The sequence below is a fragment of the Streptomyces sp. NPDC002911 genome (assembly GCF_053591835.1).
Genome location: NZ_JBSFUO010000006.1, coordinates 56196 through 111943, shown reverse-complemented (window position 1 = coordinate 111943; position 55748 = coordinate 56196). Strand labels below are relative to the sequence as shown.

Genomic DNA, 55748 nt, shown 5'->3' with positions numbered 1-55748 from the left:
AGGAGCTCCGGGTGAGACCGGGGCTCGCCCGGTCAGCCCGGCGCCACGCCCTGGACGAAGGACGCACCGATACCGGGCGGGGCCTCTTCTCCGGGCGACGTCGTCGCCGTCCCCGTCCCTCCGGTCCGCGAGGCATGTGAGTGGGCCGTCAGCTCCGCAGGTCGAGCATGGCGGACATAGCCGCCACGACGGACGGGGCGACCCGGTAGTAGACCCACGTACCGCGCCGCTCGGAGGTCAGCAGCCCGGCCTCGCGCAGTTTCTTCAGATGGTGGGACACAGTCGGCTGGGAGACGCCGACGTCCTGGATGTCACACACGCACGCCTCGCCACCGGGATGCGAGGCGACCCTGGAGAACAGCCGCAGCCGCACCGGGTCGGACAACGCCTTGAACATCACAGCCATCCTCTCCGCGTCGCCCTGTGACAGCTCCCCGGCAGTGATCGGCGGGCAGCACGGCACCACAGCATCAGCGTCCAGGACTGCCAGCTCCACAAGCTCTGATTTCGACATACGTCTATGTTGACACTCATCGATGCGAGTGCCAAGCTGGGGACATAGACAGCAATCGATACAGCGGCCGAACCGGTCGCCCTCCCCGGAGGACATCACCGCCATGACCACCACTGCAGACCTTCCGGTTGTCGTCATCGGCGCCGGCCCCGCCGGACTGGCGGCCGCCGCCCATCTGGTCGAGCGCGGCAGCGAACCGCTGGTCCTGGAAGCCGGGCCCACCGCCGCCACCGCTGTGCGCGACTGGTCGCACGTGCGGCTGTTCTCCACCTGGGCGGAACTCATCGACCCGGCCGCGGAGAAGCTCCTGGCACCGACCGGGTGGACCCAGCCGGACACAGGCATCTACCCGACGGGTGGGGACTGGGCCGCGCAGTACCTCCAGCCGCTCGCCGATGTCCTCGGCGACAGGGTCCGCTACGGCGCCACGGTTACCGGCGTGTCCCGCCTCGGCCGCGATCGGATCGTTGACGCCGACCGGGAACAGCGGCCCTTCACCATCCGCCTCACGCTCGCAGACGGCACCGAGGAGCGGATCCTGGGCCGGGCCGTGATCGACGCGTCCGGCACATGGTCCACCCCCGGCCCGACCGGCGCCGACGGACTCCCCGCCCTGGGCGAACGCGCCGCCTCCGCCCGCATCTCCTACCGGATCCCCGACCTCGAGGACCCCGACGTCCGCGCTCGGTACGCGGGCAGGCGCACCGCCGTCATCGGTTCCGGCGCGTCCGCGTTCACCGCCCTGGCCGCCCTCGCCGACATGGCGCAGGACGAACCTGGCACCCACTCGGTGTGGATCCTGCGCCGCGGCATCAGCGGCTCCACCTTCGGCGGCGGCTCCGCCGACCAGCTCCCCGCCCGCGGCGCCCTGGGCCTGGCCGCCGAAGCCGCCGTCGACAACGGATACGCCGACGCCGTCACCGGCTTCCGCACCGAAGTCATCGAGTCCACCGGAGACGGCCTGGTGTTGGTCGGCGAGGACGGCCGGCACCTCGGCCCGGTGGACGAGGTCATCGTCCTGACGGGACTGCGCCCCGACCTTTCCTTCCTGTCCGAGCTCCGCCTCGCCCTGGACGAGCGCCTGCAGGCGCCGGTGGACCTCGCACCGCTCATCGACCCGAACCAGCACTCCTGCGGCACCGTCCACCCCCACGGCCACCGCGAGCTGTCCCATCCCGAACAGGGCCTCTACCTGGTCGGCATGAAGTCCTACGGCCGCGCCCCGACCTTCCTCGCCATGACCGGCTACGAACAGGTCCGCTCCGTCACCGCCGCCATCGCCGGCGACACCGACTCCGCCGACCGCGTCGAGCTCACCCTCCCCGAGACCGGAGTGTGCGGCGGCGCCGGTCTCTTCGACGCCCCGGCCGCCGGCCGAGCCGACGAAGGTGGCTGCCGCGCTCCGGCCCCCGCTGTCGTGCAGCTCGGCGTCGGCGCCGCCTTGCCGGCCGCAACCGCCGAGGACCCGGCCTCCGGCGGCTGCTGCGGGTCCTGAACCACCGCGTCCCGGCCCGCCGGACCGGGGCACGACCACCCCATGTCAGGAGGATCGTCATGTCACGAGTACAGCTCGCCCTGCGCGTCCCCGACCTCCCCGCCTCGATCGCCTTCTACAGCAAGCTCTTCGCGACCGAACCGGCCAAACTTCGCGACGGATACGCCAACTTCACCATCGCCGATCCGCCGCTCAAGCTCGTCCTCGTCCAGGGCACCCCGGACGTGGACACGCACCTGGACCACCTCGGTGTGGAAGTCGCCACCACCGAAGCCGTTCACGCCGCCACCGCCCGCCTCACGGACGAAGGACTGACGACCGACGTCCAGAACGACACCACCTGCTGTTACGCCCTCCAGGACAAGGTCTGGGTCCATGGCCCCGGGCAGGAACCGTGGGAGGTCTACGTCGTCAAGGCAGACGCCGACTCCATGGCCGAGCAGAAGAAAGGCACCTGCTGCGCAGGCCCGGCCGTCACCGAAGCAGGCCCGCCCGCGCCGGCCGAGGCCGGTGGCTGCTGCCCGTGACTGCCGTAGACGCTCGCGGGGCCGCGACCGGAACAGGGGACCGGTCGCGGCCCCGCGCCGTACTCCCTGCCCTGTTCGCCAGGTTGATCACCAACTGGGGCATCGGCTTCTGCGCCGTCCCTGTCCTGGACCACTGACTGCCGTCGGGTGAGGTCCGTGCCACAACCGTGCCGGACGCGGGGCCACGCCGCTGCTTCGTGTCAGACGTCGGAGAACCCTTGATCGATGCCGAAGTGGCGGGAGACCTCTTCGATCGTGAAGCGGGCGCGGAGCTTGCAGGCGGAGTTCTGGTTGGCGAAGAACCCCGTGCGCCACAATGCCTCTTCGCGTGGCACGGCACGCTCCCAGGTGACCGGGACGATCCACTCACGAAAGTCCGTCCCGTCTCCGTCCGTTGCGTCCCCGGCATGTCGGTAGGTGCCCGTCAGGGGGAGATCAGTCATCCGCCGGCTGTCACCGTCGAGGCTGAGGGTGGCGTCCTCGAACGGCTGAGGCTCACCGGAGACCGTGCCGACGCCCACATAGCCCTCTCTGGGGATATGCGTGAACACCCGGGCCCCGAGGGGCAAGGACCGGATCGTGCGAGAGAACCACTCCCCACCGCCGGCCGACACGAACCCGTAGCGAAGAGCGTCGTCCCAGCTCCGGCCGCCGGTCTCGTCGCCGAACGACACATACCAGTCCGCCCCGTTCCACGGCTCCTGCTTCCCGCGTCCTTTCGCTCCGGGCGACGGCACCACGACCTCGGCCTCGTCCATCAACCAGGTACGGGCAAGGTAGGAGCGCCCGTCGTCCTCGAAATAGCGAAAGAAGAGCACGTTGACCGGAACCTGGAACCCGGAAGCCAGGTAGGTGACGATCCGCTCCGTCGCTGCGTCGATCTCACTCGCGACGATGGTGAGGGCATGAGTCGAATTGAGGGCTTCCGGCGCAGTGCCGCCGAACCGCAGGGCGAACGCCTCGTCCAGCTCTTCCGCCAGTCCTCTGGCTCGGGCGTAGGAAGTGTAGATGTCGCGGATCTGTTCGTTGGTGAGTTCCTGGACCCAGGAACCGTAGTCGAGAACCTGAGCCACCACCTCACGAGGCGTGCGATCCCGCTTGAGCTCCAGAACGTGCAGGCCTCCTTCAGCATCCATGCCCAGAAGGTCGACGACCTTGCCGTACTGCGTGAGCACCTGCCTGCCGATCAGCAGCAGCGGATGTCCCAGAATTCCGGGATCGGCCTCGATGAGCTCCTCGAGCCGAGACTCCAGAGGCATCGGCCGCGTAGCGACTCGCACGGGCTTGCCGTCCACACGCCACAGTCCGAACTCCAGCGGCATCGTTCGTCCTCCCCTCGGACCACAGAGCCCAGCTGACCGGGCTTGCCGAAAGACAGTATGCCGCCGAAGCGTCTCCCGCCGGCGAACCGCGTGTGAACCGGCCCCACCTGTTCCACGACTCCCGCGTGGGGCAGCGCTTTCTCCGCCGCAGCGTGGGCGTCTCATGGCAGCACACCTCTGCCCGTGCGGCCCTCCCGGAGGGAGAGTTCCCGCACTACTGGCGCAGTTCCTCGGGGCACGGGGTGCCCGGCTGCAGCTGGTACGGCGCAGCCAGACGGTAGACCCCCGGGCGCGGTGCGAGGAGTTCGGTCCACTCGTCGCCGTCCCCGTCCTCCTCCACCCTGATCAGACAGCCGTGGGCGTTCGTGAAGTCCTTGGGCGCGCTGCCGTCCTCCGCCGAACGCAGTTCGGACTCCTCCGTCTCCTGGGGCCGCTCCACGCCCTTGCCCTCGTCGTCCACGACGGCGAGCCACCGGGAGTACGGGATCCGGATCAGGACACGGCCCGCCGACTGCACATGGATCGTCAGCTCGTCGTCGCCGGCCCTCTCCACCGTCGCGGGCGGGTCGGCGAGCGGAACCGGGTCCAGGACCCGGAACAGCTTCCAGTTGGCGTCGCTCCAGACCGCCTCCAGATACGGCTGCCCCTTCTCGACGAGCGCCGCCTCCTGCTCACCGCCGGAGTCCGGCTTCCCGGTCGGCAGTACCACGTAGTGCACCGCCCAGCGGTCCAGCCACTCGCGGTAGTTCACGGCGTCGAGTGTGTCGTCGTAGAAAAGCGGGTTGCGCTTCAGGTCGGCCTGCCGGTTCCAGCCGCGGGCCAGATTCACGTAGGGCGCGAGAGCCGAGGCCTCGCGGTGGCTGCTGGCCGGCACCACCTCGACCCGGCCCCGCTCCGCCCCGGCCATCTGGAGCTGGTTGACCAGCGGGGCCAGTTCGCGGTTCCAGGACGCGGTGGGGGCGGTACGGACGATGTCGTCGACTCCCTTGAAGCCGATCCAGAAGTTCAGCCCGGCGAAGGCGATGACCAGGGCGTACCAGCGCCGGGTGCGCGGCACCGTGTACGGGAGTGCGGCGAGCAGGACGACGCCGGCGAACAGCATCGCCATGCGCGACACGTTCGAGCCGATCTGCGAGTCGATCACGTACGTGAGCAGCGTCCCCACGCCGTAGACCGCGGCGGCGGTCCGTACGGTGTGCCAGCCGTGGGGCACCAGGAAGAAGACGAACACGGCGTACAGGAAGGGCAGCGACAGGGTTCCGAGTGCCATCGGCTGGGTGCCCGAGAACGGGAACAGCCATGCGGACAGGACAACCACCGCGGCGGGGGCCAGGCCCAGCGCGTACGCCCCTGGACGCCGTTTGTTCAGGAAGAGCGCCGCGGCGACCACACCGAGGAACAGCCCGGCGACCGGGCTGCCCGCGGTCGCGAGTCCGGCCAGTGGCGCGGCGACGCCTGCCTTGGCCCACCGCTTGTGGCGCCAGCGGTGGGGCCAGCAGAAGACGGCGGCGACGGCGCCGAGCGCGAACATCATGCCGAGCCCGAACGTCACCCGGCCGGACAGGGCGTTGCACAGGTACGCGAACACTCCGGCGAGCGCGCACGCGAGGGGGTTACGGACGGCGGGCACCCGCACCAGGATCAGCGCGGTGAGCGCCGAGGACACCGTGCCCGCGACCATCATCGTCGTGCGGACGCCGAGCACCGACATCAGATAGGGCGACACCACGCTGTACGAGACCGGGTGCATGCCCCCGTACCAGGCGAGGTTGTACGCCGTGCCGGGGTGGCGGCCGACGAACTCGGCCCAGGCGTCCTGGGCGGCGATGTCGCCACCGCTGTTCGCGAAGAAGAAGAACCACAGGAGGTGCGCGGCCGCGGCGACCGCTGTCGTGAGGATTACCGGGTGACGTCGGAGACGGCTCCGTGTCGAGCTGTCGGCGCCGCCGTTGTGTCCGGCGGCCTGGGCCGGGATCCGGACGGACAGGCGTTCGGCGGGCGGACCGGTGCTCGCCCGTGTCGGCTCAGCGGTGGTCACTGCGACTCTCCCCGTCCTCGCCCGAGCCTGCCGAACCGTCCATGTACCGCACGGCCTCATCCGTACTCGGACGGACGCGTCCCGGCGCCCGTCCGTTGCTTTTGGACGCTAGCACGCAGCATTTTGTCCGCGCTGCCCTATCGGCGGACAACCCCTGCCCCCGCGAGGGCGGGGACAGGGAGCGTACCGGTCAGGTGATGCGGGTGAGCTTGTCGCCGAAGGACGGCTCGGCCAGAGTGCCGCCCAGCGTGACCGCGACCTCCACCTGGCTCGCGCCCTCTCCGACGGTCATCGTGCCGACCCTCGTGCCCGCCGCCGCCGCGTTCGGAATCGTCTTGCCGTCGTCGGTCAGTTCGAGCTCGACCGTGAGACCGGGCCAGCCGACCGCCTTCACGTCCTCGGCCACGACCACCTCGGTGGTGCGGCCGAAGCCGTCGTCGACCACGCCGACGACCTGTCCCTTCTTCACGACGGTCCGGCTCTCCAGGAGGTCCTGCGTGGCGAGCATGGCCTCCTTGCTCACCGCGTTGACCGTGTCGATGATCGACGGCTTGTGCTGTCCCAGGATCGCGCCGACGATGAGCTGGTCGGTTTCCCCGACCTTCTTGTGCGCCGCGAAGAGCAGGTTGCCGCCGGCCTTGGTGGTGGAGCCCGTCTTGATGCCGAGCGCGCCGTCGTACGGAACGAGGGTGTTGTAGTTCCGGTGGGTGTGCCCCGACGGGTCCGTCCAGGACGGCAACTTGGTGATGTCCATCAGCGCCGGGATCTCGACGAGCTTCTCCCCAAGCTTCACCTGGTCCTCGGCGGAGCTCACCGTGGTCGCCTTCAGCCCGGACGGGTCGGTGTAGGTGGTCTTCGTCATGCCGAGTTCCTTGGCGGTGTCGTTCATCTTCTTGACGAACGCCTCCTCGGAACCGGCGTCCCAGCGGGCGAGCAGCCTGGCGATGTTGTTCGCCGAAGGCACCATGACGGCCGAGAGGGCCTCCTGCTGCGTGATCGTCTCTCCGGCCTTGACCGTGTTGAGGGTGGACTCGTTCACGGAGTCGAGCTTGCCCTCCTCCTCGGCCTTGGCGTCGATCTTGACGGCCGGCCCGTCCTCGCCCCTCTTCAGCGGGTGGCCCTTGAGCACGACGTAGGCGGTCATCGCCTTGGCCACGCTGCCGATCGGCACCGCCTTCTGCTCGCCGAACGAGTCCACCGTGCCGAGCCCCGTGGCCGCCATGAAGCCCTGGCCCTCGTCCGGCCACGGCAGCGAGGGCTTGCTCCCCTCGAAGTCGTACGTCTGCTTCGCCGTCAGTTCGAGAACGGGCTCGGGAAGCGGACGCACAGCCTGTGCGATCGCAAAGGCGACCAGGAGGAGGAGCACCAGCGGCGTCCAGATCTTGACCCGCCGGACCGCCGTGCGGACCGGGGTCTCCGGGGGCGGCGGGGTGTTCGTCAGCTCGGCCAGCAGGTCGAGCGGCGGCTTGGGCGGCATGGGCTGCTGCCTGGTCCGCTCGGCCTCGGTGAGACCGGCTCCGGGGCTCGCGGGCGTACCGGGTCCTGCCGCGACGTCCGGGGTGACCGTGGGACCGACCACGGCCGCGGGGCGTACGTCGTCGGAGCGCAGCGGCACGAACTTGCTGGTCCGCTCGGCGGGGGCCTCCGGGGCCTCGGTGGTTCCGGAGGGCTTGGCGGCCCAGGAGGCGGGCTTCCGCCCGTCCTCCTTCACCTCCGGCGGGAGCTTCAGCGCGGTCGTCGGCTGGTCGACCTGGTCGGCACGCGGAGCCTTGAAGACGGCGGTCGGATGATCGATTCCCCGCCCGTCGGGCGAGGTGTCCGCCTCCTTCGCCGGAGAGGCCTCCTCGCGGGTGTCCGGGACACGGGGAGCGGCGGGGCCGGCCGCGCCGCTCCCCGCGGCGTCGTCGTCGGCGCCCGCGGGCTCCTCGCTGTCGGCGGCCGCTTCGGTGTCGCGGTCGGCCAGGGTCCTTGCGTCGCTGTCGGCCGGGGTCGCGGCGTCGTCGGCGGCCGGCACTCCGTCGGCATCTGCCGACGTCTCGTCGTCGGTGCTCGCCGCTTTCCCGTCGGGGACGGCCGGGCCGTCACCACTGTCACCGGACGCGTTGGCGCCGTCCTCGGACGGCTTGTCCGCACCCTCGGCCCCACTGTCCTGACCTGTGGCTTCACCGTCGGGCCCGGTCGCCACCCACGCCGCGACGGCGGAACGCAGCCGGACGTCGGTCGGCTTCGCCTCAGCGTCCGGTCCGGAGCCGGGGCCGGAATCGGAGCCCGGCTCGGAGTCCGACTCGGACTCGGACCGGGAGCCGCCCTGCGGCCGCTCGTCGGGCCCGGCATCCACGTCCGCGTCGGCCACGGCATCAGCCTCGGCTTCGGCTTCGGCTTCGGAATCCGAACCGGCCTCGGCATCCGCGGCGCCGGCCGCGTCCGCAGACGCCTCGGGGGACGTGACGGTCCCGGTCGCGTCCTCCGGCTCAGTGGCGGCCGCCTCGGCCTCTCCGGCCTCCTCACGGGACGCGGAGGCCCCCTCGGGGCTCTCAGCGCCCTCCATGGCGCCCTCAGCACCCTCCGAGGCGCCGGGGGCGCCCTCGGCGGCGCCGGCAGACGCGGAGGGCGGCACACGGAAGACCGCAGTCTCGCTGTCCGTCCCGCCGCCCGTCGCGGTGTCCGTCGTCCCGCTCGCCGTACTCGCACCCGCCGCAGCGGACGGTTCACGGAACACGGCGAGACGCGGATCGCGTTCCTCAGCCGTCCCCGAGGACTTCCGCTGCTTCGATTTGCCGGGGGACTCGCCCGCCACCGATACCTCCTTGTTGCGCCGCGGGGACATGCCCGCACTGCCCGAACCATCTACCAGTGTCCTGTGTGAACCCTTGACCGAACCGCTAGACGAGAACGACATAGCTAACGGTTCCCTCACAAAGCACCCAGGCACCCTCGACAGACCAATGTGAGAGGGGTCACCCTGTCACTCATCCACGCGGGGAGGCTTGGATGGGCAGGAGCCGCAGAACAATTCCGGAGGAGCTTCTGCTGCTCGCTCTGGACCCGACCACGGGTACCACAGCGCAGCCGCAGTCGCTCGACCTCGGCCTGGCCGGGGCACAGCTAGTAGAGCTGGCTCTGGCAGGACGGATAGCCCCTGACGGGGATCGTATCGCCGTGGTGATGCCACGGCCGACAGGAGATCCGACTCTGGACTCCGCACTGGAACTGCTGCGCCGTCGTGGCAGTCCGGTCCGGGCCGTCCACTGGATCGGCGGGCCCCGATTGGGACTTCGCCAGATCTATCTCGCTCATCTGGAGCGGTGCGGCATGGTTCACGCCGTGGCGGGCCAGATGTGCGGGGTGCTGCCGACGACTCGCTACCAGGCGACGGACACGGCAATCAGCCGGGACATCAGAGCCCGGCTGGACAGCGCGATCCGCACCGGCGTACCGCCGGACCCGCGGACCGCGGCGCTCGCCGCACTGGCCCACGCGGTCGGACTCGGCAAGCACCTGTACCCCGGGAACGAGGGGCGCTCATCGCGCTCCCGGCTCCGGGACCTGATCAGGCACGACCCGATGGGCGGTCTCGTGGCGCATGCCGTGATGGACGTCCAGAACGGTGTGGCCGTCCAGCCACGCCGTAATCAGCAGACGGCGAGCGTGCCGTTGCAGCCGCAAGCACAGACGCGCCGCGGCAGCATGGCGCACACCTCCGTCTGACAGCACGACCGCGCGGACAGTTGCGCGGAGCACCGAATACCGCCGTACCGACGTCCCCATGACCCGGTCCGGGAGCCGCACCAAGCGCGGGGCAGCCGGATCCACCGGCTGCCCCGCGCCCTTGCGTGCGGTCATTACGTGTCGCCATTTGCCAGCGCGCCCGGGGGCTCGGGTGGCAATCTGCTGAGCAGCAGATACGCACAGCTACAAGAGCTGTATAGCCGGAGGTGCCGTTTCCGTGCCGACCAACGTCAATCCCACCGTCAGGCGACGCCGGTTGGGTCAGGAATTGCGCCGCCTCCGCGAGATCAAGGGCATGACGGCCGAGGAGGTGGCGGAGCGGCTGCTGGTCTCCCAGTCGAAGATCAGCCGCCTGGAGAACGGTCGCCGCTCCATCAGCCAGCGCGACGTCCGCGATCTCTGCGGGGTGTACGAGGTCGAGGACCACCGCATCGTCGACTCGCTGATGCAGATGGCGAAGGACTCCCGCCAGCAGGGCTGGTGGCACGCCTTCGGCGACATCCCGTACAGCGTGTACATCGGGCTGGAAACCGATGCCGAGTCCCTCCGGGTGTACGAACCCCAGGTCGTCCCAGGACTGCTGCAGACCCGGAGTTACGCGGAGGCCCTGATCAACGGCGCACTGCCCGAGGCGCCGCAGTCGGACATCGAGAAGCGGGTGAACGTCCGGGCCCGCCGCCAGGACCGCGTCAACGCTCCCGAGCACCCCCTGCGCCTGTGGGCCGTCATCGACGAGTCCGCGCTGCGCCGGCTCGTCGGCGGCAAGCAGGTCATGATCGAACAGCTCGAGCACCTCGTCGAGCAGTCCAAGCTGCCCCATGTGACCGTGCAGGTGCTGCCCTTCGAGATGGGGGCGCACCCCGGTATCAACGGCCAGTACGCCGTCCTGGAATTCCCCGACGCCGCGGACTCCAGCGTCGTGTACATCGAAGGGGTCACCAGTGATCTCTATCTGGAGAAGGCGAACGACGTACAGCGCTACAGCGTCATGTACGAGCACCTGCGGGCCCAGGCGTTGAACGTGGACCAGACCCGCCAGTTCATCGGCGACATCGCCAAGGGCTACACCCGCTGAATAACTGGATGTAAGTGAGGTGGGGGCGGGAAGATACACCGCCACCACCTCCCAGCGGAAGACCCGCATGGAATATGCCATCCGGTCGAGTGAACGGCCCCACCACTAAGCGATGTTGGCGAGTAGCGTTGATCAAGCCAACAGGAACGACGTAGTTGGTGCCACTCATATCAACTCTCTGAACCGGAGTGAACATGGCTATTCTTCAGGGCGCTACGGAAGACTGGACGAAGTCGTCGTACTCCGGCGGCAACGGGGCGTGCGTCGAAGTGAAGTCGCCCGTCAGGCAGGCCATTGCCGTGCGTGACTCGAAGGCCCCCGAAGGCCCCTCGCTCTCCTTCGTGTCGGGAGCGTGGAACACCTTCGTGCGCGACGTCGCGTCGGGTTCGGTCAACGCCTGACCGGTAGGCCGACTCGCACACGCCACATCACGTCCGGTCGTCGCGCACGACCGCGAGGAGCCCTCTCGACTGGTCCGCCGTCCCGGCCGAGGGGGCTAGGAGCCGCCACCGGACCCGGCGCGACCGATCGACGTACCGCACACCTCACGACCTCAGCACCGACAGCGCGCTCGGCGCCGTCAGTGCGTAGGCATCACGTCGTACAGCCTTCCCCCTTTTCCGGCCGCACGGGACCCGCATCCCGTGCGGTCGTTCTGCACTCTCGAGCCTTCCTGCCTTGCATCGTTCTCTGCACAGCCTGACGAAGTGCCCGCTCATCCTGTGGCCGTGGTCGCGTTCACGACAACGCCCCGCGAGGTCAAGAACGGGTAAAATCGTTCGCCTTACTGATTTGCGTTCACATCCCTGACCGAAAAACCTTGACCGTGAACCCGGACAAGCGGTTCAATCCCCGAAGTCCCCTTTCCCGCACGGGGCCCCGCTGAACGGCCGTACCGACGAAGTGCGTTCCCGTTCACAAGGCGGACCCCTGGAGGGGGCACATGAACAGTCTCGACTGGGCCGTGCTCATCGGATACTTCGGTGTAATGGTCGCGATCGGACTCTGGTCGCACAAGCGCGTGGACAATGTCAGTGACTTCTTCACAGCCGGCGGCAAGATGCCGTGGTGGCTGTCGGGCATCTCGCACCACATGTCCGGTTACAGCGCGGTGATGTTCACCGGCTACGCCGGTATCGCCTATCAGTACGGCGTCACCTCCTTCGTGACCTGGTCGCTGCCGATCGCGATCGGCATCGGCATCGGCGCGAAGCTCTTCGCGCCCCGGCTCAACCGGCTGCGTTCGCGACTGCACGTCGCCTCGCCGCTCGAATACCTCAAGAGCCGCTACAACGTCCCGACCCAGCAGGCCCTGGCCTGGTCCGGTCTGCTGCTGAAGATCGTGGACGTCGGCGCCAAGTGGGCCGCCATCGCCACGCTGCTCTCCGTCTTCACGGGAATCACCCTCACCCAGGGCATCTTCATCACCGGCATCATCACGGCCGTCTACTGCACGGTCGGCGGGCTGTGGGCCGACGCGCTCACCGAGCTCGGCCAGTTCATCATCCAGCTCTTCGCCGGTGTGGCCATGCTGGTGATCGTCATGAGCAAGCTCGGTGGCTTCAGCTCGCTGTGGACGGTCTGGGACAAGCTGCCCGAGGGCCACACGGACCCGACGGCCGGCCCGTACACGGTGACCTTCCTGCTGGCGTATCTCTTCATCAAGACCTTCGAGTACAACGGCGGCATGTGGAACCAGGCCCAGCGCTACATGGCCACGGACTCCGCACGCTCCGCGACCCGTTCGGCCCGGCTGTCCGCCATTCTGTGGCTGGTCTGGCCGGTCGTGCTCTTCTTCCCGATGTGGGTGGCCCCGCTGCTCGTCGAGGCCCAGAAGCCCGACGCCTCGGACAGCTACGCCCTGATGACCGAGCAGCTGATGCCGCACGGTCTGCTGGGTCTGGTCGTCGTCGGCTTCTTCTCGCACACGATGGCCATGTGCTCCTCCGACGCCAACGCCATCGCCGCCGTCTTCACCCGGGACATCGCACCGGTCTTCTCGAAGGCGGCCCGTACCTGGAGCGACCGCAGCGGGCTGATGGCCGCACGCCTGTCGACGCTCGCGTTCCTGGGGCTGTCGATGGCGCTGGCGACACAGATCAACTCGCCGACGTTCAAGGACATCATCTCGGTCGTCATCAAGTGGGTGGCGGGACTGATGGGACCGATCGCGATCCCGTTCATGCTGGGCCTGCTGCGCAGGTTCCGCAGGTCGGGGCCGACGGCGGCACTCACCAGCTGGGCAGCCGGGCTGATCGCGTTCTACCTCACCAACTACAACTTCGACGGTTCGGTGAAGACGGACGTCGCCCTGCAGTACCAGGTGGCCCTGCCGCTGGCGATCTCCCTCGTGCTCTACGTCCTCATCGGGTTCATCAAGCCCGAGGACACCCCGGAGCGCGACGCGCTGATCGATAGGATCAACACGGACGGCGGGGGCCCGGACAGCGAAGCCGCGGCGGCAGACGTTCCCCTGCAGAAGCGCGGCCCGGAGAGCACAGGAGTTCCGGAGGGTGTGAAGGACTGACCGCCCCGCACGCCGGGGCACATCAACGGTGGGCGGGCGCGGCGGCGCCCGCCCGTCTCCGTCCTCCCTGCGCTCCCGCTCAGTCCCGCGGATAGCGGGCCAGCCAGCCCGGGGCGACGGCTGTCGGGCTGTGCAGGGCGGGCCCCTGGGTCATCTCCATCGCGAAGTCGTCGGAGAGTTCCAGGAGGGTCGAGCGTCCCTCCAGTTCCGCCAGCCAGGCCGGAGGCAGTGCCGTCTCGCCGTGCAGCGCCCCGAGGAGGGCACCGCAGACCGCCCCTGTGGCCGCCGACGGGCCGGAGTGGTTCACGGCGAGCCGCAGCCCGTGGCGCACATCCTCGCCGACCAGCGCGCAGTACAGCGCCACGGCGAGAACCTCCTCCGCGGAGTCCGTGTCGCCGAGCGCCTCGATGAGGGCGGGCCCGGGGATCCCCTGACGTACGGAGCCGAGGGCCTGCCGGAGCGCCTCGGTGACCTGCTCGTTGCCCGGGCGTTCGGCGAGCAGGGCGAGAGCGCGCTGGACCGAACCGTCCAGGGTCTCGCCGCGGGCCAGTCCGTGCACCATGACGGCGAGGGCTCCGGCCGCGAGCTGGGCGGTCGCATGACCATGGGTGTGAGCGGCGCACTCCACGGCCAGCTGGAGGACGAGCTGGGGCTCCCAGCCGACGAGCAGCCCGAAGGGCGCGGAGCGGGTGAGCGCAGCCGAGTCCCGCGCCGCGGGGTTCTTGGGCACGGCGAGCGTGCCCATGGTGGCGTCACCGAAGCCGACCAGGCACTCCCGGGTGGGTGCGCGGCGGGTGTACAGCCACTCCTCCCTGGCCAGCCAGCCGTTGTCCTTACGGCGTTCGTCGGGTCCCCAAGCGCTCTGGGTGGCCGCCCAGCGCAGATGGGCACGGTGTACGTCGGTGGGCGGATGCCAGGCGCCGGTGTCCCTGCGGACCTGGGCCCGGATCAGACCGTCGACGGTGAAGAGGGTGAGCTGGGTGACGGCGGTGACAGCGCCCCGTCTGCCGCGTACGGGGATGAAGTCGGCCACCCCGTCCACGCCGTGGGCCGCGCGTATCGCCTCCAGGGTGAGCCCGGAGACAGCGGCCCCGAGGGCGTCCCCGATGGCGCCGCCGAGCAGGGCTCCCCGTACCCGGCCGCGGAAGTCCTGCTGCTGGGCACGGCCCCAGACAGCTGTGGTCCCTGTGCTCACCGTGCCCCTTCCGTCCGGCCTGCCGTCTGCGACTGCGCAAGCACTGTAATCGAACGGGACGGGGCGTCTCAGGGCCGGAACAGTATGTACGGACTGGTACGCGAGAGCACTTGTGCGCGGCATTCCTCATGGTTTCCGGCCCCGCTTCTCGGCCACGTTCCGTGGACGCCCCCGAACCGCGTCCGGTGCTCCTGCTGGCCGGGGTGACCGCCCCCCGGCCAGCAGGAGGCAGGTCAGCCGAACATGCCGGGTCGGTAGTCGCCCGCCGGCTGCTGGACGATGACGTTGAGACGGTTGTACGCGTTGATGACGGCGATCAGGGCCACCAGGGCGACGAGCTGGTCCTCGTCGTAGCAGGCGGCGGCGTTCGCCCACACCTCGTCCGGCACACCGCCGGAGGCATCCGCGATGCGGGTGCCCTGTTCCGTCAGCTCGAGGGCGGCGCGCTCGGCGTCGGTGAAGACGGTCGCCTCGCGCCACACCGCGATGAGATGGAGCCGGAGCGCGGTCTCCCCCGCCTCCGCGGCGTCCTTGGTGTGCATGTCGAGGCAGAATCCGCAGCCGTTGATCTGGCTGGCGCGGATCTTGACCAGTTCCTGCGTCGTGGAGGGCAGACCCGAGTCGGTGACCGCCTTCCCGGCCGAGTTGATGTGCCTCAGGAAGCCGGCGGCGGCCTTGCTGTCGAAGAGGTTGAGGCGAGCGTTCATCGTGCGCTTCCATTCCGTTGCCTGGTGCGAGGTGACACCCCCTCGACGGAACGGGCCGGGTGGGATGTGACACGGGTGCGTGTGATCCACGCCTCTCGGCCCATCGTTCTCGACGATGCCCCTCCCGCGCCGGTCGAGCGTTGCCCCGGTGGATACGTCGGCGCCTCCGAATGGGAGACCTTGCTGTCGAGTGCCCTCCTTCCTCACCGCATGGCTCGCCGTGGAGATCGCCGCCCCGATGCCGGGCGAGACGGTCGTGGTGTCCGCGGCGGTCCGACCACCCGTGCCCCGCGCTCCCGTGCGAGCCGTCCCGCGACCGAACCGACCGCGCCGGCGGGCCGGAGAAGTGCCGCTACGTCGTCGACTGACTCGGCTTCGACGCCTGCGTCGACCGGCACGCCCCCCGGTGACGCGACCTGCTGGATGCGGCCACCCCCGACGGTATCGACGCGGACAGCGAACTCGCGGGCGGAGAGATCCTCGACCACGTCCTCAGCAGGATCACCACCGGGCGCGCATCGCGATGTGCGGGAAGATCGCCGACTACAGTGCCGACCCCGCGCAGCGCCACGGCCCGCGCAATCCGGTGGAGCTGGTCGAACAGCGCGCCACCGCCCGGGGCTTCCTCGTCACCGGCCATGCCGACCGCTTCGACGAGATCACCTCGCAACTGGCCGCCCGGGTCGCCGACGGCAGGGTCCGCCACACCCAGGTGAGTCCGGAGGGGCTGGAACACGCTCCGGTGGCGCTCGACCGGATCTTCCGGGGCGACAACCTGGGCAAGGTGATCGTCCGAGTGGCTCCGCACCAGGAATTCCCAGGCGTTGCCCGACGGTGGGCCGTGCTCGGCCCGGTCACCATGGCCGGACCGGGCACGCGGGGCCGAAGCGCGCGGCGGACGATGAGTCAGCGCTTGTGAGGCCGTCCGGGAGCACCGAGCTCCCGGACTCCCGGCAGGCACCCCCGGCCTTTCACGCGTCGGCCGGCAGGGCCGGATAGTCCGTGTAGCCCGTGTCGCCGCCGACGTACATCATGTATGCGTCCCGGACCTGGTTCACCGGAGCGCCCGTGCGCATCCGCCGGATCAGGTCGGGGTTGGCGAGGAACGGGCGGCCGAGCGCGATCACGTCGGCCCCTGCGGCCAGCAGCCGCTCGCCCTGGGCGATGCCGCCGTCGTCCGGGATGCGGTCCTTCGGCAGCACGGGGTTGGCGATCAGGGTCCCGGGCCAGTCCTTCCGGATGCGCTGGAAGACGCGGTCCTCCGGGTCGGCGTATCCCACGTGCAGATAGGCCGGACCGCTCCCCGCCAGGGCCCTGAGGAGCGCCGGATAGATCTCCTCGGTGTCGCCCTCCTTGATGCCGTTGACCGTGTTCCACGGCGAGACGCGCAGACCGACCCGCTCGGGACCGATCTCCGCCGCCACGGCCTCGACCACCTCCACGACGAAGCGGATGCGGTGGGCCACGGGTCCGCCGTAGGCGTCGGTCCGCCGGTTGGTCCCCTGGGCCAGGAACTGGTGGAGGAGGTAACCGTTGGCGCTGTGCACCTCGACTCCCTCGAATCCCGCCTCGATCGCGTTTCGGGCCGCGGAGGCGAAGTCCGCCACGGTGGTGCTGATGTCCTCCACGGTCATCTCGCGGGGGATGACCGAGGGCACGCGTCCGGCCGGGGTGTGGATCGTCTCCGGCAGTGCGATCGGCGAGGGAGCGACGGGCGTCAGTCCGCTGGTGTCGGGATGGCCGGCGCGCCCGCCGTGCTGGATCTGGAGGAACATCTGCCCGCCCTCCGCACGGACCGCGTCGGTGACCCTGCGCCATCCGGCGACATGGGCCGGGCTGTGGATCGCCGTGATGTTCGGGTACGTCTGACCCACCGCGTTCGGCGTGGACGCCTCGGCGATGATCAGCCCCGCCGAGGCGCGCTGGGCGTAGTAGGTGGCCATGCGCGGGGTCGGGACGCCGTCGGCGGTGGCACGGTTCCGGGTCAGCGGTGCCATCACGAGGCGGTGGGGAAGGGTGAGGGGGCCGAGGGCGACGGCCTCGAAGAGCTTCTGGGAGGAAGTGGCTGCGTTCGTCATGCCGGAACGGTAAGAATTGACACTGGTGTCAGGTTCAAGTCCCGGAGGCGAGGAATTCGATGCGGATCGGCGAGCTGGCCCGGCGTACGGGCGTGAGCGAGCGCTCCCTGCGCTATTACGAGACCCAAGAACTGCTGACGGCCGACCGTACCCCCGGCGGCCACCGCGACTACCCCGAGGGCGCGGTCGACCGTGTGATCCGCATCCAGGAGTTCTACGCGGCCGGGCTGTGCAGCTCCAAGATCGCCGACCTGCTGCCCTGTGTACGGGACGCGGACGGCGGCCCCTCCGAGATCGCCACCCCGCGTCTGGTCAGCGACCTGTCCGTGGAGCGCGACCGTATCGACCGGAAGATCGACGAGCTGCGTCGCTCCCGGGAGGTACTGGACGAGGTGATCGCCACGGCGGCGGGCGGTACCGCTGGCGGCACACGCCCGGTCTGACCGCCACGACATCTGTGCTTCCTGTGCTGGTGCCGGTTCCGCCCGGGTACTGGGGTATGACACCGATTGCTAGCTTGGGCGGATGGATTCCGAGCGGGTGGCGCGCAGTACCTATCACCATGGTGCACTTCGGCAAGCGCTGATCGATGGCGCCAGGGACATTCTGGCCGAGCGGGGGCATGAACACTTCAGTCTCAACGAAGTGGCGCGCCGGGCAGGCGTGAGCACTTCCGCGCCCTATCGCCATTTCGACAACCGGGACGAACTGCTGGCGGCGGTGGCTGCCGACGGTTACGCAACGCTGCACCGGTGCCTCGAAGAGGCAGCGCTCGTTGCCGGCAGTCCGGATGAGCGGTTGCTACGGCTGGGTGGGGCGTATGTGCGGTTCGCGCAGGAGCATCCAGGACTGTTCGTGACGATGTTCCGCCGACCAGGGAAGGCTCCGGACACGGTTGGAATCCAGGCTTATGAGGTTCTTCGACACGCCGTGGTGGAGGCCCAACAGGCGGATCTGCTCTCCTCCGTCCCGTCGGCGGAACTGCTGACGAGGTCCATCTGGGCCACCGTGCACGGGCTTTCCGTCCTGAGTCTGCGGCAGCTCTCCGAGCAATTCGACATGAATGGATCACCGGAGGAACTCGCCGCCGATACGCTGTCAGCGCTGCTGAACCTCTGATTTTTGGGGAAGCACCCCGGCACCCCCTATGGCCGTCGCTCGTCCTGCCGACGGTGAGGCGGGGCACGTGCAGTCGGATTCTCCAGGATGGCGGCGAGAAGTGATCCGCCGGTCATTGCTGATGGGGCCGGCGAATCACCGGCTCGCACTTCTGACGTCCGTCAGCCGGCTGTCACTGTGGAACCCTTCCCGGAACTACGTGCTGTTCCCTGCGCTCCCGTGCTGTTGGCGGATGTGCGCGTTCTGGGGGCGGGTTCGGTCGTGAGGTGGAGGGCGGGCAGGCCGCGACGGCGGATCATGAACTCGGCAACGACAAGGTTGGGCAGCCAGCACAGGAAGCCCAGCGGCAGGTAGGCGTTGTCCATGATGGTTTCGACCGAGTCGCCGCTGTCCATGAACGGGAGCTGAACCCCGGTCAGTACGCCGTACCAGAGACGCAGTGTCACCGCGGCGTAGGTGAGTGCGAAATTTCTGATCACCCAGGCCTGGTGGCTACGGATGTCGCGGGCACGAATCGTTTTGTAGGCCTGCCAGGCCGTCCATCCCCACAGCACGGAAAGTGAGCCGAAACCGAAGAATCCCACCATGCCGGCCGTGTTGAACACCGACATGACGAGGCCTGACAGGGACCCGAGTGCAACGCCCACCAGATAAACTCGCCCGATCCACCGGTGCAACGCCCGGCGACGGACGCGGATACGTCGCGAGAACTGCCACGGACCGAGTGCCAGCGCCAACCCGGCGGAGATGATGTGCACGTAGAACGTCAGCTGCACCGGCAAAGGCTTGTCGGCGTAGCCGTTGGCCAGCCCGACTTCGTTCCGGCTCAGCTCGTCCAGCGTGCCCTGCGTGTACTGGCCGGAAAAGTAGGCGGCGATCGCCACCGAGGAGAAGGCGATCCACGCCCAGCTCCGCCGCCCCCGGGGCCTCTTGCCACGTGGCGGGTCGACTTCAGCGGGTGATGCGACGGCGACCATACGAACTCCCAGCACTCTTGGGTGCCACTCACAATGTGACTGCTTCTAACATACAGCAATGTGAGAAGTAGTCACATTGGATCCATGGGACGTCCGGCGCCGGACGCCCCCCAGCGGCCGTCGCCGCGCATCGCCTCCGGCCGGGGTGCTTCTGCGTCCGCCGCGAACCGGATGAAGGAACCGGGTGAAGAAATACGACACATGGTGTCGGGTATCACGTCGAGCATGGTTTCACCGGTCGCCACCGATGACATACGTGGGTGAACCGGGACGCACAGACAGACAAGACCTCAAGGGGATTCATGTCCGACACATCGACACCGGCACTCCACGGAAAGATCGCGCTGGTCGCGGGCGCCACCCGGGGCGCGGGCCGCGGCATCGCGGTCCAGCTCGGTGCGGCAGGCGCGACCGTCTACGTCACCGGCCGCACGACCCGTGAGCAGCGCTCGGAGTACGACAGGCCCGAGACGATCGAGGAGACCGCGGAGCTCGTCACCGCCGCGGGCGGAACCGGCATCGCGGTGCCGACCGACCACCTGGTGCCGGAACAGGTCCGCACGCTGGCCGAGCGCATCGATGCCGAGCAGGGGCGGCTCGACGTGCTCATCAACGACATCTGGGGCGGCGACCGGCTCTTCGCGTTCGACAAGCCGGTGTGGGAACACGACCTCGACGACGGACTGCGGCTGCTCCGGCTGGGCGTGGAGACGCACGCGATCACCAGCCACTTCACGCTGCCGCTGCTGGTGCGCCGGCCGGGCGGGCTCGTGGTCGAGATGACCGACGGGACATCCGCGTACAACGGAGCGAACTATCGCAACTCCTACTTCTACGACCTGGTCAAGAACAGCGTGCTGCGCACGGCGTTCGTGCTCGCGCACGAGCTGAAGCCGCACGGCGGGACGGCGGTGGCGCTCACCCCGGGCTGGCTCCGCTCGGAGATGATGCTCGACACCTTCGGCGTGGCCGAGGAGAACTGGCGCGATGCGCTGACCGAAGTGCCGCACTTCTGCATCTCGGAGAGCCCGACGTACGTCGGCCGCGCGGTCGCCGCTCTGGCCGGTGACGCCGGCCTCCCGCGCTGGAACGGCCAGTCGTTGTCCAGCGGGCAGCTCGCCCAGGAGTACGGCTTCACCGACCTCGACGGATCCCGCCCCGACTGCTGGCGCTACTTGGTCGAGGTCGACGACGCCGGCAAGCCGGCCGACGCGACGGGGTACCGGTGACGGACCCCGCGCGCCGGCCGGGAAGGCCCCGGCCTGGGGGTCTCTCGTCTGAATCAGCCCGGCGTGATCCACACGGAAGGCCCTAACCCTCCAGTACCGGCAGCAGCTCCGGCAGGTGGCCGTCCGAGGCCGTCGCGGCCGTGACGCGTTCCTCCGGGACCTCGCCGTACAGCGTCGTGCGCGGCTTCGCCGGGCGGCCCGCCAGGTCGGCGATGGCGACGAGGTCCTGGACCGAGCGGTACGAGCCGTAACTCGAGCCCGCCATCCGGGAGATGGTCTCTTCCATGAGGGTCCCGCCGAGGTCGTTGGCTCCTGAGCGCAGCATCTCCGCCGCGCCTTCCGCGCCGAGCTTCACCCAGCTGGTCTGGATGTTGGTGATGTGCGGGTGGAGCAGGAGACGGGCCATCGCGGTGACGGCCCGGTTGTCACGGTCGGTGGGGCCGGGGCGGGCGATGCCCGCCAGGTAGACCGGGGCGTTGGTGTGGATGAAGGGCAGGGTGACGAACTCCGTGAAGCCGCCGGTCTCCTGCTGGAGGCGGGCCAGCGTCCTGAAGTGGCCGAGCCAGTGCCGGGGCTGGTCCACATGCCCGTACATCATGGTGGACGAGGAGCGCAGGCCCGTCTCGTGCGCCGTTTTGATGACCTCCAGCCAGGTGGCGGTCGGCAGCTTGCCCTTGGTGAGGATCCAGCGGACCTCGTCGTCCAGGATCTCCGCGGCGGTGCCGGGGATCGAGTCGAGCCCGGCGTCCTTGGCGGCGGTCAGCCAGTCGCGGATCGACATGCCGGTGCGGGTCGCGCCGTTGACGACCTCCATCGGTGAGAAGGCGTGGACGTGCATGCCGGGGACGCGTTCCTTCACCGCCCGCGCGATGTCGAAGTACGCGGTGCCGGGCAGGTCCGGGTGGATACCGCCCTGCATGCAGACCTCGACGGCGCCGACGTCCCAGGCCTGGGCCGCACGGTCGGCGACCTGGTCCAGGGAGAGGGTGTAGGCGTCGGCGTCCGTACGCCGCTGGGCGAAGGCGCAGAAACGGCAGCCGGTGTAGCAGACGTTGGTGAAGTTGATGTTCCTGGTGACGATGTAGGTGACGTCGTCACCGACCACGTCACGGCGCAGGGTGTCCGCGATCCGGCAGAGCTCGTCCAGCGCCGGTCCGTCCGCGTGGAGCAGGGCGAGGGCCTGCTCGTCGGTGAGCTTCGTGGGGTCGTCGGCGGCCTGGCTCAGGGCCTGGCGTACGTCGGTGTCGACGCGGGACGGAACCATGCCGGGGGCGGCTGCCTCGCGCAGCGCCTCCCAGTCGCCGTACACCGCGTCGAAGTCGTCGCGCCGGTCGCCGGTGCGGCCCTCGGTGTCGATGGTGCGGTGCAGGTCGGTGCGGCCGGAGGCGTTGAAGCCCTCGTCGGGCTCCTGCCAGGGCAGTCCGGCCGGGATCGCGCCCTCCTTCGCGAGGCCCGTCTCCGGGTCGGCGAGCGCCCGCACGTGAGGAAGGAGACGCGGGTCGAGCCAGGGCTCGCCGCGCTGGATGAACTCCGGGTAGATGGTGAGGCGTTCACGCAGCTGGAAGCCGGACTCGGCGGTGCGGGCCGCGAGCTCGTCGATATGCGGCCAGGGGCGCTCGGGGTTCACGTGGTCCGGGGTGAGGGGCGAGACCCCGCCCCAGTCGTCGATGCCCGCGCCGATCAGCAGGGCGTACTCGGCGTCGACGAGATTCGGCGGGGCCTGGATGCGGGCCGAGGGGCCGAGGATGTGGCGGGCGACGGCGATCGCGGCGGCCAGCTCCTCCAGTTCGGCATCCGGCATCCCGCGCATCGCGGTGTCCGGCTTGGCGCGGAAGTTCTGGACGATGACTTCCTGGATGCCGTGATAGGCGCGGGCCGTCTTGCGCAGCTCGAAGAGGGAGTCGGCACGCTCCTCGTACGACTCGCCGATGCCGATCAGGATGCCCGTGGTGAACGGCACACTGGACCGGCCCGCGTCCTCCAGTACCCGCAGCCGGACGGCCGGTTCCTTGTCCGGGGACCCGTAGTGCGGGCCGCCCTTCTCCGACCACAGCCGGGTCGCCGTCGTCTCCAGCATCATGCCCATGGACGGGGCGACGGGTTTCAGCCTCTGCACATCCGTCCACGTCATCACACCGGGGTTCAGGTGCGGCAGCAGCCCCGTCTCCTCCAGTACCCGGACCGCCATGGCGCGTACGTACGCCAGGGTGTCGTCGTAGCCCTCGGCCTCCAGCCACTCCCGCGCCTCGGGCCAGCGGTCCTCGGGACGGTCGCCGAGCGTGAACAGGGCTTCCTTGCAGCCTAGTTCGGCGCCCTTGCGGGCGATGTCGAGGATCTCGTCCGGCGACAGGAACATTCCGTGGCCCGCACGCTTGAGCTTCCCGGGCACGGTGACGAAGGTGCAGTAGTGGCAGGTATCACGGCAGAGCCGGGTCAGCGGGATGAAGACCTTACGGGAGTACGTGATCACTCCCGGCCGGCCCGCGGCATCAAGACCCGCGTCCCGGACCCGGGCGGCGGACGCGGTGAGATCGGTCAGGTCCTCCCCCCGCGCCTGGAGCAGGACGGCGGCCTCGGCGACGTCGAGGGCGACACCGTCGCGGGCTCGCCGGAGGGCGCGCCGCATGGCGTTGGTCGTGGGGCGCTGAGGATCGGTCATGATCCGAGCATACGAGCGCGGGCATGCTTACGGACCGAAGCCTCTTCCCGGCGTAACCGCCCCTCACACACTGGCGCCTTGGTCGTTATGTCCCGCTTGCCCCGTAAGCTCGGATAGGTGATGGAAACGATCGTCTTCGACATCGGAGAAACCCTCGTCCGCGACGACCGGCACTGGGCCTCGTGGGCCAACTGGCTCGGCGTCCCGCCGCACACGGTCAGCGCGCTGGTCGGCGCCGCCGTCGTGCAGGGCCGCGACGGCGCCGACGCGCTGCGCATCCTGCGCCCCGGCATGGACGCCGGCGAGGCCTGCCACGCCCGTGCGGCAGCCGGGCGCGGCGAGCACCTGGACGAGACGGACCTCTACCCCGACGTGCGCCCCGCCCTGGCCGAACTGCGCGCGCTCGGGCTGCGGGTCGTCGTCGCGGGCGACCGGACGGCCCGGGCCGGAGAGCTACTGCGGGCCCTGGACCTGCCGGCCGATCTGGTCGTCACCTCGGAGGAGTGGGGCGTCTCCAAACCGGACCGGGAGTTCTTCACCCGCGTACTGGAGGTGTCGGGCGCGTCAGCGGAGGCCACCCTGTACGTGGGCGACCATCCCGCCGACGACCTCTTCCCCGCGAAGTCCTCAGGGCTGCGGGCGGCCCACATCCGCCGTGGACCGTACGGTCATTGGTGGGCGGACCACCCGGACGTCGTGGAGACGGCGGACTGGCGCATCAACGCCCTGACCGAACTGCCGGCACTGCTGGGCGGAGCCGGGCGGCGGAAGACGCTCACCGGCCTTCCGGGACAGCACTCCCTTCCCGAGCAGTCCGTCGCGTGCGAGCAGCCGCGGGCCTGAACCTCCCGGAACTCCCGACGCCCCTACTCGTCGCTTCCGCTCAGCGACATCCTCAGCCGGTCGCTCGCGAGCCTCATGTGCTCGGCCATCGCCGCGTCCGCGCCCTCCGGGTCCCCCGCCCGGATCGCGTCGAGCACGGCCCCGTGCTCGTGCAGCGTCCCGCTGACCGTGCCCGCGATGTCTCCCGCCCGCTCCATCCACACCTGGAGCAGCGCCCGGATGGAGTGCAGGATGTCGCTGAGCACCGTGTTGCGCGCGATGTTCGCGGTCTCCAGGTGGAAGGCGATATCGGCGTCGATGAACGCCTTGACGTCCGTCCCCGCCTCCCGCATCCGCTCCAGGTGCGACTCCAGCCGCTCGACGTCCTCCTGGGACGCCCGGTCCGCGGCCAGCCGCGCCGACATGCCCTCCATGAAGGTGCGGACCTCGACCAGGTCCTGCGTACGGCGCTGACCGAGCATCAGGCCCCAGTTGATGGCCCGCGGCAGGAACTCCGAGGTTCCTTCACGGACGTACGAGCCCGAGCCCGGCCTGATCTCGATGATGCCCAGGACGTCCAGGGCGGACAGTGCCCCGCGCACGCTGGAGCGCGCGACGCCGAGGGCGTCGGCGAGCTGGCGCTCGGCGGGCAGGCGCGTACCCGGCTTGAGGTTTCCCTCGGACAAGTGATCAAGGAGCCTCTTGGCCACCTCACTGACCGAGGACTCCCGTACGACGGGGCGCAGAAGTGACGTGAAATCGGGCGCTTCGGGCTGCGTGGACACGCTGACCAGTACATCAGACAGGGCGGTGGAAGCCCGGAGCGGGCGGACGATAACGCGCTCATCGACCCAGGAGAAGAGCTCAGAGGAGCGACCTACGTCACTTTGGTAAATTGGTGACCAATTTGCGATCCAGGGCTAGCTTGGTGTTGTTCACCGGCTGGAAACACGAGCTTCAACGGTTCGACTCCCCTGCCGGAGTAGACACAGAACCGGACAAAGCGGTCCGCAAGCGAGGAGTCTTCCCATGGGCGCCACTGCGCATTCAGCCATCGAGAGATCAGCGATCAGGAAAGTCTCGATCCGGCTCGTCCCCTTCGTGGCCCTGATGTTCTTCGTGAACTACCTGGACCGCACGGCCGTCTCTTTCGCCGAACCGAACGGCATGGGGCAGGACCTCGCCCTCACCGCGGCGCAGTTCGGCTTCGCCTCGGGTGTTTTCTTCGTCGGCTACATCATTCTCGAAGTGCCCAGCAACATGGCGCTGCACAAGTTCGGCGCCCGGCGCTGGCTGTCCAGGATCATGGTGAGCTGGGGCGTCGTCGCCCTCCTCTTCACCTGGGTGCAGAACAGCGAGCAGCTGTACGCGCTCCGCTTCATGCTCGGTGTCGCCGAGGCCGGCTTCTTCCCCGGGGCCATCCTCTTCCTCAGCCAGTGGGTGCCCTCCCGGCACCGCACAAAGGTGCTCGGCCTCTTCTACCTGGCGCAGCCCCTGACCACCGTCATAGGTGCGCCGCTGGCCGGCTGGTTCATCAACCAGCACGGGCTCTTCGGCCTCGAGGGCTGGCGCGTGATGTTCCTGGGCGTGTCCATCCCGGCGATCCTGCTGGGCATCGTCGCCTGGTTCTACCTGATCGACAAGCCGGCCGACGCCAAGTGGCTGACCTCCGAAGAGCGGGACTGGCTGACCGAGGAGCTCGCCGCCGAGAACGCCGGCAAGACCGGCGCGGACGAGAAGAGCAACCACGGCAAGGAGGCCCTGAAGGCCGCCTTCACCAACAGCCGCGTCTGGACACTCGCCCTCATCTACTTCGGCTTCATCTACGGCCTGTACGCCCTCGCCTTCTTCCTGCCGACGATCATCAACGGCTTCCAGGACCAGTTCGGCACGACGTTCAGCGTGATGGACAAGGCCCTGGTCACGGCCATCCCGTATCTCCCGGCCGCGATCGTCCTCTACTTCTGGTCGCGTCACGCCACCAAGCACGGTGTCCGCACCTGGCACATCGCGGGGCCGGCCGTCGTCGGCGGGATCTCCATCCCCATCGCCCTCTACATGGGTTCACCGGCCGCCACGATCGCCGTCATCACGGTCACCGCCTGTGCGATCTTCGCCGCGCTGCCGGTCTTCTGGTCCGTCCCCTCGCAGTTCCTGACGGGCGCGACAGCCGCGGCCGGTATCGCCCTGATCAACACCGCGGGCAACGTGGCCGGCTTCGCCGCCGGTTACGTCACCGGCTGGCTGAAGGACTTCAGCGGTGCCTATTACCTGCCGCTGTTCCTCGTCGGTGCCTTCATGCTCATGTCCGCCGCGCTGATGCTGTGGCTCGCCAACCGGTCCAAGGGCCGGAACGCGCACCACGGCCGGCCTCTCGCAGAGGTTCGCTGATGACCCGCCTGTCCAACGACCCCGCCGCCTTCGCCGACGAAGCGCTCGAAGGTTTCGTCGCCGCCCACCCCCGCAGGGTCCGCCAGGTCCCCGGCGGGGTGGTCCGGGCCACCCGGACCGCCCCCGGCCAGGTCGCCGTGGTGATCGGCGGCGGCTCCGGCCACTACCCGGCCTTCTCCGGGCTGGTCGGCCAGGGCCTCGCCCACGGCGCGGCGGTCGGCAACGTCTTCGCCTCCCCCTCCGCGCATCAGGTGCGCCAGGTCGCGCGGGCAGCCGAGACCGGCGGCGGCGTCCTCCTCGTCTACGGGAACTACGCGGGCGACGTCCTGCACTTCGGCCAGGCCGCCGAGCGGCTGACCGCCGAGGGCATCCCCACCCGCGCGCTCGGTGTCACGGACGACATGTCCAGCGCGTCGCCCGACGAGGCCCACAAGCGGCGAGGTGTCGCCGGTGACCTGGTCGTCTTCAAGACGGCCGCTGCGGCGGCCGAGGCAGGGCAGCCACTGGACGAGGTGACCAGGATCGCCGAACTGGCGAACGCCCGTACCCGCTCCTTCGGTGTCGCGTTCTCGGGCTGCACGCTGCCGGGCGCCGACCACCCCCTCTTCACCGTGCCCGAGGGCCGCATGGCTGTGGGCCTCGGGATTCACGGGGAACCCGGCATGGGCGAGCGACCGGTGCCGACCGCCGACGAGGCGGCCGAACTCCTGGTCTCCACCGTCCTCGGCGAGCTCCCCGCGGGCGTCGACGCGCCGCGCGGGCAGCGCGCCGCGGTGATCCTCAACGGCCTCGGCTCGGTGAAGTACGAGGAGCTGTTCGTCGTCTACCGCCGGGTCGCCCAGCTCCTGGACGAGGCCGGTGTCCAGACCGTGGACCCCGAGGTCGGCGAGCTGGTCACCAGCTTCGACATGGCCGGTGTCTCGCTCACCCTGTGCTGGCTCACCGACGAGCTGGAGCCCCTGTGGACGGCCCCGGCCGACGCCCCCGCCTACCGCAAGGGCGCCGTCGAGACAGCCGACCTGTACGTCCCGGACCCGGCGGCGGAGACGGCCGAGGACACCGTCCCGCCGGCCACCGACGTCTCTCGCGAGGCGGCGCGCACCGCGCTGGCCGCCCTGCGCGTCCTGAAGGACACCGTCGGCACCCACGCGGAGGAGCTCGGCCGGATCGACGCGGTGGCCGGTGACGGCGACCATGGCATCGGCATGCAGCGCGGCTCCACCGGCGCCTACGAGGCGGCGTCCCGCGCCGAAGCGCTCGGCGCGGGTGCCAAAACGCTTCTGCACTGGGCTGCCGACGCCTGGGCCGACCGGGCCGGTGGCACCTCCGGCGCCCTGTGGGGCGTCATCCTCCGGGCGCTGGGCACCGCGCTCGGCGACACCGAGCGGCCCACAGCCCCGGTTGTCGCCACCGGTGTGGCCCGGGCGTCGGCAGGCGTGATGGAGCTGGGAAAGGCGGAGGTCGGCGACAAGACCATGGTCGACGTCCTCGTCCCCTTCTCCTACGCGCTCACGGCCGCCGCGGAGGCGGGGCAGCCTCTGGCCACCGCCTGGGACACGGCCGCGCACTCCGCGTCCGCCGCCGCCGAGGCCACGGCGGACCTGCTTCCCCGGATGGGCCGCGCCCGCCCGCACGCCGAGAAGAGCCTCGGCACTCCGGACGCCGGAGCCCACTCGCTCGCCCTGATCGTCCGTGCCGTGCACGGCGTGTTCGTACCCACTCTGGAGAACCACTGATGTCCGAAAAGCTCCGCATCGTCGTCGGCTCCGACGACGCCGGCTACACGTACAAGGAAGCTCTCAAGAAAGACCTGGAGGCCAGCGGCCTCGTCGCCGCCGTCACCGATGTGGGGGTCGACGCGGACGGGCACACCGCCTACCCGAAGGTCGCCATCGCCGCCGCCGAGATGATCGCCCGCGGCGAGGCCGACCGCGCCCTGCTGGTCTGCGGCACAGGCCTCGGGGTCGCCATCGCCGCGAACAAGGTCAAGGGGATCCGGGCCGTCACCGCCCACGACTCCTTCTCCGTCGAGCGCGCGGTCCTCTCCAACAACGCGCAGGTCCTGACCTTCGGCCAGCGCGTCGTCGGCCTGGAGCTGGCCCGGCGGCTCGCCGCCGAGTGGCTGACGTACCGCTTCGACGAGGCGTCGGCGTCCGCCGCCAAGGTCGCGCTGATGGACGACTACGAGAACAACAGCAACGAGAAGAACCAGCAGGAAGCCGCAGCCTGATGCCCGCCCCGCAGAACCGCCCCCGGGTCACGATCGGGGTGAGCCTGAAGATGTATTTCGGCCACCACGAGACCCTCAACTGGGCCCGCAGCATCGCGGATCTGGCCGCCCGGCACCCGGCCGTCACCGGCGGCACGGCCGAACTGTTCGTGCTGCCCGCCTTCCCCGCGCTCGTCCCCGTCACCGGCATCCTCGCCGGTACGGACGTGCGGACGGGGGCGCAGGACCTGGCCACCGAGGACTCCGGTCCGTACACCGGCGAGGTCAGCGGAGCCCACCTGCACGAGATCGGCGCCCGCTACGCCGAGGTCGGCCACGCCGAGCGCCGCCGGCTCTTCGGCGAGGGCGACACGGTCGTCGCCGCCAAGACGGCCGCCGCCCTGCGCAACGGGCTGACGCCGGTGCTCTGCGTCGGCGAACTCGACCAGGTGCCCCCCTCCGAGGCTGCCGCCCGCACGGTCGCCGAAGCCGAACGCATCCTGGCCACAGCGGCCCACGACGGCCCCCTCGCCCCGGTCGTCCTCGCGTACGAACCGCAGTGGGCCATCGGCGCCCCCCGGCCCGCCTCCCCGGAGCACATCCGTACGGTCTGCGAAGCCCTCACGACCTGGCTCACCACCCAGCCGTCGCTGGCGGGCAGCCGCGTGATCTACGGAGGCAGCGCGGGCCCCGGCCTGCTCACCGACCTGGGTACGGGCGTCGACGGGCTGTTCCTCGGCCGCTTCGCCCACGACCCGGCAGCGGTGGAACGCATCCTCGACGAGACGCTGGAAGGAGCCCTCCCGTGTCCTACGGCCTGAGCACCTACGCCTTCTTCTGGCGCATCTCGGACCGGGCCCCCCGCCCCCTCACGCTCGACGAGATGCTCGCGCAGACCCGGGAGACGGGCGGCGAGGTCTTCCAGATCTGCGACTACCCGCTGATCGAGACGTACGCCGACGAGCAGCTCGACGCCCTGCGTGCCACGGCGGCCGGCCACGCCATCACGCTGGAGCTGGGCACCAGGGGCGTAGGCACGGAGCACCTCGCCACCTACCTCCGCATCGCCCGGCGCCTGGGCGTCACCCTGGTCCGCTCGATGCTGAACACGGCGGACCACCGTCCGACCGTCGCGGAGGCGACCGCCCTCCTGCGCGAGGCTGTCCCCGCCTATGCGGCGGCAGGCGTCACGCTCGGCCTCGAGACCTACGAACAGGTCTCCACCGACGACCTGTTGTCCGTCGTACGCGGCGTGGACAGCCCGAACCTCGGCGTCGTCCTCGACCCGGGCAACAGCGTCGCCCGGCTGGAGCGTCCGGTGGACGTCGTCGACGCCACCGCCCCCTACGTGGTGAACATCCACGTCAAGGACTTCTCGTTCTCCCGCCGTGACGGCTGGGTCGGCTTCACCTTCGCCGGCTGCCTTCTCGGCGAGGGCCTTCTCGACTACGGCCACATGATCGACACGGTCGGTCCGGACGAGCGGGGCATCAACCAGATCGTGGAGCACTGGCTCCCCTGGCAGGGCGATTTCGAGGAAACCGCCCGCCTGGAGGACCAGTGGACCCGGCACAGCATCAACACCCTTTTGAGGAGCAAGTAATGGCCACCGGATCCAAGACCGTCGCCGTCATCGGGGCCGCAGGCAAGATGGGCCAGCGCGTCTCCAACAACCTGGTCGAGAGCGACTTCCGGGTGCTCTTCAGCGAGGCGTCCCCGAAGGGACAGGAGCTGATCCGCGACCTCGGCCGCGAGCTGACCGAGTCCGCCGACGCCGCTGCCCAGGCCGACGTGGTCATCCTCGCCGTCCCCGACGTCCTCCTCGGCAAGGTCTCCGAGGAACTGGTGCCGCTGATGAAGCCGGGCACCGTGGTTCTCACTCTCGACCCCGCCGCCGCCTACGCCGGTCTGCTGTTCTCCCGCGACGACATCCACTACGCCTGCGCCCACCCCTGCCACCCGTCCGTCTTCCTGGAGCGCACCACCAAGGAAGAGTGGCAGGACACCTTCGGCGGCATCGCCGCCCCGCAGGAGGTCGTCGCCGCGTACGAGGGCGGCGACGCCGCCAAGCAGGAGCTGGCCGACTCGGTCATCCGCGTGATGTACGCGCCCGTGGTCGACGTCCACTGGGTCACGGTCAAGCAGCTCGCGGTCCTGGAGCCGACGCTCGTCGAGACGATCGCCTGCATGGTCGGCGCGCTGCTGACCGAGGCGCTCCACGAGACCGTCCACACGGTGGGCGTCCCGGAGAAGGCCGCCCGCGCCATGCTGCTCGGCCACACGCAGGTCGCGCTGGCCAACACCCTCAAGGGCTCGAACCCGTTCTCCGACGCTTGCCTGATCGCGATGGACTACGGGCGCGAGTCGATCGTCCGCGACGACTGGAAGAACGTCTTCAAGGACGACGAACTCGACAAGGTCATCACCCGGATGCTCAAGATCAAGGAGATCAAGCGCTGACCCGGTCCTGACACCGGCACCACCGCTCAGGTCTTCTGCGAAGGGCCGGGCTCTCCATCAGGGGTGGAGAGCCCGGCCCTTTCGCGCGCGGAGCTCCCCTACTCGGGGTCGCGGTCGAACTGGTTCTTGGACCAGCGGTAGCCGAGGGCGGTGAGGGCGAGGCACCAGGCGAGGGTGATCCATCCGTTGTCGCCGATCTCGGTGCCGAGGAGCAGTCCGCGGAGGGTTTCGATGGCGGGGGTGAAGGGCTGGTACTCGGCGATGGGCTGGAACCAGCCCGGCATGGCGTCCAGGGGGACGAAGGCGCTGGAGATGAGGGGCAGGAGGATCAGTGGCGTGGCGTTGTTGCTGGCGGCTTCGGCGTTGGGGCTGGCCATACCCATGCCGACTGCGATCCAGGTGAAGGCCAGGGAGACCAGGGCCAGGAGCCCGATTGCTGCGAGCCATTCCAGGAGGGTGGCGTCGGTGGAGCGGAAGCCCATGGCGACGCCGACGGCCCCGACGAGGATGACGCTGAGGATGGCCTGCATGACGCTGCCGGCGACGTGGCCGAAGAGGACGGAGCCGCGGTGGATGGCCATGGTGCGGAAGCGGGCGATGATGCCTTCGGTCATGTCGGTTGCGACGGACACCGCGGTGCCGACGACGGTGGAGCCGATGGTCATCAGCAGGATGCCGGGGACGATGTAGGCGATGTAGGCGGAGCGGCCGGCGCCGCCGCTCATGGTGTCGCCGAAGATGTAGACGAAGAGCAGCAGGAGCATGACCGGGGTGAGCAGCAGGTTCAAGGTCATGGAGGGGTAGCGGCGGGCGTGCAGCAGATTGCGCCGCAGCATGGTGGACGAGTCGCGCAGGGCGAGGGTGAGGGAGCTCATCGGACGTCCTCCTCGGACTGGCCGGCCTGGCCGGCCTGGGTGGCCTGGGTGGCCTGGGTGGGCTGGGTGGCCTGGGTGGCCTGGGTGGCCTGGGTGGGCACGGTGGTGCTGGTCAGGGCGAAGAACACGTCGTCGAGGTCGGGGGTGTGCACGGTCAGTTCGTCGGCCTCGATGCCTGCCGAGTCCAGCCGGTCGAGGAGGGAGCGCAGGCTGCGCTGACTGCCGTCGCTGGGAATCTGCAGTGCGAGTGCGTCGTCGTCCCTGGTGGCGTCGTGGAGCGCCGAGGCCGCGGACCGATAGGCGGTCGGGTCGGTGAAGCGGAGGCGGATGTGGCCGCCGGGGATGAGCCGTTTGAGTTCCTCGGCGGTGCCCTGGGCGGCGATCCTGCCGTCGTTCAGCACCGCGATGCGGTCGGCGAGTTCGTCGGCTTCTTCGAGGTACTGGGTGGTGAGGAAGACGGTGACACCGCCGGCGACCAACTCGCGGATGATCTGCCACATGGTGTGGCGGGAGCGGGGGTCGAGGCCGGTGGTCGGCTCGTCGAGGAAGATGATCCTCGGGTCTCCGACCAGCGTCATCGCGATGTCCAGGCGGCGTTTCATCCCGCCGGAGTAACTCTGTGCCGGCTTCTCCGCCGCCTCGGCCAGATCGAAGCGTTCCAGCAGTTCGGCGGTGACCCGTCGCCCCTCGCGGCGGGAGAGGTGGTGCAGGTCCGCCATGAGCAGCATGTTCTCCTCGCCGGTGATCAGCCCGTCGACCGCGGAGAACTGCCCGGTCACGCCGATCGCGGCACGCACCCCGTCCGGTGACGTGGCGATGTCGTGACCCGCCACCTGGGCCTGGCCGCCGTCGGCGGTGATGAGGGTGGAGAGGATCTTCACGGCGGTGGTCTTGCCGGCGCCGTTCGGGCCGAGCAGCGCGAACACGGACCCGGCCGGGATGTGCAGATCGATGCCGTCGAGGACGACCTTGTCGCCGTAGGACTTGCGCAGACCGACGGCGGAGACGGCGGCAGGCGACTGCGTACCGCCCTTCCGTTTTGATGTGGGCATGACAGAAAAAGGCATGGAGTACCCCGTTCGATGACTGAAGTGTCTGGTGAGCGTTGCGGTGGCGGGTTCTTCCGGGTCAGACCTTGGCCCGGCGGACGTCGATGTTGCCGTGCCGGGTGCGGGCGCGGACCGTGACGGTGCCCTCGGTCTCCTCCGGGGACTCGGACGCCGTGAGCGAGTTGCGCACCTGCCCGGAGCGCGAGTTGACGTCGAGCCAGGCGGCCGTACCCTCGCGGACGCCCACCTCGATGGCGCCGTGGTTCGACTCCAACTGGACTGTGCCGCGCGCCACCTCACCCACGCGCAAGGCGCCGTGGGCGGTAGTGGCGGTGACCGAGCCCTCGGCGCGCCGGATGTCGATGTCGCCGTTGGCACCACGCACCCGCAGCTCGCCGGTCACGACGCCGACGATCGTGGAGCCGTGCGAGTTCTTCAGGACGGCGGGGCCGTCGACGAGGCCGACGCGCAGGCTGCCGAAGCTGGTGGTGATCTCGGCCGAGCCATCGACCCGGTCCACGGTGATCGAGCCGTGCGACGCGGTCAGCTTCAGCGGGCCGGTCGTGTCGAGGCGGATATCACCGACCGAGGCCTTCACGCGAACCTCTCCGAGCCGGCCCTCACCGAGCACCTGGGCCCAGGAACCGGTCATGTCGACGCTTGAGCCCGCGGGCAGTTCGACCGTCACGTCGAGGACGCCGGTGCGGCCGAACAGACTGGACTTGGGCGTCCGGACGGTCAGGACGCCGTTCGCGTAGGTGACCTCGGTCTGGGCGGCCGACCGGACGTCCAGATCCTTCTTCGGGTCGCGGGGCCGCACGTCGACGACGGTGTCGAGACGGTCGCCCGCGGTGAACTGGATTGAACCGGCCTCCACGTGCGCCGTGGCCGAGATCGGTTCGGGAGTGTCGAAAGAAGGCATGGCTGTCCCGTCCTCTTGGGTCTTCAGGTCGTCCCCGCTGGTGGGACGTGGTGGGTGACGTAGTGGTGCGGGTGGCGTGATGCGGCTAGCGCACCCAGCCCGTGAAGCTCTGCCCTACGGTCCGGGCCTTCTCCGTCGTACGCGGCCCGGCGTCGCCGTCGACCGCGGCCGACACGGCGCGCACCAGCCACGCGTTGACCGACAGGCCCTCACGGGTCGCGGCTTCCTCGGCACGGGCCTTGAGGTGGGCCGGCAGGCGCAGGTTGACGCGGGCGGTGCCACCCTCGTCGCCGTCGGCCGGGGCCGGGGCCCTGAGCGGTTCGACGGGCGCGGCCGGCCCCGTGGGGGCTCCGCCGTCGGTGGGCGGCGGCGTCACCACGAAGTCGGGGTCGAGCCCGCGCAGCCGTACGTCGACCGAGCCTGGGGCGAGCTCCCGGGTGATCTCGTCCGCCGCGGCGGAGAGCATGTTGAGCATGGTCAGCCGGGCCGCCGACTCCAGGGGGGCGGTGAGCCTCTCCGCCAGCTCGCGGGATGCGTCGCCGCCGGCATCGGCGGCCACCGCGAGGTCACGGCGGAGGGTGTCGACATACGGGGTGAGGTCCATGACGCCATAATGGCGCCATAGTGGCTCTACGCGCAAGCCACCCGATGACATTTCCAGGAAGACATCCACCCGGACCGCCCTGACCTGCATGAACGCACTGACACACGGCGGGGCATTTATGGCGCCACGCACACGCACACACCTCCAGGGCGCCTGACATGGCACCGAGCGGCACCGGATGGCGCCAACCCGCACCACACCAGGCCGGACAACTTCCGATCCGCCGCCGAGCCGATCCCGCCCACCCCGTAATCTCCAGCCCGTCAGGAGATTGACGGGGTGCGATCAACAACGGGGGGCCTCATGACATACCGGCGCGCGGCGATACCGGCACTGGCCGGAGGGCTGCTGCTCACAGCGCTGCTGTGGTGGGCGGGAGCGAGCACGGACGCACTGCACCTCCAAGGGGCCACCGACGCACTCGGCGGCCGGCTGGTCGCCGATCTCCAGCACTGGCTCACCCCGTGGTCGTACGACCCCCCTGACGCGATCCGGTTCGGCACCGGAGTGCTGGGCGAGACCGGGGGATCCGGGGCGGACGGCTCCCGATACCTCTCGCTGTACGAGACCGCGATGCAGATCCGGTTCGCGGCGGTGTTCGCCTTCTTCGTCCCCGGGGCGCTGCTCCTGGTCCGCAGGCTACCGCCGGTGAACCACCGGACGGTGGCCACGCTGCTCACTGTGTGGGCCTGGGGCATGGTGGCCGGGATGCTGGCGGCGACCGTCTCCGCGCCGTGGATGATCGCCTCGAACGGGCGCGGCAGTTACCGGGTCCTGCCCCAGCTGGCGAGCATGATCTCCTCCGGGCAGCAGATCACCGTGACGGCCTCGCTCGTGGCGGCGACGGTCACCGTCCTCGCCGCGCGGATCACCGCCAAGGGCGCGGGTCCGCTGCCGCTGGGCGTCGTGCCGGTACGCGCGGCCCGCCTGGCCGCCACCGCCGGTACCGCCGTGGTCGCCGTGTCCTCGGTGGTGCTCTCCTACCAGTCGGTGGCCGCGTCCCTCCAGTCGGTCTCGCTGTCCGGCCGGATGCTCTCCGAGCCGGGCGACCTGCTGCGCCTGTGGCTGCTGCTCGGCAACTGGGCGGTTCCGACGGGCGGATCACTCGGCCACTGGCTGCTGTACCGCGTCGGCGACGTGCTGCTGCTCGCCGTGGTGTGGTGGGCGCTGCGGCTGCTGCCCGTGCTGCTCACCCGGGCCACCGTGTCGGCGACGGCGGTCGGGGCGGCCTGCGCGACCGTCGTCGGACTCCTGGCGAACCAGATGTTCCAGTCCTCGGTGACCACGGTGGACTCGGGCGCGCGGTGGGGCTGGCAGCACCTGTCCGGCAGCCTCGGCCACGGTGTCCCGGCCGCCCTGGTCTGGGGCCTGTTGGCGGGACTCACGACCGCGGCCGTCCTGCGGGCGGCCGGGGGCACGGAGACCGCGGGCAGCAGGGCCCCCACTGTGGGCCCCGGCGGACTGTCGGACGGTCTCCCTGGATAGCGGACGGCGGCCCCCGCCCGGCGTATCGCCGGGCGGGGGCCGCCGTCCTCCGGGGTGCTGCCCTACTTCCCCAGCGCCGCCTTCATCACTTCCCTCGCGATCGGCCCGCCCAGGCCGCCGCCGGAGATGTCCGCGCGGGAGATTTCCATCGCGGTCGGGTCGATGAACACCGCGACCGCCACCGCCTGGCCGTCGGACGCCTTGCCGTACGAGACGAACCAGCCGTACGGGACTTCCTTGCTCACGTCGTTGCCGCGCTGAGCCGTACCCGTCTTGCCGCCCACCGTCACACCGTCGATCAGGGCGCGCTTCGCGCTGCCCTCCTTGGCGGTGAACTCCATCATCTCCTGGACCTTCTTCGCCGTCTCCTCGGAGACCGCCTGGCTCTTGACCTGCGGCTCGTGCTTCTCCAGGGTCGTCAGGTCCGGGCCGCGCAGCTCGTCCACGAGGTACGGCTGCATCAGCTTGCCTCCGTTGGCGAGGGCCGCCGTGACCATCGCCATCTGCATCGGGGTGCTCGTGAGGCTGCCCTGGCCCATGCCGGTGAGGGCGGTGCCGGGCTTGTCCAGCTTCTCGGGGTAGAGGCTCTTCGTGGCGAGCATGTCGCCGAAGTCCTCGGAGTAGACGTCCTCGTTGAAGCCGAACTTCTCGGCCGTCTCACGCATCCCCTCGTCGCCCACCTTGAGAGCGGCGTCCAGGAAGACGTTGTTGCAGGAGTACTGCATGGCCGTCTTCATCGACGCCTTGTTGCACGTCTGGTCACCCGCCTCACTGCTGATCCTGCTCGACGACAGCGGCAGGGGGTACGGGGACACCGCGTCGGTCCGGGCGTCGACGTCCGAGACGACGCCGTGCTCCAGGGCCGCGGCAGCCGTGAGGATCTTGAAGGTGGAGCCGGGCGGGAAGGTCTCGCGCAGCGGGCGGTTGGCCAGCGGCTTGCCCTTCTCGTCGACCAGCGCCTGGAACTTGTCGCCCTCCTTGAAGGAGTTGCCGGCGAAGACCGAGGGGTCGTACGAGGGCGTCGAGACCAGAGCGAGGACCTTGCCGGTCGCAGGGTCGAGGGCGACGACCGCGCCCCTGGCGTCGAGGTCGGTCAGGCCCTTGTACGCCGCCTTCTGCGCCTTCGGGTCGATGGTGGTGACCACATTGCCACCGCGCCGCTCCTCACCGGTGAGGATGTCCTTGGCGTGCCGGAAGGCGAAGCGCTCGTCCTGGCCGCTGAGGATGGTGTCGTACGTGTTCTCCAGGAGGGACATGCCCTGCGCCTGCGAGGCGTAGCCGGTGACGGGGGCGTACATCGCACCCTGCTTGAAGGTGCGCTGGTACTTGAAGTCGGTCCCCTCGACCGCCTTCGACCCCGTGATCGCCTTGCCGCCCACGATGATGTCCCCCCGCGGGGTGGCGAACTGGGCGATCTTGACCCGGCGGTTGTGCTCGTGGGTCGCCAGCTCCTCGCTCTTGGCGTACTGCAGCCAGTTGGTCCGTATCAGCAAAGCCAGCATCAACAGCCCACAAAAGATGGCTATGTGCCGCAACGGCCTGTTCATCGTGCTCCCGCTCCCAGGCAGCCGGGCACACACGCACACGGGCCGCACCATCGATGTCCGGAGGTGATAGATGCGATTTTAACGTTGCTGGTTCCACCGGACGGCCGCCCCAGCAGGTTCACAAACACAGATTTCTCACAGAAACGCCGCATACGCGTCCAGCGCGCGCAGCGTCTCGGCCTCTCTGGCCGGGGGAAGTTGCAGGACGACCTCGTCGACGCCGAGATCCGCGTAGTACGCCAGCTTCCCCGGGGAGGGCTGGACCGCATAGGGCACCACCTGGAGATGCTCCGGATCGCGGCCCGCCTCCTCCCAGGCCGTACGCAGCTTCGGCACGGACTCCGAAAGGCCACGCCCGCCGATCGGCAGCCAGCCGTCCGCGTCCTGGGCTATCTGCGCGAACAGCTTCGGCCCGGCCGCCCCGCCGATCAGGGTCCGCGGGCCGCTCACCGGACCACGCGGCCTCTGCACCGGCTTCGGATAGGCGTCGCTCGCCCGGACCGAGCCGAACTCACCCTCGTACGGCGTCGGTTCGTCCGCCCACAGGGCCCGCATCAGGGCCAGCCGGTCGCTGCCGAGCGCACGCCTGGTCGACCACTCCACACCGTGGTCGGCGGCCTCCTCCCTGTTCCAGCCGAAGCCGATACCGAGCGTGAGGCGGCCGCCGGAGAGGTGATCGAGCGTGGCGGCCTGCTTCGCCAGATCGATGGGGTCGTGCTGGGCGATCAGCGTGATGCCGGTGCCGAGGGCCAGTCGCTCGGTGACGGCGGCGGCCTGCCCCAGCGCGACGAAGGGGTCGAGGGTGCGGCCGTATTCGGCCGGCAGCTCGCCACCGGCCGGATACGGGGACTCCCGGCTCACCGGGATGTGGGTGTGCTCGGGCAGATAGAGCCCGGCGAACCCCCGCTGTTCCAGCTCGCGCGCGAGCCGGACCGGCGTGATCGTCTCGTCGGTGAGGAAGATCGTTGTGGCGATCCGCATACGAGGCACCTCCGTTGTCGTCCGTGACGGAACCACGGTATGCGGTGGAGCGCGCCGCCGAGTCCACTCCGCGGAGCCCGACGTGAACCGCTGATCCGCGCACCACGAGCGCCGAGGTCTCCTTCGTCAGCACCTCACCGCGGAAGAACGCCGGGCCGCGGCGCCGCATACCACATCCCTGGGATGAGGGGAATCGCACCCCTGTCCGTTGTGCCATGGTTCGAAAAAAATTTCCGTCGTCCGTCCGACGGACATCTGCCGGAGGCGCCCGTCGGCGCCCCCGGCGACGCCGACCCGGCTACTGCTTGCGGTACAGCTCCTCGATCTCCGCGTCGAAGTCCCGCGTGATCGCGTCCCGGCGCAGCTTCAGCGACGGGGTGAGGTGCCCGCTCTCCTCCGTGAAGTCCTGCGGCAGGACGGTGAACTTACGGATGGACTCGGCGCGCGAGACGAGCCGGTTGGCCTCGTCGACCGCGCGCTGCAGGGCGGTGCGCAGTTCCCCGTCATGGACGAGCTCACGCAGCGGCACGTCTTCCTTCTTCCGCATCCGGCGCCAGTGGGCGAGGCCGTCCGGCTCCAGGGTGATCAGCGCGCTGATGAACGACCGGTTGTCCCCGACCACCATGCACTGGCTGACGAGCGGGTGGGCGCGCAGCCAGTCCTCCAGCGGAGCGGGGATGACGTTCTTGCCGCCGGACGTGATGATGATGTCCTTCTTGCGGCCGGTGATCGTGAGGTAGCCGTCCTCGTCCAGCGCTCCCAGGTCACCCGTCGGAAACCAGTCGCCCTGCGGATACGGCGTGGCCTCGCCACGCTCGGTGTCCCAGTAGCCCTGGCAGACCTGGCCACCGCTGAGCAGGACCTCGCCGTCGTCCGCGATCCGCACGGCGGTGCCCGGCAGCGGCCAGCCCACCGTGCCCAGGCGGGGCTTGAGGGGCGGGGTGACCGTGGCGGCCGCGGTGGTCTCGGTCAGGCCGTAGCCCTCGAAGATCTGTATGCCCGCCCCCGCGTAGAACGCGGCGAGCCTCCTCCCCAGCGGGGAGCCGCCGCAGATCACGTACCGGACGCGGCCGCCCAGCGCGGCCCGGATACGCCGGTAGACCAGCGGGTCGTAGAGGGCGCGGGCGGCGCGGAGCCCGAGACCGGGGCCGGTGCCCGTGCCGTGTTCGGCGGCCTCGACCGCCTCACCGTAGCGCTGCGCGATCCCGGCCGCACGGTCGAAGGACGAGGCGCGGCCCATCTTCTCGGCCGTGGCGCGGCCGGTGTTGTAGACCTTCTCCAGGACGTACGGGATGGCCAGCAGGAACGACGGCTTGAAGCCGGCCAGATCCGCGAGCAGGTCCTCGGTCCGGATGGACGGCGCGTGCCCGAGCCGGACCCGGGCGCGCATGCAGCCGATCGCCACCATCCGGCCGAAGACGTGGGAGAGGGGCAGGAACAGGAGGGTCGACGCGGGGTACTTCGACATCGACTTGAAGACCGGGTGGAGCAGTTCTATGGCGTTGTCGACCTCGGCGAAGAAGTTTCCGTGGGTCAGGACGCAGCCCTTGGGACGGCCCGTGGTGCCCGAGGTGTAGATGAGGGTGGCGGGGCTGTCCGGTTCCAGGGCGGCGCGACGGGCGGCGACGACCGCGTCGGGTACGTCCTTGCCGAGCGTCTTCAGCCGGCTCACCGCACCCGTGTCGAACTGCCAGAGATGCGTGAGGCTTCCGAGCTGCTGCCGCTCCTGGCTGACCAGCCGCCCCTGCTCCTTCGTCTCCACCGCACAGGCGACGGCTCCGGAGTCCTGGAGGATCCAGCGCGTCTGGAAGGCCGACGAGGTCGGGTAGATCGGCACGGTGACCAGCCCGGCCGCCCAGGACGCGAAGTCGAGCAGCGTCCACTCGTAGGTCGTACGGGCCATGATCGCGACCCGGTCACCGCTCTGCAGGCCTTCCGCGACCAGGCCCTTGGCGACGGCCTGGACCTCCGCGGCGAACGCTTCGGCGGTCACGTCCTGCCAGCTGTCGTCGGCCTGCTTGCGGCTGAGTACCGCCTCGGAGGGTGCGTCCCGGGCGTTGTCGAAGGGGATCTCGGCGAGCGAGCCGCTCCGCACGGTCGGTGCGAGGGGCGGCACGGAGACTTCCCGTACGGTGCCGTCGGCCGCCCTGACCTTGGTCGGTTCGACCAGGACGGGAACGGCGGGTACGGCGGCGGGGGCGGGCGTGGACACGAGCGGCTCCTCGACGTGGGTTCCGGCGCCGGGCCCGTCCCTGGGGTCCGGCGCCGAGGCGGCTGCTGGGTGCGCGGGGTCGTTCCCCGTGCGGATGACGGCCGTGGGGGAATCCGGCTGGGTCAGGGGTGCTCCAGGATCGCGGTGACCCCCTGGCCGCCCGCGGCGCAGATCGAGATCAGGCCCCGGCCGGGCGCGTCCCGCTCCGCGAGGAGCTTGGCCAGGGTCGCCACGATCCGGGCGCCCGTCGCGGCGAAGGGATGGCCGGTGGCGAGTGACGATCCGACCACATTCAGCTTGTCCCTGTCGACGGGGGCGAGCCCCTGCTTCTCCCAGGACGCCAGGGTGGCGAGCACCTGGGAGGCGAAGGCCTCGTGGATCTCGAAGAGGTCGAAGTCCCCGACGGTCAGTCCGGCCCGCTCCAGCATGCGCGGTACGGCGTACGCGGGCGCCATCAGCAGACCGTCCTCACCGTTCACGTAGTCCACGGCGGCCGTCTCGTACAGCGACAGATACGCCAGCGGTGCCAGACCGCGTGCCTCGGCCCACTCCTCGCTCGCCAGCAGCACGGTCGCCGCACCGTCGGTGAGCGGGGTCGAATTGCCCGCGGTCATCGTCGCGTCGGGGTGGCCGGCTCCGAACACCGGCTTCAGCGCGGCGAGTTTCTCCACCGTGGAGCCGGGGCGCAGATTCTGGTCCCGGTCCAGGCCGAGATACGGGACGACGAGGTCGTCCAGGAAGCCGCGCTCGTACGCGGCGGCGAGCCGCTGGTGGCTCGTGGCGGCCAGCAGGTCCTGGTCCTCCCGGGACACGCCCCACTTCAACGCGGTGACCGCCGCGTGCTCGCCCATCGAGAGGCCGGTGCGGGGCTCGGCGTTGCGCGGGATGTCCGGGACGAGGTGGCCGGGCCGGACGGCGGCCAGCGCCTTGATCCGGGCTCCCGTCGACCTGGCGCGGCGGGCCTCCAGCAGGATTCTGCGCAGCCGGTCGTTGACCCCGAGGGGCGCGTCACTCGTGGTGTCCGCGCCGCCGGCGATCGCCGAGTCGACCGCGCCGAGCGCGATCTTGTTGGCCGCGGCGACGACGGCCTGCAGCCCGGTGCCGCACGCCTGCTGGATGTCGTACGCGGGAGTGCGCGGGTCCAGGGCGGAGCCCAGGACGGTCTCGCGGGCCAGGTTGAAGTCCCGGCTGTGCTTGAGGACCGCGCCGGCCACGAACTCGCCGACCCGCTGTCCCCGCAGGCCGAAGCGAGCGACGAGCCCGTCCAGCGCGGCGGTCAGCATGTCCTGGTTCGACGCCTGCGCGTACGGGCCGTCGGAGCGGGCGAACGGAATACGACTGCCACCGATGACCGCGACCCGGCGCGGCTGCGGAAGTGCGAGGGGAATCAACTCGACCAACTCATCTCGACAACTCCTGACCCTTGAGTAACCTTACTCTGGAGTAAATCTACGACCGAGCAGGAGTCCAGACAATGGCCGACCGCTATCTGCACTTCACCGGCACCGCCCCCGGCCGCTTCCTGACCCGCGGGCTCGGCCTGCCGCAGCCCTCGCCACTGCGCCGCTGGACACTGGAGACCCCCTCCCTCGACGGGCCGTTGCTCCACCTCACCGCAGGCAGCTCCGCCCTCTCCGACACGCTCGGCCCGGTACTCGCGGCGACCGGTCTGAAGGTCACCGACCGGGCCGAACGCCCGGCCGCCGTCGTCCTGGACGCCACCGGCATCACCACGGCCGCCGGACTCACCGGCGTACACGCCGCTCTCCACCCCGTCGTACGGTCTGCGGCCGCTGGTGGCCGCATCGTCGTCCTCGGCACCACGCCGTCCCCCGACGACCACCACCAGGCGGCGGCCCAGCAGGCCCTCGAAGGCTTCGTACGGTCCCTCGGCAAGGAGATCGGACGGGGCACCACCGCGCAGCTGCTGCGGCTCGCCCCCGGGGCGAGCGCAGCCTCGGCCGAGTCCACCCTCCGCTTCCTGCTGTCCCCCCGCTCCGCGTACATCAGCGGCCAGGTCGTCGAACTCACCGCCGACGCGCCCGGCGAGGTGGCCGACTGGGCGGCGCCGCTCTACGGGCACACCGCACTGGTCACCGGCGCCGCACGCGGCATCGGCGCGTCCGTCGCGTCCGTCCTCGCCAGGGACGGCGCCCAGGTGATCTGCCTGGACGTCCCGCAGGCCCAGGAGCAGCTCGTCCGCACCGCCGACCGCCTCGGCGCCACCGCCCTGCCGCTGGACATCACCGCGCCCGACGCCGCCGACCTGATCGCCGCCGCCGTCCCCGGCGGTCTCGACGTCCTCGTCCACAACGCGGGCATCACCCGGGACCGCCGGCTCGCCAACATGCCGGCCGACCGCTGGACCTCCGTCATCGACGTCAACCTGGACAGTGTCCTGCGCACCACGGACGCGCTCATCGCGTCGGGCACCGTGCGCCGCGGCGGCCGGATCGTCGCCACCGCGTCCATCGCCGGGATCGCGGGAAACAACGGCCAGACCAACTACGCGGCCAGCAAGGCGGGCATCATCGGCCTGGTCCGCTCCCTGGCCCCCCGTGCGGCCGCCGAGCACGGCATCACCGTCAACGCCGTCGCGCCCGGCTTCATCGAGACGAAGATGACAGCCGCCGTCCCCCTCCTCATCCGGGAGGCCGGGCGCCGCATGAACTCCCTTTCCCAGGGCGGCCTTCCCGTCGACGTCGCCGAGACCACCGCCTGGTTCGCCCAGCCCGCTTCCGGCGCGGTCAACGGCCAGGTCGTACGGGTCTGCGGCCAGAGCCTGCTGGGGGCCTGAGCCATGACCGGCCTGAGCCTGTCCCTCGTCCGCGGAGCCGTCACCTCGCCTTTCAAGCGCGCCGGGCGCCCCGGCGCCTCACTACCCGCCGGCCGTACGGTGCTCCCGCCCGCCCGCATGGCGCCCGGTCCACTCGCCGCGTACAGCAGGATCTGCGGCTTCGCCGAATCAGGCCCGCTGCCGCTCACCTACCCTCATGTCCTGGGCTTCCCCCTGGCCATGCGACTGATGACGGGCCGCGACTTCCCGCTGCCGGTGCTGGGACTTGTCCACACCTGGATCGAGATCACAGCGCACCGGGCACTGCAGCCGACGCACGCGCTCGAACTCACCGTGTACGCCGCTGAACTCACGCCGCACCGGCGCGGCACGGAGGTCACGATGGTGACCGAGGCGCGGCTCGCGGACGAGCTCGTCTGGGAGTCACGCAGCGGCTTTCTGTCCCGGCACGCGACGGGAGCACCGGCCACCCCTTCACCGCCCCCGGCCACGCCCCCGGAGCTGCCCGCCGTGGCCGAGTGGCGGCTGCCCGCCGACCTCGGACGGCGGTACGGAGCAGCTTCGGGTGACAGGAACCCCATCCACCTCCACCCCGTGACGGCGCGGCTCTTCGGCTTCCCCCGGCCCATCGCGCACGGCATGTGGACCGTCGCCCGCTGCCTGGCGGAGGCCGGGACCGGGAGCGGGGTGGGTGAGCCGGGCCGTATCCGGTCCATCCGTGCGGACTTCAAGGCACCGGTCCTGCTGCCCTCCACCGTCACGTACGCCGCCGACGGCACCGCCTTCCAGGTGCGCGGCGGCAGCCGTGTCCACCTCGCCGGCAGCGTGTCCCGGGAGAGCTGAGCCCCTCAGTCCCCCCGGGACTGCCAGCCGCGACCGTGCATGAGGTTCTCCAGGCCGGCCCACGAGAAGTTCATCAGGGTGGAGGCGGCCTCCTTGGCCGAGACACCGGGAGTGACGTTCGCCCACCCGGCGAGCGCCTCCGCCGCCCCGACCAGCGCCTGCGCGAGCCCGGCCACATCCCGGTCGGGCAGCGCGGGATCACTGTGCGCCTCACGCGCAGCCGCACCGATCAGAACGGTCACGAACGCAACGATCTCCTTCCGCAGCGCTCCCACCTCACTGACGAACGGCTCCCCGTGCGAGCTCGCCTGCTGGTGCAGCACCGCCCAGCCGTCCGGGTTCTCGGCGGTGTGCGTGAAGAACGCCCGCAGCCCCGACCACAGTTGCCTGTCAGCCGGGATACCCGGCTCCACCCCCGCCTGCACGGCTTCCATCAGCGCTTTCGACTCGCGGCGGATGCACGCGGTGAAGAGCTCCTCCTTGGAATTCAGATACAGATAGACCAAGGGCTTGGACACACCGGCCAGTTCCGCGATCTCATCCATCGAGGCGGCCCGGTATCCGCGCTGCGCGAAGATCCGCACGGCCGCGTCCGTCATCTGCTTCTCACGCACCGCGCGCGGCATCCGTTTGCTCTTCACTGCACTCACGTCAGACATCCCTCCCGCCCCCACTGCGCTACTCCTCGGTAAGAGTACGGCGCGGTCCGGCCGGCGTCGCGCGGAAGGAATGCGGTCCGGCCACGATGGCCGGTAGTCGTCCACCACGTCTGCGGCACCCCGCCCGTACGACTCCGGTAGCCCACAAGATCACACCTCGGACCGACGCCTCGCCCGGACCGTCCGCCTACTGTCCCTCGAGCACGAAGGAAGCCGAGGTCCTCCTGGCGGGCCGCGGGCTGGGGGACGCCGCGCCGGCCCTGCTCAGCTCCCTCGCCACCCACGCCCGGCGGGCGGATCCCCACGTGCGCCGCCTGTGACGCGGCCGAGGCGGCACCGGACGACGCGGCCGAACAGGCAGTGCTGACGACGGTCTCCACCGGGCGGGCCGCCGACCTCTCCTTCGTACTCGACCGGCTGACCGGCCCTCGCCCCGCCTGGGAGCACGCGCGCATGATCGACAGACGCCGGGTCGCCGCCGTCGGCCACTCCATCGGCGGCAGCGCCGCCGCCTCCACGATGCTCGCCGATCCGCGCGTCGACGCGGGGATCAACATGGACGGCACCTTCTTCGAGCGGATTCCGCGCCCGGCCTCGGCGAACGCCCCTTCATGATGCTGGGCACCACGTCCGCCCACCTCCCCGGCGGCGAGGACGACTCGTGGGACGAGGGCTGGCGGCGACTCGACGGCTGGAAGTGCTGGCTCGGCGTCGAGGGCTCCGGCCACTCCAGCTTCACGGACGTGCCCGTCCTGGAGGACCGGATGGGCGTGACGCTCGACCCCACGGTCACGCTCACCACCGACCGGCAGGTCACGATCACCCGCGACTACGTCGGCGCCTTCCTCGACCAGCACCTGCGCGGGCGCCACCAGCCGCTGCTGGACGGCCCCACAGCCGGCAACCCCGAGGTCGTCTTCCAGCGGCCCTGACCGACTGCACGCACGGGAGCGCCCCCGGACACCGTGTCCGGGGGCGCTCGTACGCTCGTACGCAGGAGGGTCACGCGGTGACGGGGACACCCTTCGTTTCCACGTCGCGCACCTCGGGCTCCTCGACCGGGGAGGCCGACGCCGAGTTGTACGCGTCGTGGTCGAGGATCTTCTCGCGGGCCGCGACGATCACCGGGACCAGAGCCTGTCCCGCGACGTTCGTCGCGGTGCGCATCATGTCCAGGATCGGGTCGATGGCCAGCAGCAGGCCCACGCCCTCCAGAGGGAGACCGAGGGTCGACAGGGTGAGGGTCAGCATGACCGTGGCGCCGGTGAGGCCGGCGGTGGCCGCCGAGCCGATCACCGAGACGAACGCGATCAGGATGTAGTCACCGATGCCCAGCTGGACGTCGAAGATCTGCGCGATGAAGATCGCAGCCAGCGCCGGGTAGATCGCGGCGCAGCCGTCCATCTTCGTCGTGGCGCCGAACGGGACGGCGAAGCTCGCGTAGTCCTTCGGGACGCCGAGGCGCTCGGTGACCTGCTGGGTGACCGGCATCGTACCGACCGAGGAGCGGGAGACGAACGCCAGCTGGATCGCGGGCCAGGCGCCCCTGAAGAACTGCAGCGGGCTGACCTTGGCGACCGTGGCGAGCAGCAGCGGGTAGACGCCGAACATCACCAGGGCGCAGCCGATGTACACGTCGGCGGTGAAGGTTGCGTACTTGCCGATCAGGTCCCAGCCGTAGTCGGCGATCGCGTAGCCGATGAGGCCGACGGTGCCGATCGGGGCGAGGCGGATGACCCACCACAGCGCCTTCTGGAGGAGCTCCAGGACCGACTCGCTGAGGGCGAGGATCGGCTTGGCCTTCTCACCGAGCTGGAGCGCGGCGATGCCGGCGACGGCCGCCATGAAGACGATCTGCAGGACGTTCAGCTCGGTGAACGGCGTGATGACGTCGGTGGGGACGATGCCGGTGAGGAAGTCGATCCAGGAGCCGGCGTTCTCGGGCTTGGCGCCGTCCTTCGGGGTGAGGCCGGTACCCGCGCCCGGGTTGGTGAGGAGGCCGATCGCGAGGCCGATCGCGACGGCGATCAGCGACGTGATCATGAACCAGAGCAGCGTGCGGGTGGCCAGCCTGGCGGCGTTGTTGACCTTGCGCAGGTTGGTGATCGACACCAGGATCGCGAAGAAGACGAGGGGCGCGACGGCCAGCTTCAGCAGCTGTACGAAGATGCCGCCGATCTTGTCGAGGGTGGTGACGAGCCAGCTGACGTCCTGGCTGCGGGCGAGCCAGCCGAGCAGGACACCGAGGACGAGACCGGCGACTATCTGCATCCAGAACGGGATGCTGGGCAGGCGGAAGCCGGAACCGGACGGCTTGCCGGCTTCGGTCTCGGCGGTGGGCGCGGGATTCGCGGACACGGACACACTCCAGATGTGACGCATCGGGACGTACGAGGACAGACGTACGGTCGTGCGGTCGAACAGGGGGACGGGGGTGCGGCGCCCGCGTCAGGGGCGGCGCCGCTGCATGATGCCGGTTCAGACGTTGCGGCAACAGACCGCGGACATACAGCGGCAGAGATCGACGTGCAGGCGCACCACGAGCGGGACGCCCAAGGCGTGGCGGGTGCGCACTGCTGTCATCATGGCGAATACGTTAACACTGCAACTTTGAGAACCCCAAAGGTCCACTTCTTGATCATTTTGGCCGACCGGGGCCCCGGACACACTGAAACCCCGGTACGGGAGCGGCTGCTCCGGTCCGGGGCCTCGTCAGTACGGGGTGCGGGGTGTGAGGAACCTTACGCGGCGCCTACCGGGTGACGCTGTCCTCGCGGGTGCGGTTCGCCTCGAGCCTCGCCTTGGTCCGGTCGACCGACGAGATGATCTGCTCGGACATCTCGTCGCGCTGCTTGCGCAGCAGGATGAAGCTGAGGGGCGCGGAGAGCAGGAGGCCGAGGAGGATGACCCAGACGGCGTTGGAGCCGCCGACGCCCGCGGGCAGGACGCCGAAGTGGACCGCCACACCGGCGATGAAGAAACAGCCGACGAAAATCAGCAGACGCATGGCGGTGTACCGGATCGTTGCGCTCGGCTTGGCAGCGGACACGGCTGGCCTTCTCTCTACGTCCGACGTTCCTGCGGTCGTGCAGTCTGGTTCCTGCCCGACCAGTGAAGCATGCCCCGAATTCGATCAGTTCGCAGGGTTGCCGTGCCGCTCCCACCGGAGGGCCGCGACGCTTCTACCGGAAGAGCGGGAGCAGCATGATCACGTCGTCGCGGTCGTCGCCCTCGGCGACCCGGATGGCGTCCGGGACCCGGCCCACCTCCTTGTATCCGCAGGAGGTGTAGAAGCGATCGGCACCGGTGCCGCCACGACAGGTGAGCCGGATGGCCTCGATGCCGTCGATCGCCTGGGCGGCGTCGGCCGTGGCGGCCATCAGCGCGCGCCCGTAGCCCTTGCCCTGGTGGCGCGGGTGCACCATCACCGTGTAGGCGCCGATCCAGTGCCGCATGAGCCGGTGGGTGTTGTGGGTGAGGAAGGTGGTGGCGGCCACCGTGCCGTCCTCGTCCCGTCCGACGATCAGGTGGGTGCGGCCTTCGACCATCCCGGCGAGGTGCTTGACGAGCTCGGGCCGGACCTCGTCGCCGGTGACGGGCGGCAGGAAGCCGACGGCCCCGCCGGCGTTGCTGACGTCGACCCAGAGCGCGGTGATGCCGTCCCGCAAGGCTCGGTCGAATGCGGGATCCACTTCGAATGTAAGCGCCATATGCGCAGATTAACTATTACGATGGTCGTCCTTCAAGCAGTGTCCACCACGCGAGAAAGCCCCGGCCGGAGGACGGCAGGCCGGGGCTTTCGTGCAGCGGGGCACGCGTGACGGGCGCAGGGGGCCGGGCGGCGTGAGGCCTCAGACGCGCATCGGCTGGGGCGTCTCGCGCCGGTCGGCGTCCGGGCCCGGGTACTCGCGGAGGATCTCGTACCGGGTATTGCGCTCCACGGGCCGGAAGCCCGCGTCCCGGATGAGGTCCAGCAGGTCCTCGCGGCCGAGCTTGTTCGGGGTGCCGTAGTCGTCGGCGTCGTGCGTGATCTTGTACTCGACGACCGAGCCGTCCATGTCGTCCGCGCCGTGCTGCAGCGCGAGCTGGGCTGTCTGCACTCCGTGCATCACCCAGAACACCTTGACGTGCGGGACGTTGTCGAAGAGCAGCCGCGAGACCGCGAAGGTCTTGAGGGCCTCCGCGCCGGTCGCCATCGACGTCCGCGCCTGGAGGGTGTTGCGGACCTTGCCGTCCTTCATGTCCACGAAGTCGTGCTGGTAGCGCAGCGGGATGAAGACCTGGAAGCCGCCGGTCTCGTCCTGCATCTCCCGCAGCCGCAGCACGTGGTCGACGCGGTGACGGGGCTCCTCGATGTGCCCGTACAGCATCGTCGCCGGGGTCTTGAGACCCTTCTCGTGCGCGAGACGGTGGATGCGCGACCAGTCCTCCCAGTGGGTGTTGTGGTCGACGATGTGCTGGCGGACCTCCCAGTCGAAGATCTCCGCGCCGCCGCCGGTCAGCGACTCCAGACCGGCCTCGATCAGCTCGTCGAGGATTTCGGAGGCCGAGAGCCCCGAGATCGTCTCGAAGTGGTGGATCTCCGTGGCGGTGAACGCCTTGAGCGCCACCTCCGGCAGGGCTTCCTTGAGCGCACTGAGCGAGCGCGGGTAGTAGCGCCACGGCAGGGTCGGGTGCAGCCCGTTGACGATGTGCAGCTCGGTGAGGTTCTCGCCCTGCATCGCCTTCGCGAGACGGACGGCCTCCTCGATGCGCATCGTGTACGCGTCCTTCTCGCCCGGCTTGCGCTGGAACGAGCAGTACGCGCAGGACGCGGTGCACACGTTGGTCATGTTGAGGTGACGGTTGACGTTGAAGTGGACGACGTCGCCGTTCTTCCTCGTACGCACCTCGTGGGCCAGCCCGCCGAGCCATGCCAGGTCGTCGGACTCGTAGAGCGCGATCCCGTCCTCGCGGGTCAGCCGCTCGCCGGCCCGGACCTTCTCCTCCAGCTCGCGCTTGAGTCCCGCGTCCACCAGTGCCCCTCCCATATCTCTACGTAACAGACTCCGGCAGCCAACCGTACTCCCCCGCCTTCGTGGCGGAGGCACCCCCGTCCGTACTCCGGGCTACTCCTCCTCGGGAAGCTCCCCGACCCGGTTCTCCCACTTGGTGGAGAGCACGACCGTCGTACGGGTCCGGGAGACGCCCCTGGTGCCGCCGAGCCTGCGGATCGTCTTCTCCAGCCCGTCCACGTCGCCGACCCGCACCTTGAGCATGAACGAGTCGTCGCCTGCGATGAACCAGCAGTCCTCGATCTCGGCGAGGTCCTTCAGCCGGTGCGCGACGTCCTCGTGGTCGGCGGCGTCCGAGAGGGAGATGCCGATCAGCGCGGTGACACCGAGGCCCAGTGAGGCGGCGTCGACGGTCGCGCGGTAACCGGTGATGACCCCTGCGGATTCCAGCCGGTTGATGCGGTCGGTGACGCTGGGCCCGGAGAGCCCGACGAGCCGCCCCAGCTCTGCGTACGAGGCCCTGCCGTTCTCTCTGAGGGCCTGGATGAGCTGTCTGTCCACCGCGTCCATGTGACTGAAACCTTCCATTATTCAGCAGTACCGCGACTTTACGTGTAGAATCCAAGGCGCGACAGGGTCAAGCCCTGCAAATCTTTTTCATCACCCGAGAAAAACTTTCGAATCTTCAGGAGTGACCTTCACCGTGTACTCGATCGAGATGGCCTATGCCCGGATGCGCGAGCTGCAGGACCTGGCCAACCGCTCGCGTGCCCACCAGCCCGCCGCCGCCCTCCGGGTCGACCGCACCCGCACCCCACGCGTGAACAGGAAGAAGCGCTGACCCCGCCGGTTCAGCCCCGGGAGGCGCCACCGAGCTCCCCTTCCCAGCGGCGGTACAGCCGATGCGGCACTCCCGCCGCGTCGAGCACCCGCCCGGCGACGAAGTCCACCAGATCCTGTACGTGCGTCGCCCCCGCGTAGAACGCCGGAGAGGCGGGCAGCACCACGGCGCCCGCCTCGTCGAGCGCGACCATCTGCTTGAGCGTCTGGCCGCTGAGCGGAGTCTCGCGCACGGTCACGACCAGCTTCCGCCGCTCCTTGAGCGTCACGCTCGCGGCCCGCTGCAGCAGATCCTTCGAGAGCCCGAGCGCCACCCCGGCCACACACGCCGTCGATGCCGGGACGATCAGCATCCCCTTCGCCGGATACGACCCCGAGGACGGCCCGGCCGCCAGATCGCCGGCCGCCCAGTGGCGTACGCCGCCGATGTCCGGCCGGAACGTGTCCGGGTTCCCGTCCGCGCCCCGCGCCAGCCACCTGCGCAGGTCCTCCTGCCAGTGGGCGTCGCGGAAGGCGATTCCCGTCTCGTCCAGGAGCGTCAGCCTCGAGGCACGGCTCACCACCAGATCGACGCTCTCCCCGGCGGCCAGCAGTCCGCGCAGCACCGAGGCCGCGAAGGGTGTGCCCGATGCGCCCGATACCCCGACAATCCAAGGCCTGCGCTGCTGTTGACTCATCGAAGTCCCGGCTGTCACACCGTCGAGCCTATCCGGCACCCTGCTCCAGGAACTGAGCCAGGGGCTCCGGACGTTGCAACGAATGAGGGAAGAGCCATGAACAGGGGGTGACCATGACGGGCACACGCACGAGCGCCACCGCACGAACCGTCACGGCCGGCGCGGTCATGATCGCCTGGATCGCCCTGCTGTGGCTGCTGGAAGTCGTCGACACGGCGACGGGCCACGCCCTCGACACCTACGGCGTCAGCCCGCGCGCGACCGCCGAGCTCGCCGACATCGTGCCGTCCGCGTTCCTGCACAGCGGCTGGGAGCATGTGGCGTCCAACAGCGTCCCGCTGCTGGTTCTCGGCTTCATCGCCGCCCTCGGCGGGATACGCAGGTTCGCCGCCGTGGTCCTCGTCGTGATTCTGGCGTCCGGCCTCGGTGTCTGGCTCACCGCGCCGCCGCACACGGTGACGCTCGGCGCGTCCGGTGTGGTCTTCGGCCTCTTCGGCTATCTGCTGGTCCGCGGCTTCGTGGACCGGCGCCCGCTGGACATCGTCGTCGGCGTGATCATCGCCGCGGTCTACGGCTCCCTGCTCTGGGGAGTGCTGCCGACGGACTCCGGCATCAGCTGGCAGGGCCATCTGTTCGGGCTGATAGGCGGGGTGGCGGCGGCGTTCGTCTTCCGCCGCCGCCACGACCAGGGTTCGAAGGGCTACATCACGGTGTGAGGCCCCGCACCAGCAGGTCGAGCAGCGCACATGCGAAGAGTGCGATCCCGATGAAGCCGTTGACCGAGAAGAAGGCCCGGTTCAGCCGGGACAGGTCGTGCGGCCGCACGACCCGGTGCTCGTACACGAAGGCCACGGCGACGATCACCATGCCGATCCAGTAGAAGAGCTCCGCGTCCGTCGCCAGCCCGAACCACACCAGCAGCCCGGTCGTCACCACATGGCAGACCCGCGCGCCCCACAGCGCGGCAGGGATCCCGAAGCGCGCGGGGAAGGAGAGCACTCCGTGGGCCCGGTCGGCCCGCACGTCCTGGCAGGCGAAGATCAGGTCGAAGCCGCCGATCCAGATTCCGACGGCCAGCCCCAGGATCACCGCGTCCCACGACCAGCTCCCGGTCACCGCCAGCCAGGCGCCGATCGGCCCGATGGCCTGTGCGAGGCCCAGTATCGCGTGCGGGAAGTTCGTGAACCGCTTGCCGTACGGATAGACGACCATCGGCACGACGGCGACCGGCGCCAGCACCAGACAGAGGGGGTTCAGCAGGACCGCGGCGCCCAGGAAGACGACGACGGCCACGATCGCGCCGGTCCACGCGGACTTCACCGTGACGGCGCCGGTCACGAGTTCCCGGCCCTCCGTGCGCGGATTACGGGCATCGATCTCCCGGTCGATGATCCGGTTGGCGGCCATCGCGAACGTGCGCAGCCCGACCATCGCGATGGTCACGAGCAGCAGCGTGCCCCAGTGGAATGTGCCGTCCAGCTGGAACATCGCGGTCAGCGCGGCGATGTAGGCGAAGGGCAACGCGAAGACCGAGTGCTCGATCATCACCAGCCGGAGGAACGCGCGGGGCTTGCTGCGGGGCTGTGGCACAGCTGCGGCGGAGGCGCTCACAGGCCGTACTCCTTCCATCGGCGGTCGACCTTCGCCGCCGTCTCCGGGTCCGACTCGACCATCTCCGGCCAGCCGCCGTCCCGGGTGTACCCCTCCTCGGGCAGCTTCCGCGTCGCGTCGACCCCGGCCTTGCCGCCCCAGAACTGCTGGTAGGAGGCATGGTCGAGGTGATCGACCGGGCCTTCGGTGAGCAGCAGGTCACGTGCGTAGTCGGTGTTGCCGAGCGCCCGCCAGGCCACCTCGTGGAGGTCATGGACGTCACAGTCGGCATCCACGACGACGATCAGTTTGGTCAGCGACATCATGTGCGCCCCCCAGATGGCACTCATCACCTTCTGGGCGTGCTTGGGGTACTTCTTGTCGATCGACACGATCGCGCAGTTGTGGAAACCGCCCGCCTCCGGCAGGTGGTAGTCCACGATGTCCGGGATGATGATCTTGAGCAGTGGCAGGAAGAAACGTTCGGTCGCCCGCCCCAGCGGCCCGTCCTCGGTCGGCGGCCGGCCCACCACGATCGACTGCAGCAGCGGACGCTTCCGCATCGTCACGCAGTCGATCTTCAGTGCGGGGAACGGTTCCTGCGGGGTGTAGAAGCCGGTGTGGTCACCGAACGGCCCCTCGGGCAGCATCTCGCCCGGCTCCAGCCAGCCCTCGATGACGACCTCCGCCTGCGCGGGGACCTGGAGCGGGACGGTCTTGCAGTCGACCATCTCGATCCGCTTGCCCTGGACGAAGCCGGCGAAGAGGTACTCGTCGATGTCCCCGGGCAGCGGCGCCGTGGAGGCGTACGTGACCGCGGGCGGCGCTCCGAACGCGATGGCGACGGGCAGCTTCTCGCCCCGCCGGGCGGCGGCCTGGTAGTGGTTGCGGCTGTCCTTGTGGATCTGCCAGTGCATGCCGATGGTGCGCTTGTCGTGGCGCTGCAGCCGGTAGAGCCCGAGGTTGCGGATCCCCGTCTCGGGGTCCTTGGTGTGCGTGAGGCCCAGGTTGAAGAAGGAGCCGCCGTCCTCGGGCCAGGTGAAGAGCGCGGGCAGCTGCTCCAGGTCCACGTCGTCGCCGGTCAGGACGACTTCCTGGACAGGGGCGCTGTCGCCCTTCACCTTCTTCGGCGGCAGGTGGGTCATCGATCCGAGCTTCCCGAACGCCTCCCGGATCCCGACGAAACCCTGCGGCAGCTCCGGCTTGAGGAGACCGCCGATCTTGTCGCTGATCTCGGCATAGGACTTCAGCCCGAGTGCCTTGAGCAACCGCCGGTCGGTCCCGAAGACGTTCATGGCCAGGGGCATGGACGCCCCCTTGACGTTCTCGAAGAGCAGCGCGGGGCCGCCCGCCTTGTTCACCCGGTCGACGATTTCGCCGACCTCCAGATACGGGTCGACCTCGGCCTTGATGCGCTTGAGATCGCCCTCGCGCTCCAGAGCCCGGAGCAGGGAGCGAAGATCGTCGTAAGCCATGAAGTCCATTATCGGCCACCCGCTACCCTGAGCCCGTCACCGGGGGCGGGACAACGCCTCCCCATCTCATCTCGGGGGACCCTTCACGATGCTCAGGGCCTTGATCTACCTTCTGCCGCTGGCACTGACGATCTACGCGTTCATCGACTGCCTGAACACCCCGGAGGACGAGGCGAAGCACCTGCCGAAGGTGGCCTGGGTGTTCATCATTCTGCTGTTCTGGATCGTCGGCCCGATCGTCTGGCTCGCCGCGGGCAAGATGCGCACCGCGCCCGCCGGGGGCCGCACTCCCTCGGAGTGGCACCGCAGCCGCCGCACCACGTGGGTGGCGCCCGACGACAATCCGGACTTCCTGAAGTCGCTGAAGGAGGAGCACAAGAAGGACGAGTCCGTCCTCAAGGACTGGGAGGCGGACCTCCGACGCCGCGAGGAGGAGATCAAGCGCCGGGAGGACGGCACCGGTCCCGAGGACACGACTCCGCCCGCCACGTCATGAGACACGTCATGCGTCACGCCATGCGTTCATGAGGACAGCAGAGCGTTCATGAGGACAGCAGGCGCCCCAGCCGGTCGAGCAGGGGCAGCAGGGCGGTGCGCTCATCGGGGGTGAGCGCCTCCAGGGCGCCGTGCACCACGCGCATCTCGGCGCGGATGCGGTGCACGAGTTCGGTGCCTTCCGCTGTACGGGAGGCCACCTTGGAGCGGCGGTCGCCGGGCGCCGGGGTGCGCGTCACCAGCCCGCGGGCTTCCATACGGCCGATGAGACCGGTGGCGTTGGACGCGTCGCACACCAGATGACCGGCCAGCGCACTCATGGGCATGGGCTCGTTGAGGGCGATCAGCGCCCTGGCCTGCGAGGTGCTGAGACCGTGCCGCCCGGCGACGGCGGTGAGGTCGTCGTGGTGGCCACGGACGACGACTGCGAGGGGTTCCAGCAGTTCGTCCGGAGTAGGGACGGCGCGGGGTGCCGGTTCCGTCGTCATGGTCGGTCATCCTTCGATCGGTACGTGCGGTCCGGAGGCCCGGACTCTGTCCGCCACACACCACATTTATTTGACATGCTCAACTTTGACCCGTTACATGAAGGGTATTGCTTGAGCATATCAAGCTTCATGTTTCAGGCGT

Annotated in this window: 53 protein-coding genes; 25 read left to right on the top strand and 28 right to left on the bottom strand. The window is 69.8% G+C overall.

Features of this window, described 5'->3' with window-relative positions; all coding sequences use genetic code 11:
* Positions 1-148: 148 nt before the first annotated feature.
* Positions 149-514, bottom strand: a complete 366-nt coding sequence (locus ACWD04_RS11975) for an ArsR/SmtB family transcription factor (RefSeq protein ID WP_451130762.1) — start codon at positions 512-514, stop codon at positions 149-151.
* 103 nt (positions 515-617) lie between these two features.
* On the opposite strand from ACWD04_RS11975, the gene ACWD04_RS11970 reads away from it, so the two are divergent.
* Positions 618-2009 (top strand): NAD(P)-binding domain-containing protein, encoded by a 1392-nt coding sequence (locus ACWD04_RS11970; protein ID WP_451130760.1) that lies wholly within the window; start codon positions 618-620, stop codon positions 2007-2009.
* 59 nt (positions 2010-2068) lie between these two features.
* Positions 2069-2536 carry an ArsI/CadI family heavy metal resistance metalloenzyme gene (locus ACWD04_RS11965; RefSeq protein WP_451130758.1) on the top strand — a complete coding sequence of 156 codons (468 nt, stop codon included), beginning with the start codon at positions 2069-2071 and terminating at the stop codon, positions 2534-2536.
* Between the two features lie 200 nt (positions 2537-2736).
* Here the strand turns inward: ACWD04_RS11965 and ACWD04_RS11960 are convergent, their stop codons facing one another.
* The 3 genes from ACWD04_RS11960 to ACWD04_RS11950 all read right to left on the bottom strand — a co-directional run bounded on the left by ACWD04_RS11960 (position 2737) and on the right by ACWD04_RS11950 (position 8693).
* The gene (locus ACWD04_RS11960) at positions 2737-3858 is read right to left on the bottom strand and encodes an endonuclease NucS domain-containing protein (protein ID WP_451130756.1); all 1122 of its coding nucleotides are present in this window, start codon (positions 3856-3858) and stop codon (positions 2737-2739) included.
* 214 nt (positions 3859-4072) lie between these two features.
* Positions 4073-5896, bottom strand: coding sequence for an MFS transporter (locus ACWD04_RS11955; protein WP_451130754.1), 1824 nt, complete (start codon positions 5894-5896; stop codon positions 4073-4075).
* 190 nt (positions 5897-6086) lie between these two features.
* Positions 6087-8693, bottom strand: coding sequence for a D-alanyl-D-alanine carboxypeptidase family protein (locus ACWD04_RS11950; RefSeq protein ID WP_451130752.1), 2607 nt, complete (start codon positions 8691-8693; stop codon positions 6087-6089).
* A gap of 194 nt (positions 8694-8887) precedes the next feature.
* On the opposite strand from ACWD04_RS11950, the gene ACWD04_RS11945 reads away from it, so the two are divergent.
* The 4 genes from ACWD04_RS11945 (at position 8888) to ACWD04_RS11930 (ending at position 13227) form a co-directional block, all read left to right on the top strand.
* A complete protein-coding gene (locus ACWD04_RS11945) occupies positions 8888-9604 on the top strand; it encodes a GOLPH3/VPS74 family protein (RefSeq protein WP_451130750.1) in 717 nt (238 codons plus the stop codon).
* Positions 9605-9842: 238 nt separating this feature from the next.
* Positions 9843-10700, top strand: coding sequence for a helix-turn-helix domain-containing protein (locus ACWD04_RS11940; protein ID WP_451130748.1), 858 nt, complete (start codon positions 9843-9845; stop codon positions 10698-10700).
* Between the two features lie 194 nt (positions 10701-10894).
* Entirely contained in the window at positions 10895-11101 is a 207-nt protein-coding gene (locus ACWD04_RS11935; protein ID WP_451130746.1) for a DUF397 domain-containing protein, read from the top strand.
* A 542-nt stretch (positions 11102-11643) separates the two neighbouring features.
* Positions 11644-13227 carry a sodium:solute symporter family protein gene (locus ACWD04_RS11930; RefSeq protein ID WP_451130744.1) on the top strand — a complete coding sequence of 528 codons (1584 nt, stop codon included), beginning with the start codon at positions 11644-11646 and terminating at the stop codon, positions 13225-13227.
* A 79-nt stretch (positions 13228-13306) separates the two neighbouring features.
* On the opposite strand, the gene ACWD04_RS11925 is transcribed toward ACWD04_RS11930, so the two are convergent.
* Together ACWD04_RS11925 and ACWD04_RS11920 are read right to left on the bottom strand one after the other, a co-directional pair.
* Positions 13307-14422 carry an ADP-ribosylglycohydrolase family protein gene (locus ACWD04_RS11925; protein WP_451130742.1) on the bottom strand — a complete coding sequence of 372 codons (1116 nt, stop codon included), beginning with the start codon at positions 14420-14422 and terminating at the stop codon, positions 13307-13309.
* Positions 14423-14655: 233 nt separating this feature from the next.
* Positions 14656-15129 carry a carboxymuconolactone decarboxylase family protein gene (locus ACWD04_RS11920; protein WP_451130740.1) on the bottom strand — a complete coding sequence of 158 codons (474 nt, stop codon included), beginning with the start codon at positions 15127-15129 and terminating at the stop codon, positions 14656-14658.
* A 523-nt stretch (positions 15130-15652) separates the two neighbouring features.
* Here ACWD04_RS11920 and ACWD04_RS11915 point away from each other — a divergent pair.
* Positions 15653-16048 (top strand): hypothetical protein, encoded by a 396-nt coding sequence (locus tag ACWD04_RS11915; protein ID WP_451130738.1) that lies wholly within the window; start codon positions 15653-15655, stop codon positions 16046-16048.
* Between the two features lie 52 nt (positions 16049-16100).
* Here the strand turns inward: ACWD04_RS11915 and ACWD04_RS11910 are convergent, their stop codons facing one another.
* The gene (locus tag ACWD04_RS11910) at positions 16101-17207 is read right to left on the bottom strand and encodes an alkene reductase (protein WP_451130736.1); all 1107 of its coding nucleotides are present in this window, start codon (positions 17205-17207) and stop codon (positions 16101-16103) included.
* Positions 17208-17266: 59 nt separating this feature from the next.
* On the opposite strand from ACWD04_RS11910, the gene ACWD04_RS11905 reads away from it, so the two are divergent.
* Both ACWD04_RS11905 and ACWD04_RS11900 read left to right on the top strand, forming a co-directional pair.
* Positions 17267-17650, top strand: a complete 384-nt coding sequence (locus ACWD04_RS11905) for a MerR family transcriptional regulator (protein ID WP_451130734.1) — start codon at positions 17267-17269, stop codon at positions 17648-17650.
* An 82-nt stretch (positions 17651-17732) separates the two neighbouring features.
* Positions 17733-18326 carry a TetR/AcrR family transcriptional regulator gene (locus ACWD04_RS11900; protein ID WP_451130732.1) on the top strand — a complete coding sequence of 198 codons (594 nt, stop codon included), beginning with the start codon at positions 17733-17735 and terminating at the stop codon, positions 18324-18326.
* Between the two features lie 161 nt (positions 18327-18487).
* On the opposite strand, the gene ACWD04_RS11895 is transcribed toward ACWD04_RS11900, so the two are convergent.
* Entirely contained in the window at positions 18488-19210 is a 723-nt protein-coding gene (locus ACWD04_RS11895) for a DUF2306 domain-containing protein (protein WP_451130730.1), read from the bottom strand.
* A gap of 395 nt (positions 19211-19605) precedes the next feature.
* Between ACWD04_RS11895 and ACWD04_RS11890 the strand changes: the two genes are divergently transcribed.
* A complete protein-coding gene (locus tag ACWD04_RS11890) occupies positions 19606-20532 on the top strand; it encodes an SDR family oxidoreductase (RefSeq protein WP_451130728.1) in 927 nt (308 codons plus the stop codon).
* An 82-nt stretch (positions 20533-20614) separates the two neighbouring features.
* Here the strand turns inward: ACWD04_RS11890 and ACWD04_RS11885 are convergent, their stop codons facing one another.
* Positions 20615-23191 (bottom strand): bifunctional FO biosynthesis protein CofGH, encoded by a 2577-nt coding sequence (locus tag ACWD04_RS11885; RefSeq protein WP_451130726.1) that lies wholly within the window; start codon positions 23189-23191, stop codon positions 20615-20617.
* Positions 23192-23311: 120 nt separating this feature from the next.
* Here ACWD04_RS11885 and ACWD04_RS11880 point away from each other — a divergent pair, with 120 nt between their 5' ends.
* A complete protein-coding gene (locus ACWD04_RS11880) occupies positions 23312-24034 on the top strand; it encodes an HAD family hydrolase (RefSeq protein WP_451131120.1) in 723 nt (240 codons plus the stop codon).
* Positions 24035-24057: 23 nt separating this feature from the next.
* On the opposite strand, the gene ACWD04_RS11875 is transcribed toward ACWD04_RS11880, so the two are convergent.
* On the bottom strand, positions 24058-24798 hold the full coding sequence (locus ACWD04_RS11875; RefSeq protein ID WP_451130724.1) for a FadR/GntR family transcriptional regulator: 741 nt from the start codon (positions 24796-24798) through the stop codon (positions 24058-24060).
* 244 nt (positions 24799-25042) lie between these two features.
* On the opposite strand from ACWD04_RS11875, the gene ACWD04_RS11870 reads away from it, so the two are divergent.
* From ACWD04_RS11870 to ACWD04_RS11845, 6 genes are read left to right on the top strand one after another with little or no spacing between them, the layout of a single operon-like run.
* A complete protein-coding gene (locus ACWD04_RS11870; RefSeq protein ID WP_451130722.1) occupies positions 25043-26404 on the top strand; it encodes an MFS transporter in 1362 nt (453 codons plus the stop codon).
* Positions 26404-28140, top strand: coding sequence for a dihydroxyacetone kinase family protein (locus ACWD04_RS11865; RefSeq protein WP_451130720.1), 1737 nt, complete (start codon positions 26404-26406; stop codon positions 28138-28140). The genes ACWD04_RS11870 and ACWD04_RS11865 overlap by 1 nt, the downstream gene beginning before the upstream one ends.
* A complete protein-coding gene (locus ACWD04_RS11860; protein WP_451130718.1) occupies positions 28140-28634 on the top strand; it encodes a ribose-5-phosphate isomerase in 495 nt (164 codons plus the stop codon). The genes ACWD04_RS11865 and ACWD04_RS11860 overlap by 1 nt, the downstream gene beginning before the upstream one ends.
* Positions 28634-29434, top strand: a complete 801-nt coding sequence (locus tag ACWD04_RS11855) for a triose-phosphate isomerase family protein (RefSeq protein WP_451130716.1) — start codon at positions 28634-28636, stop codon at positions 29432-29434. Before ACWD04_RS11860 ends, ACWD04_RS11855 begins: the two co-directional genes overlap by 1 nt.
* On the top strand, positions 29419-30216 hold the full coding sequence (locus tag ACWD04_RS11850; protein WP_451130714.1) for a sugar phosphate isomerase/epimerase family protein: 798 nt from the start codon (positions 29419-29421) through the stop codon (positions 30214-30216). Before ACWD04_RS11855 ends, ACWD04_RS11850 begins: the two co-directional genes overlap by 16 nt.
* Entirely contained in the window at positions 30216-31073 is an 858-nt protein-coding gene (locus ACWD04_RS11845; RefSeq protein ID WP_451130712.1) for a phosphogluconate dehydrogenase C-terminal domain-containing protein, read from the top strand. The genes ACWD04_RS11850 and ACWD04_RS11845 overlap by 1 nt, the downstream gene beginning before the upstream one ends.
* Positions 31074-31171: 98 nt before the next feature.
* Here the strand turns inward: ACWD04_RS11845 and ACWD04_RS11840 are convergent, their stop codons facing one another.
* From ACWD04_RS11840 to ACWD04_RS11825, 4 genes are all read right to left on the bottom strand, one after another.
* A complete protein-coding gene (locus tag ACWD04_RS11840) occupies positions 31172-31948 on the bottom strand; it encodes an ABC transporter permease (RefSeq protein ID WP_451130710.1) in 777 nt (258 codons plus the stop codon).
* Complete coding sequence (locus tag ACWD04_RS11835) at positions 31945-33000, bottom strand: ATP-binding cassette domain-containing protein (protein ID WP_451130708.1); 1056 nt, start codon at positions 32998-33000, stop codon at positions 31945-31947. The genes ACWD04_RS11840 and ACWD04_RS11835 overlap by 4 nt, the downstream gene beginning before the upstream one ends.
* A gap of 76 nt (positions 33001-33076) precedes the next feature.
* On the bottom strand, positions 33077-33919 hold the full coding sequence (locus ACWD04_RS11830; protein ID WP_451130706.1) for a DUF4097 family beta strand repeat-containing protein: 843 nt from the start codon (positions 33917-33919) through the stop codon (positions 33077-33079).
* Between the two features lie 85 nt (positions 33920-34004).
* The gene (locus tag ACWD04_RS11825; RefSeq protein ID WP_451130704.1) at positions 34005-34523 is read right to left on the bottom strand and encodes a toxin-antitoxin system HicB family antitoxin; all 519 of its coding nucleotides are present in this window, start codon (positions 34521-34523) and stop codon (positions 34005-34007) included.
* A gap of 303 nt (positions 34524-34826) precedes the next feature.
* Here ACWD04_RS11825 and ACWD04_RS11820 point away from each other — a divergent pair, with 303 nt between their 5' ends.
* A complete protein-coding gene (locus tag ACWD04_RS11820; protein WP_451130702.1) occupies positions 34827-36008 on the top strand; it encodes a hypothetical protein in 1182 nt (393 codons plus the stop codon).
* A 62-nt stretch (positions 36009-36070) separates the two neighbouring features.
* Here the strand turns inward: ACWD04_RS11820 and ACWD04_RS11815 are convergent, their stop codons facing one another.
* The 4 genes from ACWD04_RS11815 to ACWD04_RS11800 all read right to left on the bottom strand — a co-directional run bounded on the left by ACWD04_RS11815 (position 36071) and on the right by ACWD04_RS11800 (position 42148).
* Positions 36071-37555, bottom strand: coding sequence for a peptidoglycan D,D-transpeptidase FtsI family protein (locus tag ACWD04_RS11815; RefSeq protein WP_451130700.1), 1485 nt, complete (start codon positions 37553-37555; stop codon positions 36071-36073).
* A 135-nt stretch (positions 37556-37690) separates the two neighbouring features.
* On the bottom strand, positions 37691-38536 hold the full coding sequence (locus ACWD04_RS11810; protein WP_451130698.1) for an LLM class F420-dependent oxidoreductase: 846 nt from the start codon (positions 38534-38536) through the stop codon (positions 37691-37693).
* A 298-nt stretch (positions 38537-38834) separates the two neighbouring features.
* The gene (locus ACWD04_RS11805) at positions 38835-40748 is read right to left on the bottom strand and encodes an AMP-dependent synthetase/ligase (protein WP_451130696.1); all 1914 of its coding nucleotides are present in this window, start codon (positions 40746-40748) and stop codon (positions 38835-38837) included.
* Between the two features lie 122 nt (positions 40749-40870).
* Complete coding sequence (locus ACWD04_RS11800; RefSeq protein ID WP_451130694.1) at positions 40871-42148, bottom strand: acetyl-CoA C-acetyltransferase; 1278 nt, start codon at positions 42146-42148, stop codon at positions 40871-40873.
* 74 nt (positions 42149-42222) lie between these two features.
* On the opposite strand from ACWD04_RS11800, the gene ACWD04_RS11795 reads away from it, so the two are divergent.
* The gene (locus ACWD04_RS11795) at positions 42223-43545 is read left to right on the top strand and encodes a 3-oxoacyl-ACP reductase (RefSeq protein ID WP_451130692.1); all 1323 of its coding nucleotides are present in this window, start codon (positions 42223-42225) and stop codon (positions 43543-43545) included.
* 3 nt (positions 43546-43548) lie between these two features.
* Positions 43549-44388, top strand: a complete 840-nt coding sequence (locus ACWD04_RS11790) for a MaoC family dehydratase (RefSeq protein WP_451130690.1) — start codon at positions 43549-43551, stop codon at positions 44386-44388.
* 5 nt (positions 44389-44393) lie between these two features.
* Here ACWD04_RS11790 and ACWD04_RS11785 read toward each other — a convergent pair whose 3' ends face one another.
* Positions 44394-45014 (bottom strand): TetR/AcrR family transcriptional regulator, encoded by a 621-nt coding sequence (locus tag ACWD04_RS11785; RefSeq protein ID WP_451131118.1) that lies wholly within the window; start codon positions 45012-45014, stop codon positions 44394-44396.
* A gap of 393 nt (positions 45015-45407) precedes the next feature.
* On the opposite strand from ACWD04_RS11785, the gene ACWD04_RS11780 reads away from it, so the two are divergent.
* A complete protein-coding gene (locus tag ACWD04_RS11780) occupies positions 45408-45662 on the top strand; it encodes a hypothetical protein (protein WP_451130688.1) in 255 nt (84 codons plus the stop codon).
* Positions 45659-45979, top strand: coding sequence for a hypothetical protein (locus ACWD04_RS11775; RefSeq protein ID WP_451130686.1), 321 nt, complete (start codon positions 45659-45661; stop codon positions 45977-45979). Before ACWD04_RS11780 ends, ACWD04_RS11775 begins: the two co-directional genes overlap by 4 nt.
* A gap of 70 nt (positions 45980-46049) precedes the next feature.
* Here the strand turns inward: ACWD04_RS11775 and ACWD04_RS11770 are convergent, their stop codons facing one another.
* The 5 genes from ACWD04_RS11770 to ACWD04_RS11750 form a co-directional block, all read right to left on the bottom strand.
* Entirely contained in the window at positions 46050-47405 is a 1356-nt protein-coding gene (locus ACWD04_RS11770) for a dicarboxylate/amino acid:cation symporter (protein ID WP_451130684.1), read from the bottom strand.
* 394 nt (positions 47406-47799) lie between these two features.
* Positions 47800-48096, bottom strand: coding sequence for a DUF4229 domain-containing protein (locus ACWD04_RS11765; protein WP_451130682.1), 297 nt, complete (start codon positions 48094-48096; stop codon positions 47800-47802).
* Positions 48097-48229: 133 nt separating this feature from the next.
* Entirely contained in the window at positions 48230-48757 is a 528-nt protein-coding gene (locus ACWD04_RS11760) for an N-acetyltransferase family protein (protein ID WP_451130680.1), read from the bottom strand.
* Positions 48758-48898: 141 nt separating this feature from the next.
* Positions 48899-50062 (bottom strand): aminofutalosine synthase MqnE, encoded by a 1164-nt coding sequence (gene mqnE, locus ACWD04_RS11755; protein ID WP_267075106.1) that lies wholly within the window; start codon positions 50060-50062, stop codon positions 48899-48901.
* 93 nt (positions 50063-50155) lie between these two features.
* Positions 50156-50611, bottom strand: a complete 456-nt coding sequence (locus ACWD04_RS11750) for an Lrp/AsnC family transcriptional regulator (protein WP_451130678.1) — start codon at positions 50609-50611, stop codon at positions 50156-50158.
* 121 nt (positions 50612-50732) lie between these two features.
* On the opposite strand from ACWD04_RS11750, the gene ACWD04_RS11745 reads away from it, so the two are divergent.
* A complete protein-coding gene (locus tag ACWD04_RS11745) occupies positions 50733-50882 on the top strand; it encodes a hypothetical protein (RefSeq protein WP_451130676.1) in 150 nt (49 codons plus the stop codon).
* Between the two features lie 10 nt (positions 50883-50892).
* Here ACWD04_RS11745 and ACWD04_RS11740 read toward each other — a convergent pair whose 3' ends face one another.
* A complete protein-coding gene (locus tag ACWD04_RS11740) occupies positions 50893-51558 on the bottom strand; it encodes a UbiX family flavin prenyltransferase (protein WP_451131116.1) in 666 nt (221 codons plus the stop codon).
* Between the two features lie 113 nt (positions 51559-51671).
* On the opposite strand from ACWD04_RS11740, the gene ACWD04_RS11735 reads away from it, so the two are divergent.
* A complete protein-coding gene (locus tag ACWD04_RS11735) occupies positions 51672-52274 on the top strand; it encodes a rhomboid family intramembrane serine protease (RefSeq protein WP_451130674.1) in 603 nt (200 codons plus the stop codon).
* Here the strand turns inward: ACWD04_RS11735 and mqnP are convergent.
* Both mqnP and ACWD04_RS11725 read right to left on the bottom strand, forming a co-directional pair.
* Positions 52264-53187: a menaquinone biosynthesis prenyltransferase MqnP gene (gene mqnP / locus ACWD04_RS11730; protein ID WP_451130672.1), complete on the bottom strand. Its 924-nt coding sequence runs from the start codon at positions 53185-53187 to the stop codon at positions 52264-52266. The two genes, ACWD04_RS11735 and mqnP, sit on opposite strands and share 11 nt — an antisense overlap.
* Complete coding sequence (locus tag ACWD04_RS11725; protein WP_451130670.1) at positions 53166-54623, bottom strand: menaquinone biosynthesis decarboxylase; 1458 nt, start codon at positions 54621-54623, stop codon at positions 53166-53168. The genes mqnP and ACWD04_RS11725 overlap by 22 nt, the downstream gene beginning before the upstream one ends.
* Before the next feature lie 88 nt (positions 54624-54711).
* On the opposite strand from ACWD04_RS11725, the gene ACWD04_RS11720 reads away from it, so the two are divergent.
* Positions 54712-55119, top strand: coding sequence for a PLD nuclease N-terminal domain-containing protein (locus ACWD04_RS11720; protein ID WP_451130668.1), 408 nt, complete (start codon positions 54712-54714; stop codon positions 55117-55119).
* Between the two features lie 46 nt (positions 55120-55165).
* On the opposite strand, the gene ACWD04_RS11715 is transcribed toward ACWD04_RS11720, so the two are convergent.
* On the bottom strand, positions 55166-55606 hold the full coding sequence (locus tag ACWD04_RS11715) for a MarR family winged helix-turn-helix transcriptional regulator (protein ID WP_451130666.1): 441 nt from the start codon (positions 55604-55606) through the stop codon (positions 55166-55168).
* Between the last annotated feature and the right edge of the window lie 142 nt (positions 55607-55748).

Excerpts from the sequence above, each read along its gene's own strand:
- ACWD04_RS11785 (WP_451131118.1), bottom strand. The coding sequence starts at position 45,014 with ATGCCGCGCGCGGTGCGTGAGAAGCAGATGACGGACGCGGCCGTGCGG.
- ACWD04_RS11930 (WP_451130744.1), top strand. The coding sequence starts at position 11,644 with ATGAACAGTCTCGACTGGGCCGTGCTCATCGGATACTTCGGTGTAATG.
- ACWD04_RS11945 (WP_451130750.1), top strand. The coding sequence starts at position 8,888 with ATGGGCAGGAGCCGCAGAACAATTCCGGAGGAGCTTCTGCTGCTCGCT.
- ACWD04_RS11740 (WP_451131116.1), bottom strand. The coding sequence starts at position 51,558 with ATGAGTCAACAGCAGCGCAGGCCTTGGATTGTCGGGGTATCGGGCGCA.
- ACWD04_RS11835 (WP_451130708.1), bottom strand. The coding sequence starts at position 33,000 with ATGCCCACATCAAAACGGAAGGGCGGTACGCAGTCGCCTGCCGCCGTC.
- ACWD04_RS11840 (WP_451130710.1), bottom strand. The coding sequence starts at position 31,948 with ATGAGCTCCCTCACCCTCGCCCTGCGCGACTCGTCCACCATGCTGCGG.
- ACWD04_RS11920 (WP_451130740.1), bottom strand. The coding sequence starts at position 15,129 with ATGAACGCTCGCCTCAACCTCTTCGACAGCAAGGCCGCCGCCGGCTTC.
- ACWD04_RS11885 (WP_451130726.1), bottom strand. The coding sequence starts at position 23,191 with ATGACCGATCCTCAGCGCCCCACGACCAACGCCATGCGGCGCGCCCTC.
- ACWD04_RS11965 (WP_451130758.1), top strand. The coding sequence starts at position 2,069 with ATGTCACGAGTACAGCTCGCCCTGCGCGTCCCCGACCTCCCCGCCTCG.
- ACWD04_RS11815 (WP_451130700.1), bottom strand. The coding sequence starts at position 37,555 with ATGAACAGGCCGTTGCGGCACATAGCCATCTTTTGTGGGCTGTTGATG.
- ACWD04_RS11960 (WP_451130756.1), bottom strand. The coding sequence starts at position 3,858 with ATGCCGCTGGAGTTCGGACTGTGGCGTGTGGACGGCAAGCCCGTGCGA.
- ACWD04_RS11810 (WP_451130698.1), bottom strand. The coding sequence starts at position 38,536 with ATGCGGATCGCCACAACGATCTTCCTCACCGACGAGACGATCACGCCG.
- ACWD04_RS11795 (WP_451130692.1), top strand. The coding sequence starts at position 42,223 with ATGGCCGACCGCTATCTGCACTTCACCGGCACCGCCCCCGGCCGCTTC.
- ACWD04_RS11900 (WP_451130732.1), top strand. The coding sequence starts at position 17,733 with ATGGATTCCGAGCGGGTGGCGCGCAGTACCTATCACCATGGTGCACTT.
- ACWD04_RS11910 (WP_451130736.1), bottom strand. The coding sequence starts at position 17,207 with ATGACGAACGCAGCCACTTCCTCCCAGAAGCTCTTCGAGGCCGTCGCC.
- ACWD04_RS11935 (WP_451130746.1), top strand. The coding sequence starts at position 10,895 with ATGGCTATTCTTCAGGGCGCTACGGAAGACTGGACGAAGTCGTCGTAC.
- ACWD04_RS11880 (WP_451131120.1), top strand. The coding sequence starts at position 23,312 with ATGGAAACGATCGTCTTCGACATCGGAGAAACCCTCGTCCGCGACGAC.
- ACWD04_RS11845 (WP_451130712.1), top strand. The coding sequence starts at position 30,216 with ATGGCCACCGGATCCAAGACCGTCGCCGTCATCGGGGCCGCAGGCAAG.
- ACWD04_RS11915 (WP_451130738.1), top strand. The coding sequence starts at position 15,653 with ATGTGCGGGAAGATCGCCGACTACAGTGCCGACCCCGCGCAGCGCCAC.
- ACWD04_RS11725 (WP_451130670.1), bottom strand. The coding sequence starts at position 54,623 with ATGGCTTACGACGATCTTCGCTCCCTGCTCCGGGCTCTGGAGCGCGAG.
- ACWD04_RS11865 (WP_451130720.1), top strand. The coding sequence starts at position 26,404 with ATGACCCGCCTGTCCAACGACCCCGCCGCCTTCGCCGACGAAGCGCTC.
- ACWD04_RS11775 (WP_451130686.1), top strand. The coding sequence starts at position 45,659 with ATGATGCTGGGCACCACGTCCGCCCACCTCCCCGGCGGCGAGGACGAC.
- ACWD04_RS11970 (WP_451130760.1), top strand. The coding sequence starts at position 618 with ATGACCACCACTGCAGACCTTCCGGTTGTCGTCATCGGCGCCGGCCCC.
- ACWD04_RS11975 (WP_451130762.1), bottom strand. The coding sequence starts at position 514 with ATGTCGAAATCAGAGCTTGTGGAGCTGGCAGTCCTGGACGCTGATGCT.
- ACWD04_RS11855 (WP_451130716.1), top strand. The coding sequence starts at position 28,634 with ATGCCCGCCCCGCAGAACCGCCCCCGGGTCACGATCGGGGTGAGCCTG.
- ACWD04_RS11750 (WP_451130678.1), bottom strand. The coding sequence starts at position 50,611 with ATGGACGCGGTGGACAGACAGCTCATCCAGGCCCTCAGAGAGAACGGC.
- mqnP (WP_451130672.1), bottom strand. The coding sequence starts at position 53,187 with ATGGAAGGAGTACGGCCTGTGAGCGCCTCCGCCGCAGCTGTGCCACAG.
- ACWD04_RS11860 (WP_451130718.1), top strand. The coding sequence starts at position 28,140 with ATGTCCGAAAAGCTCCGCATCGTCGTCGGCTCCGACGACGCCGGCTAC.
- ACWD04_RS11790 (WP_451130690.1), top strand. The coding sequence starts at position 43,549 with ATGACCGGCCTGAGCCTGTCCCTCGTCCGCGGAGCCGTCACCTCGCCT.
- ACWD04_RS11735 (WP_451130674.1), top strand. The coding sequence starts at position 51,672 with ATGACGGGCACACGCACGAGCGCCACCGCACGAACCGTCACGGCCGGC.
- ACWD04_RS11820 (WP_451130702.1), top strand. The coding sequence starts at position 34,827 with ATGACATACCGGCGCGCGGCGATACCGGCACTGGCCGGAGGGCTGCTG.
- ACWD04_RS11905 (WP_451130734.1), top strand. The coding sequence starts at position 17,267 with ATGCGGATCGGCGAGCTGGCCCGGCGTACGGGCGTGAGCGAGCGCTCC.
- ACWD04_RS11830 (WP_451130706.1), bottom strand. The coding sequence starts at position 33,919 with ATGCCTTCTTTCGACACTCCCGAACCGATCTCGGCCACGGCGCACGTG.
- ACWD04_RS11760 (WP_451130680.1), bottom strand. The coding sequence starts at position 48,757 with ATGGCGCTTACATTCGAAGTGGATCCCGCATTCGACCGAGCCTTGCGG.
- ACWD04_RS11720 (WP_451130668.1), top strand. The coding sequence starts at position 54,712 with ATGCTCAGGGCCTTGATCTACCTTCTGCCGCTGGCACTGACGATCTAC.
- ACWD04_RS11715 (WP_451130666.1), bottom strand. The coding sequence starts at position 55,606 with ATGACGACGGAACCGGCACCCCGCGCCGTCCCTACTCCGGACGAACTG.
- ACWD04_RS11870 (WP_451130722.1), top strand. The coding sequence starts at position 25,043 with ATGGGCGCCACTGCGCATTCAGCCATCGAGAGATCAGCGATCAGGAAA.
- ACWD04_RS11825 (WP_451130704.1), bottom strand. The coding sequence starts at position 34,523 with ATGGACCTCACCCCGTATGTCGACACCCTCCGCCGTGACCTCGCGGTG.
- ACWD04_RS11890 (WP_451130728.1), top strand. The coding sequence starts at position 19,606 with ATGTCCGACACATCGACACCGGCACTCCACGGAAAGATCGCGCTGGTC.